The organism is Bacillus sp. SD075, from assembly GCF_017355165.1.
In the GTDB taxonomy this organism is placed as follows: Bacteria; Bacillota; Bacilli; order Bacillales; family DSM-1321; genus Peribacillus.
In genome coordinates, this window is the sequence record NZ_JADILK010000006.1 from 115,343 (window position 1) to 173,013 (window position 57,671).

Here is a 57,671-nt window from a genome sequence, read left to right on the forward strand (position 1 = left end):
AAGGGCTATCGTACATCCATCGAGTATCACCATAATATGTTGAAAAGCTAATAATTTCTGCCTTTGAACTAAAATTATTCATATAATTACTTATAAGGCTATTGGAACCCAAAGTAGGAGAAATTAAAACAATACACCTTACCTGTTTTAAAACCTCATCATTCATTTTTTTTAATACTTCAATATAAGCATCCGCCGTTACAGATAAAATGATAGTATCCCATTCTCCATTAATTGTTTCATATCCATTAAAAACGTGATCGATGAAGCATTCACCTTCCATATTTCTATGCTTATCATTTTGAATGTTTACACGAATGAGGTTATCACTTTGCTTGAGCGCCTCAAAGAATTTTTCTGAACGCACAGATTCTCTTCCAACGATCCCCACATGGCATTTTAATTGTTTTTTTAAATTCACAGCAAGTTGGATGGATGCAGGACCAGTTCCTAATAGTAAGACTCGCTTAAATTCATTCATATAAACCTCCCTTTCTTACTGACAAGTAATCTATGCTTTTTTATACAATGCAATATCAAAAACATGTTCTGGACGCAGTATTTTTTCAACCATTATCCATTTTTGCCCGTCCACCTCTCTCAATGGATAATTAAATAGAGATTTCAACTGATTACCATACCTCATGGCCACTACAACATTATCATTCGAACAAGTATATAATTGATCCAATATGTCATATTTACTTTCAACAGTTGAACTAAATATGATATGGGTTGCCTCTTCCGTAAAATCAAGATTTTCAACCAATGTTTTTTCTAACTTGATATTTAAGCCATTACCTAGTTTTTTTACAACGTTTTGTCCAAGTTGAATGGCCTCCTCATCAATGTCTATGCCTACTACTTCTGCTCCTGTTCGTTTTGCAATTAATATCGGTGTCATCGGAAATGCCCCCGAGCCTACTAGCAATACTTTTGACTTAGAAGTAATTTGGAAACTACCAAATTCTTTTTCAATACATGATTCTATATTTTCGAAATAATCGCTGACATCATCCATTCCATTTTGCAACTTCAATGCACGATATTTCTCCATGATAGCCACACAAAGTGCAGACTTTTTTCTTAAATCCACCACAAGATGGCTCAAATCAATGGATTCTAGATGTTCCATTTGTTCCCACGTTTCTTTGTTCCGTTTATTCGTTATAAATTTTGAATAGTCATCTATTACTTTCTCTAACTCCGAACAATTATTTATTGTATGATCATAACGTCTTCCTAAATCATCGAATTTCCCCAAAAATTCATCCAAATGACTGTGGAATGTTTTTAATCCTATCATTCAAATCACCCCTGTTAAATATTATCTATACCTCAATAAATGCTTTGCCCTGTGCTACTATTCCGACAGACCCTTCAATTTCAAGTCTGGTCAACTCTTCTTTAAAATAATTGGCAAATACAGTGATAATGCCACCGGGTTGCTTTATTTGTGCTGTAATCTCCCGATTGTTTTTCCAAGCTAGATAGGCTCCTAATGTGGCTGTGCCTGAACCGCATCCCCTTTCCCATATCAAACTATCTAGATGTGGAACATATATGAGCGGAGCCAATTCATGCGTTTTTGATTTATACAATAAAATGCCAATTAAGTTGTAACTTGAAGGTGATCCAATTAACTTTGCTAATTTTTCCGCATTTTCCCTCATCTTTCTGTTGAATTGCTCTACTTCCATCACAATATGTACAAACTCACCATAATTCACCATAATTATTTCCATATCGCTACCATCAAGTTTTATTTTTCTCTTTTCTATCCTTTTAGGAATAGGCATAGTAACTTGACAGTAATATTCATCAGATTTTTTCTTGACTTGACACATAATTAACTTATCCGCACCTGAAACTTCCAATGAGATTTTCGCCATATGATTATGATTTAGTCCTTTTTCCGAGGCAATTAAAGTGGCCAAAGACATGCAAGCATTGCCGCAAAACTCCCCTCCAGCCATTTTTAGATGAGCAGCCGCTTCTTTTTTCGTCGACTTTTCTATAAAGCCTACTTGTTCTGCATTCAGGCTATCATATGACATGATTTTTGAAGCAATTTGCTTATACTCTTCATCTGGATGATTTGTTTTAACAAGAACTGTCATATTTTGTGTGGGATTAAATTTTACAAAATCTATTTCCTTTATCATCGCAACTACCCTTTACAGTATTTTTTCTTTTTTAAGTTTTCCTTTCTTAATAGAATATACAACGCAAATAGTAATGATTACGATTATCAATCACAAAATGAATTATAGCATATTGTTCGATAGTGTCAATAATTGGTTCTGTTTTTTTAGTTTAAATTTAATAAATTTTCGTAATTTTAGGCTTGATAATGCCCAAACTTAATTTTCTCCATACGTTACTCAAGCAAATATGACGTTATGCCGAACAACTTTTCTCATTTTGAGAAGCAGATAATAGCTGATTTCAACAACGTATCCATAAGTTTACTATTCTTTTCCATTAACGGAATTGCTGGAAATTATAGACCGTTCACTTAAAACGGGAAAACCTTATCAAATCAAGTTTTGTAGTGAATTGATGATGAATGCCGATAACATTATAAGTCCCGAAGTTGATATTTTTAGATATTCTAAAAAACAGAGCTCCCCGTAGTAGTCAATACCCAACTACTACGGAAAGCTCTTGTATTTATTGTTGCCCTTAAAATCCAAGCATTAGGTAAACCAACCATTCTTATTAGTAGGATTGTACGAAATATATTGATTTTTATCCTCCAATTTGATAGTCTAAGCCTTATCTATTTATAAATCGTAATTTTTACGATTTATAAATAGATAAGGAATTTTTTGGATTAATAAAATCCAAGACAATTTAGTTTTTTAATAAAACTATTTTTATACGAATGAATGAATACTTAACTGTTATCTCGAATAAGAATTCATCACTGTTTCTATTCACTAACATTTCTCATGTATATTTTCTGAATGAACTTGGAGGCGGTACTATGTTAAGATCTATTCAAACTATTATTTTACTATTATTTACTTTATCATTCACTGTTGGGTGTACTGTTAAGGAAACATCCGAAGATGAACATAATTCCGATAAAGGTGAAAATACGCCACATTCCGTTTCTAGTACAAAGAGTGCTGAACCTCGTATTAGCACAGTACAGCAGGAAGCCATTAACGCCTCTGCGACACCTGATAGCATTCCCGTTCTAGTTAACAAGTTAAATCCTCTACCTGATAAATACAGGCCTGATGATCTAGTCTATCCAAATGTGCCTTTTATTTTCAAGGAAAGAATCGAAAAACGAATGATGCGAGAAGAGGCGGCCCATGCTTTGGAAAATTTATTTAAGAAGGCTGGAGAAGATGATATAAAATTAGCGGGAGTATCAGCATTTAGATCACAAGAAACACAAGAAAGTATTTTTAATAATTATGTAAAAAAGGATGGGCTTGAAAAAGCTAAAACTTATAGTGCATATCCAGGAACCAGCGAACACCAAACAGGGCTGGCTATTGATATAAGTGACATTAATGGCAGTTGTGCTGCAGAGGAATGTTTTGGACAAACAAAAGAGGCCGAATGGTTATCTAATCATGCAAGTGATTATGGGTTTATAATTCGGTATCCTGAAGGAAAGCGAGAAATCACAGGGTATAAATATGAGGCTTGGCATATCCGTTATGTAGGCATAGAGATAGCCAAAGAAATTGAAACACAAGGGATGACACTCGAAGAATATTATAATGTACAGCCCGTATCTAAATAGGATCAATCATCAATGCGCCGACATCTTAAAAATCACATTCAAGATCTCGGCGCATTGATTTTTTGGGGCTGAATATTTTTTAGAACCTCATCCCTCCTCTAATGCATTGGAGAAAACTATTATATAATCAATTTTTATGGATATTTAGAGGCATCACTGAAGTCAAAAGTTTTTTTGCATAGGGATGTTGGGCATGTACAAGTTCTGCACTCGGTAGTTCCTCCACTATCTTTCCTTTATATAGGAAAAGAATCCTATCACAAAGATTTGCAACCGCCTGAAGATCGTGGGCTACAAAGAGGAAGGTCATATCCATATCATCTTTTAGCTCATGAAGCAGTTGAAGGATTTGTGCCTGAACAGAAACATCGAGTGAACTGATGGCCTCATCAAGCACGATGAATTTTGGTTCTGTCGCTATCGCTCGAGCAATACATACTCTCTGAAGTTGACCCCCACTCAGCTCATGCGGATATTTATGAAAGGTCGAATGAGGGAGTCCAACTTTAGTCAAAAGTACATGTATTCGGTTGTCTACATCTTTATATTCTCCTACGGCAATTAATGGCTCTCCAATGATATTGCCCACTGTAAATTGAGGATTTACAGAAGTAGTATAATCCTGAAAAACCACGCTCATATTTCCTTTATTCTGCTTAATCCACTTGGAAATTGATTCACCCTCAATCTCAACAGTACCCTGTTCAGGTTTCTCTAAACCGAGGATAATCCGGCTGAGTGTGCTCTTCCCACTCCCACTTTCTCCTATCAAACCTACACATTCACTTTTGTTAATTTGAAGATTAATATCTTCTAAAATCTTTTTCTTAGACTTTATTAAAAATCCGCCATCTTTATTATAACTTTTTGAAACATTTTTAACGCTAACAAACATAAATTCACCTCCTTGCCATAGATTGCTGAAACGGCTCTGCCAAACTAACGCGTGTATTTATTAAATACTTTGTAAATTCATGTTTTGGAGTGGAAAATAACACTTCTGCTTTTCCTGATTCTACTATTTCTCCATTTCTCATTACGAGTAACTCATCAGCCAAATATTGAACGACCCCTAAATCATGGGAAATAAAGATAATGGATGTACCTGTTATTTCACGTAGCAATTTGAATTGCTCCACCACTTCCCTTTGATTAATGGAATCTAGGGCGGTAGTGGGCTCATCAGCAATGATTATATCCGGTTCCATCATTATCACTATAGATATCATTACTCTTTGTAGCATTCCTCCTGAAAGTTGATGTGGATATTTTTTCAATACCTGCTCAGGTTCATGTATATGTACCCGATGAAGTGCAACTTCCGCCATTTCTTTAGCTTTCTTCTTTTTTATTTCCAAAATTCCACAAAACGTTTCGATCATGTGTTTTCCAATAGTATCTAATGGATTAAAAGCAGTCATCGCATCTTGAAGAATCATACAGATTCTTTGACCACGAATTTTTTTCAATACTTTGTTTGGCTGTCCAATTAGATTCATTCCATCAAATATAGCTTCCCCTCTCACATCTAACCATGGAGAAGTTAATCCAAGGATAGCTTTGGCCGTCAAGGATTTCCCACTTCCACTTTCTCCAACTATTCCTAGGCAAACATTTTTTTTAAGAGAAAAGTTTAGATTACGGACAATATCAATTCCTTCTCGGGCATCACTAACTGACAACCTTTTTATTTCTAATAAAGACATTCACCTGGCCCCCTTTCCTCTTTTTGGATATTTTAGGATTAATAGCCGAATGTAAACTATCACCAAGGAAATTAAATGCTGCAACGATAATTAAAATTGCAAATCCTGGTGCGAGCATATGGGTCGGATGCGTAATCATTACGTTCTTCGCCTCATTTAACATCATTCCCCATTCTGGAGTTGGTGCCTGTACCCCTAATCCTAAAAAGGAAAGTGCAGATATATTTAAAATAACCCACCCTGTATCTAGTGTGGCGAATACTGACACTTCGCCTGATACACCAGGAAATAAATGTTTCTTCATGATATGCCCGGTGCTACAACCGGACACTTTGGCAAAGCGGATGTAGTTTTTGTCTGTATATTGAATTACTACAGAACGAATCATACGAGTATACCAAGCCCACTTGGCAATGATGTTCGCGATTACCACATTTAATAATCCGGGGCCAAGTACTCCGACAATCGCTAAAATCATAACTTCTGCTGGGAAGGACAGCATTATATCACAAATTCTCATAATGAACTCGTCCACCTTCCCACGAAAAAACCCCGCCATTATTCCGAGTATCGTTCCAATCGTTATGGTAATGACAGTCGTAACTAGAGCATAAAAGATGGTCGTGCGAATTCCGTATAAAAGCCTAGATAAAATGCATCTGCCTAATTGGTCAGTACCCAAAGGGTGCGTTTGACTAATGCCTGCATATTTTTGAAGGACATTCATTTCTAGCGGATTATGTGGTGCAAGAATTGGAGCACAGATTCCAGCTGTTATAAAAAAGAGAATGATAGTTAAACAAAACATAGCCATTTTATCAGTCTTCAAACGATTCCAAACATGCATACTATAATTCCTTTCTCATCCGTGGATCAATTACGGTATTTAGGATATCAACCAAAAGATTACACACTACGAACATAACACCCATAATCAAGATATATGCTTGAATAATCGGAAAATCCGAATTAAAGATAGCCGTGACGCATAACCGTCCAATACCTGGCCATGCAAAAATATTTTCCACAATAACGGTCCCTGCAATTAATTTAGGTATGGACATACCTAAAGCAGTCAATGAAATCTGAAGAGAATTTCTAAAGACCTTTTTAATTATCGTTCGTTCCTTTAAGCCACGAACTCTAGCATAAAGAACAAAATTTTCGTTTTTATTCTTAATCATGTTATTTCTTATAAGACGGACATAAGTTGAAATAAAGCCTAGAGAAAGTGTAATAGCAGGGAGAACAACGGAAGATGGCTTTTCCATACCACTTGTGTCAAACCAATTTAGTTTGACTGAGAATAGCCATATAAGGAGGATTCCAATCCAAAAGCTCGGCATAGCCGTGCTAATAAATACTATTGCACGCATCACTTTATCAAAGATGCTACCTTCATAGATCGTACATAATATACTAATGAAAATACTTACCGAGATAATTATTACTAGAGCTACTGCAGCAAGCTGTAACGTTGCGGGCAAAGCCATTGCTATTTGATTGGAAACTGGTTCATGCGTTACATAACTAATTCCGAAATCTCCTTGAAGACTATTTACAAGCCACGAAAAATATCTAACAAAATATGGTTTATCAAGACCTAGTGAGAGCCTCATTGCCTCAATCATTTCATCAGTGGGTGTTACTTGATTCACTCTTAGTGCAATTTCAGCAGGGTCACTTGCTCTTAAATTAATCAATACAAAAGCTAAGAAAGAGATGCCAAGAATAATGGGTATGATTGCAAGTACTCGCTTTAATAAATACAGGCTCAAAACTTTTTCTCCTAACTTGGATTACTAGTATATAATCCCCAGCTTACTTCATAAAGAAAGTATAGAGTGGGGATTTTTCATCTGAAAAACTATTTCATTTACTAAAATGCATTTTTTCAAAGGGAATTTCATACTGAGAAACGTTAAAACCAACGCCTTTTAATCCCTTTGCATGTACAGCTTTTGTCACTGAGTAAGTTAACGGTATATAAACATTCTCATCATGTATATACGTTAATATTTCTTTATACATTTTTTTACGATTATCTTCCTTTTGTTCTATCATAATGTCAGAAATGGTATGATCCAACCACTTCTTTTTTTTCAACCCTAATTGAGCTTGATAATCCGCATGTGAAGGAACACGCCATGACGATACATAAGTTTGAGGGTCATAAGGTAATCCCCAAGAAAGAGAATACATTAAATCAAAATCACCAGTTTTCTGTCGATCAAAATATGCTTGTTTTTCTTCCCCAACAATCTTAAGACTAACACCTACCTGTTTTAAATCATTCTGCATGGATTGACTAATTGTCCGTTCTTGAGCATTATCGGAGTTATAGTAAATAGTGACTTCTAACATCTTTCCATCCTTATAACGATATCCATCTTTTCCTATTTCCCAACCAGCTTCTGTTAACAATTTATTTGCTTTATCCTTACTATACTTTTGCGCTTTTAAGTCAACATCAGCATATGGAACTGTTGGGGAAAGAAGAGTATCTGCCACATGTTCAGCACCGTTAAGTATGCCATCAGCAATAACTTGTTTATTTATAGCCTTTTGAAAAGCTTCACGAACCTTTGGGTCATTGACAATTGGCTTTTTGGAATTAAGAACAATAGCCCTTGATCCAACAGGATGACTAACCACTGTCTTATATTTACCTTGTTCTGTTAGTATTTTGAATGAATCGCTATCGATCATATCTCCATCTGAACCGAAAAGAAGATCAATTTCGCCTTTCTCAAGGGCTAAAAGTATCGTTTGGTGATCAGGCATTACCTTCCACTTAATAGATTTAATTTTGGGTTTATCTCCCCAATAATCCTCATTCTCTGTAAATATAGCATACTGGTTTTCTTTATGTTCTTTTAAAACGTAAGGGCCAGTGCCTGCATATCCATTTACTCCATTAGCCGTCGTTCCGTCAATAAAACTTTTAGGAGAAATAAATCTGAATGGTCGAGTTAACCCTAGTTCCTCAAGTGTAGGATAATATGCATTTTTTAGAGTTAATTGAAAAGTGTGCTCATCAATAGCTTTTGTTTCTTTAATTTCCGCCACAAGATTCAACCATGAGTTTTTTTCAATGTTTTTTAAGACAGCGTCTATATTTTTCTTAACAGCTTCTGCATTAAAAGGCTCACCATCAGTAAAAGTGACTCCTTCTTTAAGATGAAATGTATAGATTAACCCATTCTCCGAAATATCCCAGCTTTCCGCTAAGGCAGGCTTTATCCCGCCATCCGTATTAATTACCAAGGATTCAAAAACCATATTTTGCGCTGGCATTTCTCCAGTATATAAATGAGGATTAATATCGCGGATGTCTTTTGTACTCGCAAAAACCAGTTCATCATTTGATACGTCATTTGAAGCAGTATCAACTTTTTCATTTTTACTGGAACAAGCTGAGAGTAAAAATAAAGTCAGTATCGTTAGAATTAAAGAATAAGCTGTAATTTTTTTCATAGTTTAATTATCCTTTTTCACATATTTTCATTCACATTCCAAATTATTTACATTTACATAAGTGAAATCTCTATATCCCTCTCTCCTTCAACGTTAATAAATCGAAACCATTTCGTTTTCCGTTGGATTTTAGTGCACAAATCGATATTATTACGATTTAAATCCTAACATACAAGCTTCTTTGTTTCAATATTTATTTCCAGTTTAAAAATACCTTCAAAAAAATCACAATATTTGATTATCACTGAAATGAGAGTAGAAAAGGCTACTACTGCTATCCTCCAAGAAAACGTGGATACAATATAGAAGTAAAAGGAAAATATTCATCAAATTTATACTGCAGGAGTAAAGATAGTTTCATCATCACAATAGTCCAAGCTTGGAAATGTTTTCTAATACTTAACAGCTACTAAAACAAAAAATCGAAGTGCAACTTCTACAGGATCACTGGAACTTAGACTAATCATAATGAAAGAAATCAATGATATACCTATCAGTAACGGTATCATACTCAAAGATCTTTTAAGGAGGTAATTTTTCATTTATCCACTTCAAATCTCCCAAGATCATTGAAAAGACAGATATGTGGATCTGTCTTTTCAATGATTAATTTAGTTTTCGAAATACATTTTTTCAAAAGGTACCTCGTATTGAGAAACGTTAAATGTAACACCTTTTAACTTAGGAATATGAACAGCCTTCGTACGTGAATAAGTGAGCGGAATATATACACTTTCGTTATGAATATACGTCAAAATGTCTGCATACATTTCCTTACGTTTTTCTTCATTAGCCTCGATCATAACTGCTGTAATTGTATCATCTAACCATTCTTTCTTATCTAATCCTATTTGCGCTTGATAATCACCATGAGCCGGTATTCTCCAGGATGATAAATAAGATTGAGGGTCATATGGTGTTCCCCAAGATAATGAATACATTAAATCAAAGTCTCCTGTTTTTTGGCGATCCAAAAACGCCTGTTTTTCCTCACCGATTATTTTGAGACTAACACCGACATTTTTTAGATCATTTTGCATGTATTCACTGATGGTTTTTTCTTGAGCATTATCTGAATTATAGTTAATGGAGACCTCTAGTTTTTCCCCCTCCTTATAGCGATATTGATCACCTGCTAATTTCCAGCCAGCTTCTTCAAACAAATCATTTGATTTATCAGGATCAAATGATTTTTTTTCTAAACCCAAATCGCTATAAGGTACGGTAGAAGATAGTAGCATATCTGCCACAGTTTCAGATCCATTTAGAATATCATTGGCAATTGTTTTTTTATCAATTGCAAATTGAAAGGCCTCTCGAACTTTACGTTCCCCTGTAATTCCCTTATTTGAATTTAATAATATCGCACGAGATGCGATCGGCTGGCTTATCTCTGTTTTGTATTTCCCTTGATTTTCTAAGGCTTTGTACGAATCAATATCAATCATGTCTCCGTCAGCTCCGAAAATAAGATCAACCTCTCCTTTTTCAAGAGCAAGTAGAATTGTTTGATGATCAGGCATAACCTTCCACTTTATCGAATGAACTTTCGGTTTTTCCCCCCAATAATTTTTATTAGCTGTAAAAACGGCATATTGTTCATTTTTATGTTCAGATAAAACCCATGGACCTGTTCCAGCATAGCTTTTCACTCTGTTCTTCGTTTGTCCATCTATGAAAGACTTTGGAGAAATAAAGCGGAACGGACGAGTAAGGCCTAATTCCGTTAAAGTCGGGTAATAGGGATGCTTTAATACTAGTTTATATGTATATTCATCTACTACCACATTTTCTTTTATCTCATTTACCATATCCAACCAAGCGTGACGCTCTATATTTTCTAAAATAGCATCCATATTCAATTTAACAGCTTCAGCGTTAAATGGTTCTCCATCTGAGAATGTAACTCCCTCTCTTAAATGAAAGGTATACTCTAATCCGTCCTCTGAAATCTCCCAACTTTCAGCTAAAGCAGGTTTGACTCCATCCTCTGTATTCAAAACAAGGGATTCGAAAACCATGTATTGTGCAGCCATCTCTCCACTGTATAAATGTGGATTAATATCACGTATGTCCTTTGTACTAGCATATACAATCTCATCACGTTTACTATTTTCACTTTGGGATCCACTTTTCCCCTGACAACCTGTTGTTAAAATAAAGCATAGTATGAAGATAAGTATTGTATTTTTCTTCACTGCTGTAACTCCTTAACGTTTTAAAAAAACTTTTTTATTTCTACAAATCTATAAAAATCATAAATTCCTATCCATATGTACGGTTTTCCAAATTGCATCTTCTTCAGCTAATCTAATCTCAAACCCTTGATTTTCCCAAAATGATATAGCACCAGGCAAAAATGGGTGTGTATGTAAATAAAGATTCTGATATCCAGCATCCATACTGAACTTTAACGCTTTCTTAAATAATGTTGTTCCAATTCCTAAGCGCCTATACTTCGAATCTATGTAGCATTTTACAATTTCTGCGGTATGAGTATGGTTGTAAACATCTATTAATTGATCAAATCTTCCATCGTAAGGATAAATTCCGATTGTACCGATCAAAGTCCCATCATGAATACGCGCTGCATAAACCGTAGAGTTTCCCCGTTGAATATAGTGCTTTTTAAAGTGAAGTAAGTCAGGTGGAAGTTTATCCTGAGATAGCATTGGAAAAATTTCTTTTCGTATTCTCATCATAAACTCCAATGCCTGACAAATGTCATCTTCTTCAACTTTACTAATTATATATTGGTGTTGTTTACTCACTCTTATCACACCTCCTTTTTATGTTCACTTATATTTAAATACAACGGGAACGAATGGGTATTTTATTAATGGAAGTCCCCCTTTTCAAGGTGTAGAGAGAACCTCGAGTAACACGAAATATTACTGATTACTACTGAAGTACGGACCTCTATTATTACTATAACCAAAAAAATTCATTATTCAAACATTTGTTTAACATTTAATAAAAGCTGTAAGTAATAATTGGCCATATAAAGGATGGTTTCAATGGAAGTATTGTGTAAGCAGATGTGCCATTCATTATTTAGAAAATAATTACATTTAAAAAGGAAGTTGAACCTTTTTGTAGAATAATAGATATATACTACCAGGAAGGAAGGTATAAAAATAAAATAAGAACCTGTTTATTTCAGAACTTAAAGGAATTAATACTAGTTTTATCTATAAAATATAAATCTTAGTGTTTAGCAATGATTATATTTAAAGGAGTATTAGTTATGAATGTCATCGCATTATTAGGTTTTCTCGCTATTATATATTCACTTTTTCACCTCATTCACCATTTTATTAAACAGGTGAAGCACAAAGAAAGAGCACTATCTAAGAAGATTTTTTATTTTTCTCTCATTGGCGGATTAATATTTTTTATTGTTGGAATATCGTTTTTGGATACAGGAGCCCAAGCTAAACTTGATGATAAAATAAAACAAAATACAAAATTAACAGCCGATAATAAACATTTAAAATTAGAAAATAAGAAGCTTGAAAAACAAATTACTGATCTTGAGTCCGATATTAAAGAAACCGCTTCTAATATTACAGAATATGAAAATAATTTAAATTCATTGGAAGAAGAAAAAAAGGCTTTCTCATCAGAAAAAGATTCATTAAATAAACAGATAAGTGATCTAACAATTAAAAATACAAGTTTGCAAAACAAAGTGGACAGTTTGAATACTCAATTGGAAGATACCTCTACCGCTAAAGCAAATACAAATCAACCAACTGCTTCTACATCGTCAGGAGAAAGGGAAGATTTCGCAAACTGCACAGATTTACGAGGTACATATCCAAACGGCGTTCCAGCTGGACACCCTGCTTATGTACCAAGTATGGATCGAGATAAAGACAACTATGCTTGTGAAAAGTAATAAAATAGGCTTTATTTTTTAATATCCCCAATTTGTAGACAAAAAGGGTTCGGAATGTTCTCATTCCGAACCTTTTTGATTTTTTATTGGATTTGAAGCAGATATAGAGAATAGTGATTTTTCGGATGTTATTCAGGCCATTTCTAGCCCTTCAAAAGTCCTGTTGCTATCTTCTTTACATTCATGGCAGAGACAGAAAAAGAAGATCTATTTAAAATGGTTGGAGTTTGGCAGGACCTGCAAGCTGTTGCCAGCCATAATTCAAGTGAACACTTTACCTCGTCTGTTGCTAAAACGAGAGCTTTCTTAAGTGCCCCATTAGGTGTTGAAGGATTTGAAGGTGCTATCATTGAACTCCTAGTTCTTAAAGATACAGATAATTTAATTTTTTTTGGAGATCTTTTTAACATATTGAGTGCTTATCAAGCTGTCAAGTTAGGGAGACGATTGAATTTCTTAAATAACAGGCAAGTTGAATTTTTAAAATGTCTTCCGGATTCGAAAAGGAAATTTGAAGCTTTTCTTCGATCCTTTTTAGCCTTTGATATAAAGTATTAACGTGGATATGCAAAAGTTTGGCTGTTTGTGTAGCTTGACGGTCGTTTTCCATATAGGCAAGCAGGGTTTGTTCTAAATCCAAAGTACCATCTTTATCAGATTGGAGGGGATTAAAAACTTCATTTACAAAAGAGTTCAGGTCATCAATGGGTTGGTGAATAAAAAGGTGATTTATGCCAATATCCTGATAACTCACGATACTTTTAAGCTGCCTCGAGATAAGAAAAGAAAGGGCTTTATCCGCTTCGGAGTAACTTTTTGCTATATTATCGATACTTGGATAAGAAGTACCAATCCCTATTTTTAGCGATTCTTCATGCACATTAATCCAGTTGGAATGAATAAGCTCTAGTTTCTTTTTTATATAATCATGATCTGCATAGTTATTAAATTGGCATACCAACGTCACTTTATTTCCATAACCAAAAACGATTGAAACAAATATTCCTAATTTTTTTTTAATTTGGGCAATTAGTTTGTGCATTTGCATATTAAGAAAATGAAAATCTGCATGAGGATGTAGGTGGATTACGATTGCCATATAATAGGAATGGTGATCGATTCTAAGCTCAACGGCCTTCTTTCGTATCAGGTTATATTCTCCGCTCTGAATAAAATCATTAAATAGATCATTTGTTTTTTGATAAAAAGAATCCACTAATGTTTGTTTTCTGATAATCTCTAATGCAATCACTGAACTTGCCTGTTCAATAATCATTTTGTTTAAAGGAAAAAGATCATCTTCCTCCATTTCTACGGCCATTATTCCAATCGGAACATCAATAGCAATAATAGGGTGAATATACAATGACTGACTATTATAAGTCTCAGTGAAAAAAGATTGAGTTTGTAATTTTGTATTTATTTTTATCAGCTCTGAAGGAAGCTCCATTTTCCATAGGCTTGGACTAGAATATAATTGCTCATCTGTTAAGTCTACTATCATTAATGGATGGTTTATCATCTTTTTTATTTCATTTGCGATCTTTTGTAAACCTTTACTTTGAAGAGACAGTTTTATTAAAGAATTGTGTATGGTATCTCGTTGAATTAAAAGGTCATTTTGTTTTTTGAGATTTTGGTATAGCCTCGAATTTCTTAATACAATAGAAACCTGATCAGAAAAACTTTCTAACAGTTGCTGATCTTCTTTCGTTAAAAGAGGATAAGGACCATTTTGGTAGACGATCAATACACATAAAGTACTCTCTTCAATCTTTATTGGAACTGAAATAATGGATTTCAAATCGTCAAATTTAACAGAGTTATACAGATGAAAAAGATTATCTGGTGAAATATTAGAGGATTCTGAAAGAATTCCCTCTACATTTGTAAGAATAAAAGATTTATTATCTTTAAATGTTTTCCCGATAATTCCCTCCCCAACCTTCATCCTCATTTTTCTAATTTCTTCGTTAGGACCGCCCGTCCAAGCTTTAGGAAAAAGCACGTCTAAACTTGGTTCGTACATCCATAGAACTCCCATATCTGCTGCAGGTATAACAGATAAGGCGTTTTCTAATATTTTTTTTAACAAGTCATCTAAATTTTCGAGTAAGGATATATCACGAATGCTGTCCATCATTTTATTCCTAATATATTTTTCTCTATCTAGCATTACTTGCAAGTAATATAAATCGATTATCGGTTTAAGTTTTTGCATACTGTCAATTTTTAAAACGGATGATTTACTGAGCCTGAAGACAATGGTTGTATGATTGGCATAATGATGGTAAATATCGGTGAAATTTTCATAGGTGCGTATATTTTCATTGAAAAATCCTCCTGGTGCGGGAGTTTCTTTGTCAAAATGATGAGATAAAACAAGTGAAAAATCTAATCCTTTTAGACTTTGCCACAGCTGAAAATGAGAAAGGCAACAGTCATCCATTAAAAATTGTTTAATTTTCATCAGTGTATCCATTTTTTACAACCCCCAAAGGAATATGTAGACCTCAACATAGTTTATGTAATTATTATATAGAAACACACATTGTTTGAATAGTTAGAATTTTTTATACTTATATAGAGTTCAACAAATTTCGCTAGGAGGAACTATATGGTATCCAAATTGTCGCAGAATTGGAAGTATGTCATTATCATCTTGCTATTTTTAGGGTGGTCAATTGGAAATTTTGATCGATTTTTTATGAATTATGCGATTTTAGGTATTTCAAAGGATCTCCATTTAAGTGCCTCTCAGACAGGCATTGTTTTAAGCAGCTTTTTTGCAGGTTATGCCTTAATGCAAATTCCCGGTGGGTGGCTCGCAGATCGTTTCGGTTTCCGAAAAATCATTATCATGGCTGTTTTTGCTTGGTCCGTTTTTACGATTTTGTCAGGAATGGCATGGTCCTTCATGTCCTTAATCCTCATTCGATTTCTATTTGGACTTGGGGAAGGCAGCTTTTTTCCATCTGCGTCAAAAGGTATTGCGAGTTGGTTTCCACAAAATGAACGGAGCCGTGCCATGTCCTTCATGCTCACTTCTGGGACAATTATGGGGGTAATAACACCAATAATTGGTACCCAATCCATGCAAAGTATCGGTTGGAGAACGATCTTTTTTATAGCGGGTGCCATTGGTATTATATTTGCCTTGCTATATGTATTTTTCCTAAAAGAACGGAAAGATTCAACTGTAGGAAAAAGTGAATACCATTCCAAAAATAAAGCGCCATTAAGAGAAGTTTTAAAAACTCCGATTATCTGGAATTTATTCATTGCCTATTTTGCCATTTATGCAGTGCAATGGGGATTAATGGCGTGGATGCCAACTTATTTAGTAGAGGAACGCCATCTCGACTTAACATCAGTTGGGTATATTTCGGCTATTCCAGCGTTTGCGGGAATTATTGCAATGATTGTAAGCGGCTATATTTTGGATAAATTACCTGAAGGGAAAGATAAGGTACTTGCAGCCGTATTTGCAGTATTTACGGCGGTTTTTCTATATTTAATGGCTTATGCGCCAAACATAGCAATGTTTACTGTCTATCAAAGTGTTGTTACTGTATTCATGTCTTTTAATATTATTCTGATCATCTCAGCTCCATTAAAAATGCTATCTGAAGAGGTTGTAGGAACTGCAAATGGGTTCATTAATACTGGTGCACAATTCGCTGGTGTCCTTACTCCGATGTTAATAGGATTTTTAGTCGATGCTTTTGACGGTTCTTATACAGTTGCTTTTATTATGTTGATTATGTTTGCTCTATTGTGTGCTGGATCTTTATTTTTAATTCGCTCTAAGAAACAGGTTCCTTCTTTCAAAAAAAATGCAATTTAGGAGATGGAAAAATTGACTACTCTATCTGAAAAAATTACAAATTTAATAGAAAATAAACGCACCTTGTATACACAGCTAAGTGATCAAATATGGGAGTTTGCAGAAACCAGATTTGAGGAATTCCGTTCAGCTGATTTGCTTAGCGAAGCAATGGAAAAGGAAGGCTTTGCCGTAAAAAAGGGAATTGCAAGTCTTGAAACAGGCTTTATCGCCTCATATGGATCTGGTCATCCTGTCATTGCGATTCTTGGGGAATATGATGCCTTGGCGGGGCTAAGCCAACAAGCACGCAGCAGTACATCTGAGCCCATTATTAAAAATGGAAATGGTCATGGCTGCGGGCATAATTTGCTGGGAGTAGGTTCCTTAGCGGCAGCTATTGCGGTTAAGGATTATTTGAAAGAACATAAGCTTGTTGGAACAGTACAATATTTCGGCTGTCCAGCAGAAGAAAGTGGATACGGGAAAACCTTTATGGCAAGAGACGGTCTTTTTAAAGATGTTGATGCTGCCTTCTCATGGCATCCTGCAACAATGAATACTGTTATGAACTCCACTGCCAATGCGGTCATCCATGCACACTTTAAATTTAAAGGGAGAAGTGCCCATGCCGCTGCAGCACCACATTTAGGAAGAAGTGCCTTAGATGCAGTCGAACTTATGAACGTTGGAGTCAATTATATGAGAGAACACATGATTGATGAAGCTCGGATTCATTATGCTGTAACCAATACAGGAGGATTGGCTCCAAACGTCGTTCAGGCTGATGCGGAAGTGACATACTTAATCCGTGCACCGAAACCAGATCAAGTAAAAGAGCTTTATGACAGGGTAGTAAAATGTTCCCGAGGTGCGGCACTTATGACGGAAACTAAGGTTGATTTTGAAATTCAAGGTTCCTGCCATAATTTAATTCCTAATCTGACCCTTGAAAAAGTGATGCACCAATATATGCAGGAAATAGGAGCTCCTCTTGCTACTGAACAAGATTTAAACTATGCAAAAACAATCTATGAAACGTTGACTGACGAGGAGAAGCGTACGGCAGCTTTACAAGTTGGGAAACAGGAAGCTTCACAATTAGCAGAACGACCCATTGCCGACTTTATCTTACCTTTTTCTGAAAAAGAAACATTTATGGGGGGTTCTACAGATGTTGCCGATATTAGCTGGAATGTTCCAACAGCACAATGTGTTACTTCCACCTGGGCGTTTGGAACACCATTTCATACTTGGCAGGCTGTCGCGCAAGGTAAAGAAAGCTATGCCCATGATGCCATGTTATTAGCTGGAAAAGCAATGGCATGTACCGCTATTTCGGCTCTTGAAAACCCAGAATTACTTGATAATGCTAAAAAAGAGTTAGCTGAAAGGCTCGGCGGGGAAACTTATACATCCTTAATCCCAAAAGAGCTTACACCTCCGAAAAATAAACAAGAGGGTATCAAACAAAAATTGTTCAATTGATAGTTTGATAAAGAAAAAATAAAAATATCATTTAGATGCATTACGGTGAACCAACCATAAGTAAAGGCACTTTTTGAAAATAAGCCTACTCGAGATTTGTTCTCGAGTAGGCTTATTCCAAATATTATCAAATGACTAAAATAATGTTTCCAACTATTCCCCCCCTTTTAATTCAATTCATCTTACTTAGATTTTAATAGTGGGTAATCAAGCCTTTGCTATCTCCACCGTAAAATGCTGTGCGACCTGGTTTATTTAATTGTGCACCCGTTTATACTTGTTCAACAAAGTCTGGATTAGCTAATGCCCATGCTCCTACAGGATCGACATCTATATCAGGAATAACATCAACACTACCTGCAAAAACTGTTGTGTCATTACCTTCATAGAATACTTCGTTAGCTTCTCTATCCATAGAGAACATATTGAAATTTCAAAATTTGTAGGCTCAATAAATGCGGTAAAAATCCAACAAATCTATTTCAGAAAAAATAGTTGTATGTAATGATATTTTTAAGGTTACTTACTAACAAATCTGAATGTTTCTCAAGGTTATCTTTAATAGAATCAATATAATTATCGACTGTTAACATATTTTATGGTCTCCTTTTTTAATGCCTTATTCAAACAAATGCACCTGCTATTCTGAAGTCACTAAGTTAAATTTTGCTTACGGAATCCATATCTATATAAACCTAGAAAGAAAGGATACATTATGATAAGCGTGAAAGCTGTAACGAAAATCATTCCCCCTACTCCAAGTTCTGGATCATAAAGCACATCCAACATTGTGTATGCTAGCACTTCAATTACAGTTATTATAAACACGAATTTCCAGAATGACTTTGATAATAATTGTTTGGGTTCTGGTGCAAGAACTTCAAGACAATTGCAATTAATCTCTAAATCTTGGACATACTTATACTATTAATCTTAAAAAAGGTGTGTGATCGGTATGAAAAAAGAAGATTTGTTCAAATGGAAGCACTATCAGTCTGACATTATTTTGTTAACAGTACGATGGTACCTTTGGTACAACTTAAGTTTTCGTGATTTGGTGGAAATGATGGAGGAGCGTGGCTTATCCATGGCTCATACAACGATTATGCGTTGGGTTCATCTATATGGACCTCAATTAGATAAAAGAGTACGTCGTCATCTTAAGCCAACAAATGACTCTTGGAGAGTCGATGAAACGTATATCAAAGTAAAAGGTCAATGGATGTATTTATATCGTGCAGTCGATTCAGAAGGGAATACCATAGATTTTTATCTAAGTGAATCAAGAAATAAACAAGCAGCCAAGTGCTTTTTCAAGAAAGCCTTGGCTACTTCTCATGTTTGTAAACCTCGCGTCATAACAGTGGATAAAAATCCAGCCTATCCTGTAGCGATTCAAGAGTTAAAAGAAGAGAAACGAATGCCTGAAGGCATACAAATAAGGCAAGTTAAATATCTCAATAATATGGTAGAACAGGATCATCGTTTTATAAAGAGGCGAGTTCGTTCCATGTTAGGATTGAAATCATTTCGTACAGCTACTTACATACTGAGTGGCATAGAAGCCATGCATATGATTAAAAAGAAGCAGGTTCATGGGGTGAAGTCTGTCCAAAATCAAAAAGAATTCATCCATAAATTGTTTGGATTAGCTTCATAAGTTAGCAATGTAAGGAAACCACACTCTATGTTTCTAACGAGTGATTTTTGCACCAAAACCTAATTTTGTAGGTAGTCATATTCTGTAACTCCTCCTCTAATAAAGTTTGAGCTCTACTGATTTTATACTGCTTTTCCAGATGAGCCAAATTCTTCCATTTTCCCAATCACCGTAGCTTTGATCGCATCTCTTCCCGGGCCCATAAATTTCCGCGGATCATATACTTCAGAATCCGTGTTTAAAACTTCCCGGGCTGCTTTTGTAAAAGCAATTTGATTTTCTGTATTTACATTTATTTTAGCCGTTCCTAGCTTAATTGATTTTCGGATATGCTCTGTTGGAATCCCTGTTCCACCATGAAGTACCAGCGGAAGTCCAATTGTTGTGCAAATTTGCTCCATTTCATTGAATCCTAAGTTCGGTTCTCCTTTATACGGCCCATGCACCGAACCTAAGGCAGGGGCAAGACAGTCAATTCCGGTTCGCTTTACAAGTTCCTCACATTCCAATGGATCAGCATAGATCACACCTTCGGCTACAACATCATCTTCTTGGCCACCTACGGTTCCTAACTCTGCTTCGACAGACACTCCCCGAGCATGTGCATATTCCACTACTTGCTGCGTAATTTTTACATTCTCCTCAAAAGGGAAATGTGATGCGTCAATCATTACAGAAGAAAATCCAGCATCGATTGCTGCTTTACACTTCCCAAAGCTAGATCCATGATCCAAATGAATAGCTACTGGCACTGTAATGTTCATCTCATTAATTAATGAATTAACAATGGCTGTTACAACCGTAAAACCGCCTATGTAACGTGCTGCTCCTTCAGAAACGCCGAGGATAACAGGAGATTTTTCTTCTTCGGCAGCACTTAAAATTGCCTGGGTCCATTCTAAATTGTTTATATTAAATTGTCCTACTGCATATCCTTCACTTAATGCTTTGTTTAACATGTCTTTCATTGAAACGATTCCCATTGGTCTGTTTCCTCCTAAATTCGCTATAGAATGCATTTCTCATTAACAAACTTATTTACCGAATTTTGTTTCTTATTATAAATTACAAGGTTAAGCGGTTTACCATTTTCGTAAAAAGAACTATAATTAATATAGTATTTTTCATGATTTTTTAAATTTCTCACTGTATAATCCGCGTTTTTGTTAGTATATAAAAAGAGATCAAAATTATTTTTTAGTTTTTAGTTAAGCGCTTTACCAATAATTCTATATGATTAGTTTAGAATAATCAATATTTTTTGATAATTTCAATAAAATATTCTTCTTGATTTTAACCGAAAGACGGAAGGAACTATAAAAGGAAAAGGTGATACCATGAGAATAAGACTAATGATTTATATAACTGGATTAGCAATTACAGCTTTTGGAATTGCCCTCATCGTCCGGTCTATCGTAGGGGCTGGCCCTTGGGATTCTGTAGCAGTGGGTTTAAAAATACATTTTGGTTTAACAATCGGAATGTGGTCAATTATTTCTCAAGTTTTTCTTATTCTACTTACAGCAATTGTAGAAAAAGCGAGGGTTAGAATCGAATCTGTTTTTGTTATTGTGATTCGTAGCTGGTTTTTAGATTTTTGGTACTACGTTGCGCTGGCAAACCTTAATGTCTCTCATTCTCTTGTCCTTCAATGGTTTATTTTTGCACTTGGTGTATTTACAGTTGGTATTGGGATTTCTATTTATATGGAGGCAAAATTTCCAAGTTCTCCAATTGACGGGTTAATGATTGCTTTGAGTAAACGATTTAATCTGAGTATTATTAGTTCAAGGCTGTTTATTGAGTCAAGCGGTTTATTTATAGGTTATTTGCTTGGAGGTCCAGTAGGTATAGGTACAATTATAGTCGCACTTACACTCGGATTAATTATACAAACATCAAATCGTTTATTAAGGAAATATTTGCTGAAACCTCAAGCGGGCTAATCGATTTATAGGATGTTTTTTTAAAAAAACATTATAAGTTATTGCTTTCTATATTGTGATAGAAAAACCATCTGACCTGACTAACAGTCAGGTCAGATGGTTTCTGTGAAATGAAGTGTATGATTCATTACCACTTTTGTAAATATCTATATCTGCGCTCGCTTTTGTCACAATTTCCTCTAGTATAAAAATTATCAACGCTACATCTTTACCAATAAGCCAGCCCAATGCTTTTGCCCTTGGCCTAAAGCATACTGACCATTCAACTTTTCTTCCTTTATTTTCTCAAGTTCAATAGGCATTTAATGAAAAAACTAAAGTAATTAAACGAGTCATGAATAAACAGAAAAAACAGTTTATTACCGCTGCTTTTTCTGTAAAATACATAAACTTTATTAAAAGTATCATCTTCTTTTAATTGTGCCCGGAAAAACTGTTGACACGCTTTTCACTTTATTATTGTTAATTGTCCTTCTTGCACCGACAGAAATGTATTGTAATGAGCCATTAATATTTTCTATTTCAAACATGGGAGCCCATTCAGAAACCTTTGCCTTCAACAATACGCTTTTTATTAAAAATCCCATATGATGGACTCGTTACCAGCACTAGATTTAGCAACTCTGCATTGTTAATTCCCACTTAATCATAAAACGACGCATCCGCCTCATTTGAAATTTCGAATTATTGTTTTTGTTTTAGACTCTAATTTTCTTCAATATTCCCCGACTCGTTCTTTCGCATTTCCCATAACTAAAAGACGATACTTAATGTCCGAAGGATCTATAGTCTTTTGAGCAACTCCTGTTTCAATCGCTGCAGCAGCAACTGCTGAGGCGACGTATGCTGCAACTCTTGGATCGAAAGGATCTGGAATAACGTAGTCTGGATGTAAATTGGTTTCAGAAATTAGGTTAGCGATAGCATGGACTGCAACTATCTTCATTTCTTCATTGATCTCTGTTGCCCTAACATCCAAGGCGCCTCGAAAAATCCCTGGAAAAGCCAACACATTATTTACTTGGTTAGGAAAGTCCGAGCGTCCAGTACCAACAACAAGCGCACCGGCTTCCTTCGCTTCGGCAGGCATAATCTCGGGAACAGGGTTGGCCATAGCAAATATGATAGGATCTTTTTTCATTGAACGAATCATCTCTTGTGTTACGGCACCTGCTGCCGATACGCCGATAAATACATCAGCACCTTCAAGAGCATCTGATAGTAAACCGGTTTTCCCTTCTATATTTGTTATGAAGGACAGCTCTTCTTTAAACTCATTCATACCCTCTGAACGTCCTTTATGGATAATCCCTTTTGTATCGCAAAGCAAAATATCCTTTACTTCCATACGAAGCAGCAATTTTACAATAGCGACCCCAGCCGAGCCGGCACCATTAATGACTACGCGAATTTCATTCATTTTTTTGTCTGCAAGCTTCAGTGCATTAAGAAGCCCAGCAACAGTGACAATTGCCGTGCCATGCTGGTCATCGTGAAAAACAGGGATATTACATGACTCCTTTAAGCGCTGCTCAATTTCAAAACATTGAGGGGCTGCAATATCCTCTAGATTCACTCCCCCAAATGTAGGTTCTAACAGTTCAACCGACCTCACCAATTCATCAGTGTCTTGGGTATCTAAGCAAATTGGGAAAGCATCCACGTCCGCAAATGATTTAAACAGAATAGCTTTTCCTTCCATAACAGGCAACGCAGCCTTAGGCCCGATGTTCCCAAGTCCCAATACTGCAGTTCCGTTAGACACGACTGCAACCATATTGCTTTTCATCGTGTAGTCGTAAACTTTGTTCTCATTTTCAAATATTTCCAAGCATGGTTCTGCTACTCCTGGCGAATAGGCAAGGCTCAGGTCGTGGCCGTCATTAACCGACACCTTGGAGTACACACCCAGCTTTCCTTGTTTTTCTTTATGCATTCTCAATGATTCTTCTTTTAAATTAAACATGTTTTCTTCCTCTCTGCCCTCAATATGTTTTTTTTGTATTAAAAGCATATCTGTCAAATTTTCATAAGCTTCTAAAAGTCTTTCAATTGCTGACTTTCGATTATCCGCATTATAAATGGCTGAGCCGGCTACAAGCACATTTGCGCCTGCTTCTATGCAAGCCTGATCAATTTGCAAATTATCACAGCCATCACCTTCAATCTCAACTACATACCAACATTCATTAATTCGTTTCGCTAATTGATGAATGTTTGGAATAAAACATATTTTCAATATACGCCTGTCAGTCGAATTCTAGGTGGACTGTCCTATTCCATACAATGTCCGCTTCGTCTGTAAATGAAGTTAAAAATCCGGATTTTCAATCATCAATTGGACATCTAAAGTCAAACCGGTAACAGAACTTATGGATTCTACAATGAGGAGTGGAGGGCGATATTAGGAACAAAAAGACCATCCATGGCACCAACAAGAATATAAGGAGCTCCACCTAATTCTACTTCTTTGATTTCATTTGCTGGCCGAGAAAGATCTGTTGACGATATAGAAGGCGCAATTTCAACCAATGTACTATACGCTCCTGTTTTCTTCTGAAAAATGGTCTATTAGAGGTTTCCGTGTTATTTATCTTTTAATATGTGCATCTTCAAATAAAGATATTTTCCCGATGCGATTAGCATGTCTTCCTCCCTCAAACTCTGTACGCAGCCACACTTCAGCAATCTCCCTGGCCAATCCAGGCCCTATCGCACGTTCACCCATTGCGAGAACATTTGTATCGTTATGCTGCCTTGTTGCTTTAGCGCTGAATGTATCATGTACAAGAGCACAGCGAATTCCTTTCACTTTATTAGCTGCAATGCTCATTCCAATTCCTGTTCCACAAATTAATATCCCACGGTCTGCTTCACCATTTACAACCATTTCGGATACAGGAACAGCATAATCCGGATAATCAACAGATGTTTCACAGTCACATCCTAAATCCACATAATCAATCTTCATGTCATTTAATAGCGAGATGACCTCTTTACGAATCGTTATACCTCCGTGATCTGAAGCAATTGCCACTTTCATTTTTATCCTCCTCATTTAATCATAGAAAGGGTGATTTGATTTACTAAATTAACTCTTTAAATGTTTTTACAATGTTTTCGACTGTAAAGCCGAATTCTTCCATTAGTCTTTGTGCAGGTGCAGAGGCTCCGTATTGGTCAATGGTAATGCTAGCCCCTTTTTCACCGATATATTCCCTCCAGCCAAATGAAACACCCATTTCAATGGCAAGGCGCGCTTTTATATGACTTGGAAGGATCATGTTTTTATAATCAGCTGACTGTTTTTCAAAGCGATCCCAGCTTGGCATACTGATAACCGTTACAAAAATGCCTTCCCTCTCAAGCTCTTTTTGAGCTGTAATAGCGAGTGACACTTCTGAACCAGAAGCCAGCAGCAATCCCTGCACCTCATTTTTTGCTTTCGAAACAATGTATGCACCCTTGTCCACACCCTCAGCGATTAACCTTTGATCATTTTCAAGTACCGGAAGTGCCTGTCGAGTTAACAATAAAGCTGTAGGCGTATTGACGCTTTCAATAGCTAATTGCCAAGCGGCAGCTGCTTCTTTTGCATCTGCCGGACGAATTACAGATAAGTTAGGAATTGTGCGCAAAGAGGCAAGCTGCTCGACTGGCTCATGGGTCGGTCCATCTTCACCAACAGCAATGCTATCATGAGTGAAAACATATGTGACCGGCAGTTTCATAAGCGCTGCAAGCCGTATAGCTGGCTTTAAGTAATCCGAAAAAACAAGAAAGGTTGCTCCGAATACTTTTACTCCTCCATACAACGACATACCATTCATTACGGCAGCCATTGCAAATTCCCGTACTCCAAACCAAATATTTCTGAACTCATATCCATCTGCTCCGAAATTCTTCTCCGAGAAAATGAGCGTTTTATTTGGCCCTGCAAGGTCCGCCGAACCTCCAATTAACTGTGGAATTGCTTTCGCTAAAGCATTCAATGTCTGCCCGGAAGCATCGCGGGTAGCCATTTTTTCACCTGCCGTAAAACAAGGAATTGATTTTATCCACTGTTCTGGAATTTTTCCAGCTAGCACATCTTCAAGGTTTTTCGCCAGCTCAGGATATTCTCGTTTGTACTCTTCATAAAGATCATTCCACTCTTTCTCTTTCTCACGGCCCTTTTCTGCTAGTTCCTTAAAATGACCTCTTACACTTTCTGGTACTGAAAATGGTTCTTCATATGCCCACTTGTACTCTTTTTTCGTTAGTAATGTCTCTTCTACACCAAGAGGCGCACCATGACAATCTGATTTGCCTGATTTATTAGGGGATCCAAACCCGATTGTCGTTTTGATTTCGATTAATGTTGGACGCTCCAAGTCTGATTTTGCTTCCTTTAGTGCTTTATCAATCGCAGCATCATCATCGTTATTATCGACAATTATCACTTGCCAGCCATAGGCCTTAAATCGATCTTTCACACTTTCTGAAAACGAAAGATTTAAATCACCATCAAGCGAAACATCATTTGAATCATATAAAACAATTAGGCGGCCAAGTTTTAAATGACCTGCAAGGGACGCAGCTTCTGCAGTGACCCCTTCCATCATGTCGCCATCACCACACAAGCTGTAGGTATAGTGGTCTATTACTTCATAGCCTGTCTTATTATACTTAGTAGCTAAATGACGTTCTGTCATAGCCATCCCTACAGCCATGGCAATTCCTTGTCCAAGTGGGCCAGTTGTCGCCTCTACACCCGGAGTGTGTCCTACTTCTGGATGGCCGGGAGTTTTACTTCCCCATTGACGAAAATTTTTCAAATCCTCAATTGAAACGTCATATTCAAATAAATGGAGCATGCTGTATAGTAAAGCCGATCCATGACCTGCAGCTAAAATAAATCGATCTCGGTTTATCCATTTAGGATTATAAGGATTATGATTCATTTCATTGGCCCAAAGTGCATAAGCCATTGGAGCAGCACCCATAGGCATTCCAGGATGACCGGATTTTGCTTGCTCGATTGCATCAATCGAAAGCGTACGGATGGTATTGATCGCTAACTCTTTAGTAGAAGTCTTTGATAAATCGACAACCATATTTTCACCTCATTTAAGATATTAAGAAATATTCTTTGAAGATTTTGTGGCTTTGCATTTGTTAAACCAAAATGTTCTTCCAAACAGGGAAAGCGCTTAATCAATATTAGATATAAAATACTATATCATTTTAAAGAACCACTACATATATGTAAATAAAATTGAAGTTTAGCAACGCTAAACTTCAATTTTATTTTTAGTGCTTTTATTTTCTTTCTAATACGTTTTTAGCAGCCTTTACGATATGGCCTGCTGAAACTTCATATTTTTCAAGCAGTTCATTATTTCCAGCAGACTCAGAATTACGGTCTTTTACTCCAACACGCTGCATTGGTACTGGTGTTTCTTCAACTAAAACTTCAGCAACCGCACTGCCAAGCCCACCGTAAATGCTATGTTCTTCAGCAGTAACTATGACACCAGTCTTTTGAGCAGCTTTAATGATAGCTTCTTTATCTAATGGCTTAATAGTAGATATGTGTAATACCGCAGCTGAAATTCCATCTGCTTGTAATATTTCGGCCGCTTCAAGAGCCCTGCTTGTTTCCGTACCAGTGGATATAATCGTGACATCCGTACCCTCTTTAAGGGGAACAGCTTTTCCAAGTTCAAACTCGTAATCTTCATCGAAGATAATCGGATAATTATCACGAGCAAGGCGGATGTAAACCGGCCCATCATATTTATGTGCCCATCTCATCATTTTTTCTACTTCTACAGCATCCGCTGGGGCCAAAACAGTCATATGTGCAAGGCTTCTAAAAATGGCGATATCTTCAAGCGCTTGGTGGGTTTTACCTGTCAGACCAGTGAGAAGCCCACTATATGCACCGACCATTTTCACATTTAAGTTAGGTTGTGCAATTTGCACCTGAATTTGGTCAATAGCCCGTTTGCAAAGAAACGCGGCAAATGTAGTAGCCCATGGCTGTAAGCCCGTGGTGGCTAAACCAGCCGCTACACTCATCATATTTTGTTCTGCAATACCCATTTGTAGAAACTTAGATGGATTTTTTATTGCCACTGTATCGACTTTTGTAGAATTCGCCAAATCACCATCAATTGCATATACTGCCGGATCTTCCATTGAAAGCTTTAAAATCGTATCCCCGAACGTATCTCGCATTGATACACTTTTCTTTACTTTAACTTCTGTCATTTTTATACCCCCACTTCAAGTTCTTTAATAGCTGAGCTTAGTTCCTCGTCAGTTGGAACCCGTGAATGCCATAAGTAAGCATTTTCCATAAAACTTACTCCTTTTCCTTTAACTGTATTTGCAATAATAATTGTCGGTTTGCCGCTCGTTTGTTTTGCTTCGTCAAAAGCCTGTTTAATTTCCGTAAAATCGTGACCATCACATGTAATGACGTTCCATCCGAATGCTTCCCATCTTTTTTCAGGGTTAATAACAGGAACTTCACGGACTGTTTCTTTTCCGTCCCAGCCGAATTGCTGCAGCTTATTGTAATCCATAATGACTACCAGATTATCTAGCTCGTATTTTGAAGCAATGTCTGCCGCTTCCCATACTTGCCCCTCTTGAGATTCTCCATCTCCAATCATGCAATACGTACGAAATGCTTTATTTTGAAGTTTGGCACCTAGCGCCATACCTACTGCAGCTGATATACCTTGTCCAAGAGATCCAGTAGACATGTCAAGCCCTGGCAGTGCTGTCATATCGGGATGACCCTGCAAACGAGAATCGATAGAATCAAATGTGTTTAATTCTTCAATAGGACAATATCCTTTTACAGCTAACACTGAATATAAACCAATAGCCGAGTGACCTTTGGAAAGGACAAAACGATCTCTGTTTTCAGCATGCGGATCTTGCGGATCTACTTTCATTTCATTAAAATAAAGGCTTACCAGCAAGTCTACTGCTGACATTGGGCCTCCCACATGCCCTGCTCCGGCGTGATGAACTGTTTTGATGATTAAGCTTCTTGCCTCAGCCGCCTGTCTCTTCAGCGATGTTAACTCTTCATGACTTAATTGTGTTTTCATGCGAACTCCTCCAAATAATTATTTTTGGTTAAGCGCTTATCCAATGTTGAAAAAGGAAACAAGATAATTTCTTATCTTGTTTTAAACTGTCAATGTCTTGCTTTTGATTTTAACGGGTAAACCTGTTTTTCTAGATTCAGCAGCTGCATGTGCAATAATTTCGGCCTGGAGACCGTCATTACCCTCACACACAAGCGGTTGATTGGTAAGAATTGAATCAATAAACGCATATGTTTCCGTTATATAAGCTTCTTTATAACGTTCTAAGAAGAAATGATGCGGTTTATCTCTAAATACACCTTCACCGGTGCTAATCTCTGCGTTAGTAGGTCTTACATTTTCAGTGGTAATAACCCCGTTAGATCCAAATACTTCTACACGTTGATCGTATCCATATACAGCTTTCCGACTATTGTCAATGATACCAATAGCACCATTTTCAAATTTTAATGTAATAACTGCTGTGTCAATATCACCCAGTTCACCGATCATAGGATCTATAAGATTAGCTGATTGAACGTAAACTTCGGTTACTTCACTACCTGAAACAAAGCGAGCCATGTCAAAGTCATGAATGGACATATCTACAAACAACCCGCCTGAACTCTTAATATATTCAGCTGGCGGCGGCTCAGGGTCACGAGAAGTAATTTTAATAATATGCGGAGTTCCGATTACACCGTTTTGTACTGTTTCTTTTACCTTAGAGAATTGTGTATCAAATCTGCGGTTAAATCCTACTTGAAATTTAACGCCTGCTTTTTTCACTGCTTCTAGAGCCTTTTCAGTTTCTTCAATTGAAAAGCTGATTGGCTTCTCGCAAAAGATATGTTTTCCATGCTCAGCAGCTTTTTGAATGATTGGAACATGAGTTGTAGTCGGTGAGCATACAAAAATTGCATCAATTTCAGGATCATTCAGGATTTCTTTATAGTCTTCTACAACATTTTCAATTCCAATTTGTTGTGCCCACTCACGAACGTTAGCTGCGAATAAATCCGAAATTGTTTTAATTTTAACTTGGGGAATATGGATGATATTCTCCGCGTGAAGACGGCCAATTCTTCCAGCCCCAATAATCCCAATTGTAATCTTTTCCATATAATATACACCTACTTAAGAATGATTTTATTCCTACTTACAAAATCAGATTGAGAAAGCGCTTTCCTTTACAATTACATTATAATCTAAATTTTCGATCTTTTGAAGCGTTTTCTTTTGAGTATCTGAATTTTTTTTAATCAGTTTAATTTATAACTCTTTTTTTGATAACACCTAACATCGCCGCCCTGCTTTTTTAGCTGTGTAAATTTTATTGATAGAACGCTCTGAAATGATCAGAGCGCCTAAAATTACTGTAGAACTTTTTTCAGGTCAACCGTTTGACCAGTTTTAAAAGATTGAGTAGCGGCAATAGCAATTTCCAATGCTGCTTTTCCGTCTTCAGCTGTACAAGAAGTTTCTTCACCTTTATGCAATGCATCAATAAAATGGATCATTTCAAGCAAGTATGCATCCTGGAAACGAGAAGGGAAATCCTGAATAGTATCTTGAAGACAGCCTTGCTTTGTAAGAATTTTAACATCATTATTTCTCATAGAGCCAATTTGGATGGCACCTTCAGTTCCCACTACTTCCCCACGAATGTCATACGCATATGGAGCAACACGGGAAGTTTCTATATCACCGGCAGCACCTGATTCAAATGTACAGAATGTCAATGCTTGATCTACATCATCATATTTTTTCATAAACAGATTCGATGGATTGATAATACTTCCTGATGAAGAAATAGACGTGATATCTTGCCCCATTAAAAAGCGAGCAATATCAAAATCATGAATGGAAACATCAAGAAAAATGCCGCCGCTGTGCTTAATAAATTCCTCATGGGGAACATTTCCATCACGGCTTACACCTTTAAAGTACAATGGCGTCCCAATATCACCAGCCAGGATACGCCTTTTAGCTTCTGCATAAGCTGGATCAAAACGTCTCATAAATCCAACTTGTAAAGTTACATTTGTTTTTCTTATCACTTGAATTACATCGTCTGCTTCAGAAACTGTTTGCGTAATCGGCTTTTCTACGAAAATATGTTTTCCATGGTTTGCAGCTAGCTTAATCATTTCTGCATGTGTGCTGGTTGGAGTGACAATGACAACTGCATCTATTTGATCGTCTTCAAAAGCATCCATTGGATTTTGAGACCATTTTTCAGCACCAAGCTCCTTAGCGACTTGTTCAGCACGCCCTTCTAGTGGATCTACGACCTTTACCAATTTTGCTCCTTTTACTTTTGAAGCCAAATTTTCTGCGTGCCAGTATCCCAATCTCCCTAGTCCTAATACGGCACAACGAATTACCTCTGCCATTTCAATCATCTCCTTAATAATAATTTAATAGTTTTCACTTTCAAGGAAAGCGCTTAATCAACTAGTGATAAAAAAATGAAATTATCTTTTAAACAATCTCATTATTTACTACCTATTTATGAGGTAAAGCGCTTAAATTTTAAAAATTCTATCTATTTCTTTAATATAGATCAATTATCAAAGGTTTGCAATAACTTTTTGTTAAAATATCATTAGTTCTTATAATTATTCAAAAAATAAAGTATGAACTTCGGTTATTTGCCTTTTTTCTTGGTATATACATCAAACCATACAGCCAAAACTAAGATACCGCCTTTAACAATATACTGCCAGAATGCTTCAATATTCAATAAACTCATTCCATTATCTAAACTTGCCATAATGAGTGCGCCTAAAATTGCCCCGTAAATTTTACCGCGTCCACCTGCAAGGCTTGTACCTCCGATAACTGCTGCAGCAATGGCGTCAAGTTCCATCATTGTTCCTGCTGAAGGAGATCCCGTATTTAATCGGGCTGATAGAATAATCCCGGCCATAGCAGCCATTAACCCATTTAACGCAAAAACTGATAAAACAACTTTTTTTACTTTGATTCCTGAAAAAGTCGCAGCTTGTAAATTTCCACCGATTGCATAAACACTTCGGCCAAATCTTGTTTTATCCGCAAGAAATGTAAATATAATGACTAAAATTAACATGATGAATACTGGCACTGGCATCCCCTTGTATGAAGTCATAATGTATGAGAAGCCAAGGATAAGCAAGCTAATAAGAGCCAGTTTCAAATATGCCGAACCTGCGTTGACTGCTATATCAAAATTCTTTCTGCTTTGTTGTTTTCTAAACTCTAAGCAGAATAACGCAGCAATAGTAAGGATTGCAAAGAGATAAGTCGTCATATTAGTTACATAAGCTTGTCCAAATACTTTGTAGCCTTCATTCATTGGAGCAATGGATACCCCTTTTGTAATACCGAGCAGGATGCCTTTAAAAACCATCATCCCTCCGAGTGTCACAATGAATGCCGGAACATTTAGGTAAACGGTGGCAAATCCTTGAATAGCACCAGCTACTAATCCTAACGCCAAGACAGCTAGTACTGTCGGAAGCGTACCCCAGTCATTCCAGACCATCAAAGCAGCTGCAACCCCTCCGACCAGGCCGACTAATGACCCGACGGATAAATCGATATGACCTGTTACAATGACCATAACCATTCCAGTTCCAAGAATCGCAACGACCGCCATTTGCAAAGTTAAATTGGAAATATTACGGGCTGATAAAAATGTTCCATCGGTTAAAATGGAAAACAAAACCCAAATAACAATTAACCCAACGAGCATGGTATAAGCCCTAACATCAACATTTTTTAGTAAGCTCTGTTTTATAGGACTACTATTATTCGAGGGTTCAGCTTTACGTAATTCCATCCTACACACCTCCTGTAGCATAATAAATAATTTTTTCTTGTGTGGCATCCTGGATGTTAAGGTCTGCAGTTAATTTGCCTTCTGTCATGACAATGACACGGTCACTCATTCCCAAAACTTCCTCAAGTTCTGAGGAGATAATAATAACGATTACACCTTCGTCCACAAGCTTATTGATAATCTCATATATTTCAAACTTTGCCCCAATATCAATTCCACGGGTCGGCTCGTCCAAAATAAGAACTTTTGGATTGGTCATAAGCCACTTGCCAATAACTACTTTCTGTTGGTTGCCGCCACTTAGATTTCCAACTACAGATTCAATAGTTGGTGCTTTTACATTTAAATCCTTTGAATATTGAGTAGCGATAGAGGACTCTTTGTTATTATCCATGACAAAATTAGATACTTTGCCCAAGCTTGCCATCGTAATATTCTCTTTCACGGTCATATTTAAAACAAGTCCCTCAGACTTACGATCCTCTGAAATTAAGCCCAGTCCATGATGAATTGCATCTACTGCATTTTTAATTTTTACTGATTTTCCTTCTATCAAGACATCGCCTTGCTGTTTTCCTTCATATACACCAAAAATACTGGAAACCATTTCTGTCCGCCCGGCTCCCATCAAACCAGCGATACCTAGAATTTCTCCTTTAAACGCCTTAAAATTGACATTATCAATTACCTTTTTTGTAGGCACATCAGGATCATAAACGGTAAAGTTTCTCACTTCAAAACCGCACTCACTTTTCATGCGTTCTTTTCGGGGATAAAGTTTTTCTAATTTCCGTCCGACCATCATGTAAATAATTGTGTCTTTGTCAATTTCCTTCCGGCTTTTAGTATCAACATACTGGCCGTCGCGCAAAGCAGAAACTGAGCCTGCAATCTCTAATACTTCATCAAGTTTGTGCGAGATATAAATAGAAGTAACACCCTTTTTCTGAAGTTGGCGAATAATCTTCAATAACGTTTCACTTTCTCTTTCAGTTAAAGCAGAAGTTGGCTCATCAAGAATAAGAATTTTTGCGTTTTTCGAAAGTGCCTTAGCGATTTCTACAAGCTGTTGCTGCCCAATCCCAAGATTCTTCACTTGCTCGTCGGGCTTGATATTTAGACCTAACTCGTCCAACAAAGCTTTTGTCCGGCTATACATTATATCCCACTTAATGATACCTGCTACATTTGGCTCATTTCCAAGAAAGATATTTTCTTGAACCGTTAATTCTCCTACAAGAGCAAGCTCTTGATGAATACATACGATTCCTCGTTGCTCTGCATCATCAATATTTGACAATTCAACTTTTTCTCCGTTTAGCAGGATCTCTCCCTCGTAAGAACCGCTTGGATAAACTCCGCTGAGGATTTTGATGAGTGTTGACTTTCCAGCTCCGTTTTCCCCGCATAATGCGTGGATTTCACCTTTTTTAAATTTAAGATTTACATTGTTTAAAGCCATAACACCCGGAAAGCTCTTTTTCACATTTCTTGTCTCTAATATATAATCACCGCTGTGAGAAACTGGTTTTTTTGCTGAATTTTCTTTTGCACTAACTTCCTTCACTAAGATTTGATTTTCCACCTTACTCCTCCTCTCTTATTGTTTGTATGGAAACAGGTAAGAGAGCCGGGTGTGAAACACCCGTACACTCTCTAAAGTTTATTGCTTGGGCCATTCGCCTTTTGGAACGTTTTTATATACATCATCCATTTTCTGGAAACCATCTTTAATAACTGTATCCATCATGTTTTCTTTCGTTACTGTCTGTACATCAATCAGGACACTTGGAACTTCTTTCGTTCCATTATCAGTTTCACCATTTACCTTAGCTTTAGCTGCTTCTTCATCGCCCTCTGCAAGAGACAGCGCAAGGTTCATCGCAGCAGTATTTAACTCTTTGAGAGGCTTATATACCGTACTTGTTTGTGTTCCTTCTGCTACACGCTGCACGCCTTCCAACGCTGCATCCTGCCCAGACACTCCAACCTTGCCAGCCAGTCCTTGTGCAGCTAATGCCTGAACTGCTCCCCCGGCTGTCCCATCGTTTGAAGCCAGTACAGCAACTACATCATTATCAGCTGCAGTAAGACCATTTTCGGTGTGCTTTAACGCCTCTTCCGGGCTCCATCCTTTTGCCCATTGCTCTGCAACAATTTTTATGTCACCTTTTTTGATAAGTGGATTTAATATACTTTCATGACCTTTTTTAATTAAATGTGCGTTAAAATCTTCAGGCCCACCTAGAAGCCATATATAATTTCCTTTTGGGTATTTTTCAACTAGGGATTGTGCTTGAAGCTGCCCTACTTTGAAGGTATCGAAAGTAACATAGTAATCAAGATCTCCATTACGTACAAGACGATCATAAGCAATTACGGGTACACCTGCTTCATGAGCTGCATCAATAACAGTTCCTGCCGATTCAGAATCCTGAGCTGAGATAAGCAAGACGTCAATACCTTTAGTAATCATATCTTCTACTTGCTTTACCTGTTTTGAAGCATCCTCTTCCGCGGATTGAACCATAAGATCAAAATCATTTTTCTTCGCAAAGTCTTTGGCCATCTCTACTTCACGTTGCCAACGCTCCTCTTTTGTTGTTCCAACGGAGAAGCCTATTACTGTTTTACCATCATCTTCCTTAGTCACCTTATTATTCGCTGCCATATCTTCTTCACTTTGTACACAACCTGCCATAAGAACTGATGATGCCAAAAAGATAGACGATAGGACAGAAAGATTTTTTTTCACAAAACATCCCCCCATGTTTTTTATCCCTAATTAATAAATTATGAGATAGTTGACTTTAAAATCTCTACATCTTGTTTCAACAACGCTAAAGGATCTTCACCTGAATCTGATAACGGCTTTTGATCATAATAATTTTCTAGATGCACCCAACCTGTATAATTCTCTTCTATTAAAACTTTTATCGTTTCGAAAAAGTTTGTATCTCCTTGCCCTAATAAAGCACCGCTTAATGCATTGTTTCCATCTTTCACATGAACTTCACAAATGTATGGATAAAGTTCTTTAACCATTTCAGCAGTATTATATTTTTTATTCAAATAGTAGTTTTGTGTATCAAAGTAAAGCTTCAAATTTTGCCGGTCGACTTCTTTAAAAAGCCTTTTGTTTTCTTCTATAGAAAGCAGGTTTTCTGTTGCAATGATTACCTCTGTTCCTTCACATTTATCACAAGCAAACTTAAGGCACTTTACTACTCGTTGAAAGTCTTCTTCTGTTTTAATTTCTCCATCTAAGAAACTAGGAAGCATTACAACGGGAATGTCCATTTGTTTCGCCACTGCAATCGCTTTCAAAATTGCTTCGATAACAATATCCTTTTCTTTTGATCCGTCAGGACGTGTCATACCATGCAAATCCAGCTCTCTTACCGCAAGAGAAGTAAATGTGATATCATTTTTCTTAGCATATTCCTTGTATTTTTCTTGTACAGATGGCCAGGATAATTGAAATCCTCTTTCATAACTTCCAAGATCAATTTGTATTCCCTTTAGGTTGAGGTCTCCTAAAATATCCATAGCTGCTGGTCCTTCTAAAGGAATAGACCAATGACAAACACCAATCTTCATAAAAAACTCCTCCTAATATTCTCATTAAACTGCTTGCCCAAATTAAAGAAAGCGCTTAACCAAAAGCGGTAAAAAAAGTATGTGCTTTCATTAATATAATTGGTTAACAAAGGAGCTAAATATTTGAGAAAAAAATATCCTGCCTCTAGATAAAGCGCTTACCTATGTGTTTAATATAAATCAATTTTCGGAAAATTTCAATATGTTTTTTTATAATTCTCTTTTTATTAATTTCTTTATTTGGCGTGCCATCAATACTTTCTTGAAATAGCTTATTTTATTATAATTACATATTCTATTTACCTAAAGTTACGATACTTGAATACTTTTAAACCTTCACCATAAATGACAACCTTTCTGATAGTTTTTTTTAATGTTTAGGAGGCAGCCCTTATGCTAAAATTAATAAAAGCAACCCAATCTTTAAAGATTGGGTTGCTTTTATTGTTTATAATCGAGTGCCTCACGAAGACTGGTATTGACATAATTAAGAGTTTTAACAGCTCTTAAAGCTCCCAAAGCCATTTCATCATATGCTGCAAAAATCAGGAGAACTGTCTCGAATACAGAGAACTCGCTTCTCATTAGTTGCTTAAAGTCTTTTATCTGTCTTTTTTGAGCCCAATTTAGCTTAATGAAGAATATATTTAATAAGGTAGTATATTCCGATTATTAAATTATCAGTTTACTAAGCATCTTTTAACTCTACAATGATTTTTGAGGATGTGTCCGTCTTGGAACGTAAGAATACAGGTAAAAAATATAATAATGAATTCAAGAAGACTATTGTAGATCTTTATCACTCGGGTAATTCAGTTAAAGAATGAAGCGGCGAATATGGCGTATCAGAAGTTACCATTTATAAATGGGTTAAAGAATTTACCCCTATCGGTTTAGGGGAAGAGTCTATGACTCCAAAGGAATTAGCTGCCATACAGAAGGAAAATCTTCGGTTAAAGCAAGATGTTGAAATCTTAAAAAAGCTATGGCCATATTCGCGAAAAAGTAACCGAGACAGATCTTACCGAATTTATTGAGGAACACAAGAAACAATATCCCGTACAGAAGATGTGTGAAATACTAGAAATCCCAAGAAGCAGCCATTATCAGTCCCTTCAAATAGTCGTATCCAATCGCGAACAGGAAAACCAAGAACTCACGAAGGAAATTCATCTCATTTACCTGGAAAGCAAGGGACGATATGGGGCTCCAAAGGTTCATGAAAGCTTATTAACCAAAGGATTTTCCCTAAGTCTAAAACGTGTTCAACGTCTAATGAGCAAGGCGAGTATTCGTTCTATCACGAAGAAAAAATACCGTCCTTATCCATCAAAAGAAAAGGTTATTCAGTTAGATAATTTGCTTAAACGAGACTTTACTACCCAGACCATTAATGAGAAATGGGTAGCTGATATTACGTATATCCACACATTAAAAGACGGATGGGGTTATTTAGCTTCTGTATTGGATCTTCATTCCAAGAAAATAGTAGGGTATTTTTTTCACGTTCTATGACGACAGAACTGGTCATAAAAGCTTTCGATAACGCTCACTCTTCACAAAAGCCCACGGAGGGCTTAGTTCTTCATACGGATCTTGGCTTACAATATACAAGCAGTGAGTTTACTCAACATATCCAAAACCATCATATTAAGCAATCCTTAGTCAGAAAAGTTGCCCGTACGATAATGCCTGTATTGAATCCTTTCATTCCCTATTAAAAAAGGAAGAAGTCAACCATGTACAATATCTAGACTATCAAACAGCTAAATTAGCGGTGTTTCAATTTATTGAGGGTTGGTATAACCGAAAAAGAATTCACAGCAGCTTGGGCTATCAAACCCCACAAGCCATTGAAGATCGAATTAGGAATACAGCTTAATATTTAACTTTTTAGTGTCCAAAATATTGACTCAAATCCAACTTTATGAGGATAAAATTCGTATATAATATCCTACTTGCCTAGATATCCATTAATTTTCCCAATCTCTTCTTTTACATTTTCTTCTGTAATAACCAATGCACCCGTATCAATCCGTTTTTCAACTTCTTCACCTTTTTTTGTTTTGTAGGCAGCTTCTACCGCTGAGTAACCAATTTGATAGGGTTGTTGTGCAATATTTGCTGTCATTTTGCCGTTATTGAGTGCATCAAGTCCGTTTGGCGTACCATCAAATCCAATTAAGGGAATATCTGATTTCCCTTTGTTTTCTAACCCTTTGCTAGCTCCTAACGCCATCTCATCTGAAGTTGCAAATACAGCTTTAATATCAGGGTTTGCTGTCAAAATATTTTCCATGATGTTAACTGCTTTTAAACGATCACTTTGAGCATCTTGAACAATAAAATCGATCTTTTTATCTTTTAACGCCTCCATAAAACCATTTGTGCGGTCATCGTGAGTTTTACTTCCTAGTTGTCCGCGAATAATGGCAACTTTATCGCCATCTTTCAGTTTAAGTTGTTCACTTGCATATTCTCCTCCGAGGGTTCCTGCTTTTTGATTTTCAGTTCCAATGAAAGAAATCTTATTATCAAAATTCGCATCTGCATCTGCTAACACCACAGGAATACCTTGTTGATCGGCACTATTCAATGCTGGAAGTATAGCCTCAGCCTGACTTGGTGCTACTATTATTGCGTCTGCGCCAGAAACAACGAGATCTTCCACCATCTTATTTTGTTGTTCATATTGTGATTCTTCAGGAGGCCCAAAAAATTCAACATCAATACCTAATTCTTTAGCAGCATCTTTTGCACCAGCCATTGTGATTTTCCAGTATTCACTATTTAGTGTCATTAACACTACGCCAAATTTGTATTTACTTTCAGAATTATTTTCTCCACTATCAGATGAAGCACCGCCTCCTGATTCTTCGGTAGAACAAGCTGTCAAAATAACTAATATAAATATTGATAAACTAGTCATTAAGTGTTTTTTATATTTCATAATATTTTGATCCCCCCAATTTTATTTTTCTATAATAATGTCAAAAATACTAATACAATTGTAATTACCAGTACGTTTTTCTATTGTTTCCCTATCCATTACTTTTATAGAGCTGTTCGCCCTTATAGTCTTTACATTATCGTGATTACCACTCTTCTCCTACAACGAAATTCATTATTTTCCCAGATTTCCATTTATTTCTTCAATTGCTTCCGCTACATTTTCTTCAGTGATTACTTTTGCTCCTGAATCAATCCGTTTTTCTACCTTTTCACCTTTCACAGCCTTAACTGCTGCTTCAATGGCTTGGAATCCCATGTTATATGGATCTTGAGCAATATTTGCCACCATAACACCATCTTGTAATGCAGCAAGCCCATTTGGAGTTCCATCGAATCCAATAAGCGGAATATTTTGTTTTCCTTCGTTAGCAAGTGCTTTAGCTGCACCAAGTGCCATTTCATCTGAAGTAGCGTACACAGCTTTAATGTCGGGATTCGCCGTCAAAATATTTTCCATAATATTTACCGATTTCTCACGGTCATGTTGCGCATCTTGAACGATAAACTCAATGTCTTTGTCAGCCAAAGCTTCTTGGAAACCATTAACCCGGTCATCAAATGTTTGACTTCCCATTTGCCCTCTAAGAATTGCTACCTTATCACCGTCTTTAAGTACCTCAGCGATATGTTTACCAGCCAGTTGCCCGGCTTCCACATTACCGGTACCAATGTATGAAACTTTATCTTTAAAATTCGCATCTGTATCGACTAGTACAACTGGTATGCCGCTTTGATGAGCATTGTTTAAAGCAGGGATAACAGAATCGGGTTGGCTTGGTGCTACAACTAATGCATTTGCTCCTGTTGCAATCTGATCTTCAATCATTTTAATTTGCTGCTCATATTGCGTTTCAGCTTGCGGCCCTAAAAATTTAACCTCTGCCCCAAGCTCTTTTGCCGCATCTTTTGCGCCAGCCATAACAATTTTCCAGTATTCAGTATTGAGCTGCTTTAAAACAACTCCAATTTTCAAGTTTCCATCTGAGCCAGCCTGACCACTTTCCGAATTTGAGGCTTCATTTTCTGAAGAACAAGCTGCTAGTACAGCTAGTGTGAACATCATTGCTATAAGGAGGATAAATTTATTCTTTTTCATTTTCATATCGATTCCCCATTTCCAATTAAGTTCTAATTATTTTCCTAAAAGCTCACTTAATTCTGAAAGTTTTTCCTCGCTGTTTTCCTTTGTAATGACATCTAATCCGCTGTCAATTCGTTTTTCGAGTTCTTCTCCAGCTAATACTTTTAAAGCGTTTTCAACACCTTTATAGGTCATATCATATGGTCTTTGGGCAACTGTAGCATAAACACCATCAGCATTTACTGATTCAACTGCTTCTGTGATTCCGTCAACGCCAACGATCGGAATCGACATATTTCGAGAAGTTGTCGCTCTTAACGCACCGAGTGCCATTTCATCATTTGCGGTAAATATCCCTTTAATATCAGGGTTTGCTGTTAAAATATTTTCCATTGCTGAAACAGCTTTTACTCTATCATAATCAGCTGCCTGAGATGCAGCTATCTCTAACCCAGCTTCTTTAGTCGCGTCCTCAACCCCTTTAACGCGCTCTTCATTTGTTGGAGTACCAAGTACCCCCTCAAGAACAGCAATTTTGTCACCTTTTTTAAGCTGTGATGCAAGGGCTTTTCCTGCTTCCAATCCAGCTGTGTAATTGTCCGTTCCAATGAACGTTGTTTTCCCCTCCCAATTCACATCACTGTCAGCAAGCAGCACAGGAATGCCTTTAGCTTTGTATTTTTCTAACACTGGTATAGCCGCATCCGACTGGCTGGGCATTACTACTAGCGCATCTAGGTCTCGATTCAACAAATCTTCAAGCATATTAATTTGCTTTTCTACTTCAGTCTCATTAGATGGGGCTAAAATTGTTCCATCGACACCAAGGTCTTCAAATGCTTTTTTCGCTCCAGCTTCCATCAATTTGAAATATTCCGAGTTAAGCGCTTTCAAAACTACCGCTACTTTTGGTTTTCCACCTTCTTTGTCATTAGCCTCTTTGTTTTGTGTTCCTGCTTCAGAATCTACTCCTCCATTGCAACCTGCCAATAGCAATAACATTACACTGAATAATGTAAACAACAATTTTATGTTTCTCATTAACCAAACCCCCTCCGAAATATCGATATTTATTATTCCCTCATACATGCCATATGTTCATAAGCTAACTTAATAGTCTATCAATGCTGTTTCAATGAGGCCGTAACACATTTTTAAATATTTTAATTATTTATAATAGCATCCCTCTCTTTCATTTTCAGAAACCAGGGATGTCGATTAAACTTAAAAGTTGCTATTCTTAAACTAAATGGAGCTGGAAACTTTTACTTGTGATTTCTGAAACATTTACCCATGATTTTTGCAGAGCTGATTTCTCTATTGATTCAAGCACTACCTGATTACGCAACCCATCTTCAAAATTAGGCTTCGGGCTTACACCAGTTACAATCCCAATCATAAATTCAAACATCAAATTAATGAACGTATGCTCATATCCGATAATATGTGCTACTGGCCAATACGCATCTGCATAAGGATGGTATTCCTCGGTACAATTAATGGTTCTGAAACCTCTAAGCCCAGGTTCATCATCCGTAAAATATACTTCAAGATTATTCATGTTTTCTAAGTCCCACCGAACTGATCCTTTTTCACCGTTAATCTCAAAGCGATTACCATTCATATTTCCACCAGCGAATTTCGTAGCTTCAAATGTTCCAAGTGCGCCGTTCTCAAAACGGGCAAGGACTAAAGAAGCATCATCTACATTTACGTCCCCCATAACTCTTTCACTTTCCAGCACGTTGATATCTGATTCATTAACCGGTCTTTCATTAACAAAAGTTTCCATAATAGAGACTAGTTCATGAAATTCTCCTACTAAAAACCTCGCTAAATCGAGACTGTGAGAGCCGATATCTCCAAGCACTCCATATCCAGTAATCTCCTTTTTAGAACGCCAACTAATTGGAAGATTTGGATCAATTAGTGCCTCTTGTAAGTAAGTTCCACGTATGTGGCGAATCTCACCTAAACGCCCCTCATCAATCAACTTTTTAGCAAATTGAACAGCAGGCGCAAAACGGTAGTTATGACAAATCATATGAACTACACCGTTTTTTTGTACAGCTTCATACATTCTTTTCGCCTGCTCGATGTTCATTGAAAGCGGCTTTTCACAAATGACATGTTTTCCTGCTTCAGCTGCCGCAATTGCCATTTCGAAATGTGTACTATTTGGCGCAACGATGTCAATTACATCAATATCATCCCGCTCTATTAATCTGCGCCAATCAGTCTCGTAGGAAGCCCATCCCATTTTCTTAGCTGCCTTTTTAACTTCCTCTTTATTTCGACCAGAAATAGCTTGCAGAACCGGTTCAACATCTGTATCGAAAAAAAATGGAAGATTCCGATAAGCTTGACTATGCGCTTTCCCCATGAACTTATATCCGATCATACCAATCCTGACTTGCTTTTTGTTTTCACTCATTTATTCCTACCCACCTTCTTTGTTGTATTTTCACTTTAATCAATTGTTATTTGGAAAAGTGATTACTTTTCCAAATATTCTTTTAATTTTTTCATTTGTTCTTCACTATTTTCTTTTGTAATAACGTCAAACCCGCTATCAACACGTTTCTCAACAGTCTCACCATTAATTGCTTTCAAAGCACTTTCAACACCTGTATATGTCATATCATAAGGTTTTTGAGCTACAGTGGCTTCCATGCCACTTTGTTGTATTGATTCTACCGCCTCAGTAATTCCGTCTAATCCAATGACTGGAATATCTAAGTTTTTGGAATTGATTGCACGAAGAGCCCCAAGTGCCATTTCATCGTTAATAGCAAAAACACCTTTGACATCTGGATTGGCAGTCAGGATATTCTCCATAACAGAAACTGCTTTATCTCTGCTAGAATCAGCTGCTTGTGACGCAACAATCTTCATTCCAGCATCGTTTAACCCTTTTTCCGCTCCACTAACGCGCTGTTCACTAGTAGGAGTGCCAGAAACACCCTCAATTATCGCAACTTCAGCCCCAGTGCTAAGCATTGATGCCAACAATTTCCCTGCTTCTTCACCAGCAGTCACGTTATCTGTTCCAATAAAAGTGGTTTTTCCTTCCCAGTCTACATCACTATCAACCAAAAGAACTGGGATGTTTTTTTCTTTATACTTTTGTAAAACTGGAATCGCTGCTTCTGACTGAGTGGGCATCACAACTAATGCATCAACACCTTCACTAAGTAAATCTTCAAGCATATTATTTTGTCCAATAAAATCAGTATCATTAGTAGGAGCTAAAACCTCACCTTCAACACCTAAATCTTCAAATGCCTGCTTTGCTCCAGCTTCCATCAATTTGTAATATTCAGCATTTAAGGCTCTTATTACAACTGCAACTTTAGGTTTCCCCTCACTGCTTCCTTCACTAGAATCGGAAGTTGAGTTGTTTGATTCTGTATTTTGGTTCCCGCAAGCAGCCAATGAAAGAAGAAAAAGAATCATTGATACATTTATAAAGAAATACTTTTTAAATTTTGCCACTCAACTTCCTCCTGCTAAGAGCTTTTTTATTTGAAATCAAAGCTATAAATTAATTAAAGTTAATTAAGTTGAGACTAAATTACATAAATTTAGTCTCAACTATACTTTTTAGTTATTTAATTTGGATATACTACGATTTTGATAGCATCTCCCTTACCCATTATTTCCATTCCTTCATGTATGTTTTCTAGTGAAATCTTATGGGTAATAAGTACATCTAAATTTAGTTGGTTTGATTCTAAAATTTTAATTACTTTAGGGAAATCATGATTTTGAATAAATGTTCCTTTTACAGTAATTTCATGTCGTGTAATATCGTATTGTTTAATCGCTGGTTGCGCATGCTCATTCATTCCTACCAACAAGATCTGCCCGCCTCGGCGGACAAGATTCATGCATTGTCCAAATAAGGAACCTACGCAATCAATTACCACATCAGCCCCTACTCCAGTGATTTCTTTTACGGCCATTTGAACATCATGGCTCCCTGGATTCACAAGATGCGTGGCACCGGATGAGCCTGCAACTTTCAGGCGGTATTCTGATAAGTCAACACAGATAATTTCAGTTGCACCTGCTGCTTTCAAAACCTGAGTAAATAATTGTCCCATTGGTCCCGCACCAATAATGACGACATTGTCACCTGGTTGAACTTTTAATTTTTCAGTGCCCCCAATTACACAAGACAGCGGCTCAGCCAATACGGCAATTTCGGATGGGACTGATTTTGAAATTTTATAAACATTTTTTGATGGTAGAACACTATATTTAGCCCATCCCCCATCCACAAAAATCCCGATACTTGAGCCATTTTCACATAAATTTTGGTTGCCTATCTGACAATGATGACATTCTCCACAAGTGATAGTAGGATCTATAACTACACGATCCCCAACCTTTACATTTGTTACTTCTTCACCAATTTCAACAATTTCTCCTACATATTCGTGTCCTTGGATAACGCCAGGCGTAGCTGGGTGTCCCGGAGGATCTGCTAAAATGTGGACATCCGTGCCACAGATACTCGCTGCTTCAACTTTCACCCTTACATCACGATTGGATTTTAAAGCAGGGACTTCTCTTTCTTGTAATACTAAACTGCCTACTTTTTCGAATACTGCTGTTAACATACTTCATTCTCCTATTCTTTAAAAACTTACCCATTTAAAATTTTGGAATGCCCCTTGCACCAGGCATACATATTAGTAAGAATATTTTTTGAAATTAGTAGATAGATATTTGCCCTTCAAACTTCCTTATAAAAAACTAAATCAGTTTATCCTGGACATATTTACTCTTATTAACAATAGCTTACTCACTATTTTTTTGCGGAGCGACGACGAAGAACATCTACAAATACGGCTGCAATAATAACAGCTCCAATCACGACTGTTTGTAAGTCAGATGATGTTCCAAGCAAGTTCAGACCGTTTCGGAGTACTGCAATGATTAACGCTCCAATAAGTGTCCCCCATACGGTACCTACCCCTCCTAAGAAACTAGCACCACCGATAATAACTGCGGCAATGGCATCTAGTTCATAGGATAATCCTGCAATTGGAGAAGCTGAATTGGTACGGCCAATCAATACAAGGCCTCCTAAAGCTGCCATAAATCCACTCAGTGTGTATACAATTATCAAGACTCTATCTACTGGAATACCTGATAGGCGTGCTGCTTCAGGGTTTCCACCAATCGCATAGATATATCTTCCGGTAGATGAGCGAGTTAAAAATATGTGAAAAAATACATATGCAATGATAACTAACAAGAAGCTAAATGGAATTATCCCGATATTTTCTTGGCCAACAAAATTTAGTAAGTAGGGAAATCCAAATATAGGAGAAGCCCCTGTAACAATTAGGGCCAGTCCACGGAATACATTCATAGTTCCTAATGTTGCAATAAATGGGTGGGGCAAACGCAATTTCGTTAACAAAAGGCCATTTAATGTACCTGCCAAGGCTCCCACTCCCAGACAAACAATGACACCGAGAATAGGGTGCATTCCCCATGTAACAGAAACCATCCCTGCAGTAATGATTGAAAAAGCTAAGATAGAACCAATCGACAAATCAATACCTGCTGTTAAAATCGGCAAAAGCATTCCAAGAGCGAGCAGAGCGTTGATGGACGATTGTCGAGCGATATTCATGACGTTGTCTACTTGAATAAAACTTGGTGATAAGAACGCTAAAATGATACAAAGGCCAATTAATCCAAACAAGGCACCAAATTTATTAATAATGCTTTTAAAGTTTGTGCTTTTTTTGACTTGAGGGGTTACTGTTTCCAATGTATTTGCTGGTTGTGACATATAATCAGCCTCCTGTAGCCGCTTTCATTATTATTTCTTGATCTGCCTCTTCACGTCGTAAATCCCCAGTAATAGATCCTTCGTGCATAACTAGAATCCGATCACACATCCCTAGTATTTCCGGGAGTTCAGAGGAAATGATAATAACACAGGCACCCGTTTCTACCAGATTGTTAATGAGATTGTAAACCTCCACTTTGGCACCAACATCTATCCCACGCGTTGGTTCATCAAAAATAAATACTTTAGCTCCAGTAAAGAGCCACTTTGCAATAACTACCTTCTGTTGATTTCCACCACTTAAATTACGTGCCAATAAATTAATATTATCTGGTCTAATTTTAAGATCTTTCACATATTGATCAGCTACTTCTTTTTGTTTTTTCGGATTAATCAGTCCATTATTTTTTACTTTTTGAAGCTTGGCAATGGTTTTGTTGAAGATGAGTGACTGATCCAGAAATAGCCCTTCTTCCTTGCGGTCTTCTGTTATAAAAGCGATGCCCGCCCGAATGGCGTCTCGAGGGCTTTTAATTTTTTTCTCTTCTCCAAATACAAACACTTTTCCATCAGCAATAGAATCAGCACCAAAAATCCCTCTAACCAGCTCTGTTCGGCCAGATCCTACCAGCCCTGAGAATCCTAGTATTTCACCTTGATAGGCTGTAAAATCAATTGGATTAGACTCTGGGCTTAGTTTAAACCCTTGAATCTTAAATCCTTCCTTGCCACGTACAAATTCTTTCTTAGGAAATTTATTGTCAAGTGTCCGGCCAACCATTAAAGATATCATTTCATCTATACTTGTGGTTGCAACATGGACCGTTTTTACATTTGTTCCATCTCGTAGGATGGTAATACGATCACCTATTCGTTTGATTTCTTCTAATCTGTGGGAGATATAAATAAATGTCATACCTTGTGCACGGAGTGTTTCTACGGTTGTCAGCAGCTGTTCAGCTTCTTGGGCACTTAAACTTGAGGTTGGTTCATCCATAATGATTAATTTAGCATTTAAGGAAAGCGCTTTAGCAATTTCGACTAGTTGCTGTTGTCCAACTCCTAAATTGCCCACTAATTCGTCCGTATCTACTTTTTGTCCGAGCCGGTTCATTAATGTTCTTGCTTCTTCTTTCATTTTTGCTCGGTCAAGCAAAGAATACTTACTTCCCTTTTTCATTTCGTGCCCTAGAAAAATATTTTCCATTATAGATAACTGAGGTATAAGGTTTAACTCTTGATAAATGGTGGCGATACCTGCATCAATGGCATCTTTGGGTTTTGAAACTGGGAGTGTTTTTCCCTCCCAATGAACTTCCCCGGCATCTTTTGTGTATGCACCCGTTAAAATTTTAATGATGGTTGATTTTCCGGCGCCATTTTCGCCTAATAGTACATGAACTTCTCCCTTTTCTACATCCAAATTAATATCGTGAAGCACCTGGACCCCGGAAAAAGATTTACTGACATCCTTCATCTTAAGAATTGTCTTCTTTTCTTTAAAAATAACGTTTTTTCCTAAAAAAGGATCTATCACGTCGTTCAGTTCTAAAGACATCCAGTTCCCTCCTAACCCATATCTATCGAGTTGATTATTTTGTTTGCTACTTTTAGCGCCTACAGGAGTTTTTAAGTGCCAACATTCTGTTTTATTCTTTAGCTTTACTGGATATGTCCAAATAAGTCCTCCCTTACCCTTAAACTCAAGGAAAGCGCTTAACTTTTTATTGGTAAGCACTTTCTTTGACAATTTTAGTATAAAACCATATTCATTCAATTTCAACACTTTTTTTGATTGAATATTCAGTAATTTCATTCAGATTTAAAAAACTTACATTTTCTTGTCATTATAATAAAGTTCCATAACCTTATAAGACGGTTATTATCTTTTCACAAGCAGTGGCCTCGACATGAATAATATCGAGATTTTTAAAAATCAAAATAGCTCCTGCAGAGTGCTGAAACGTTCGTATAATTTAAAATGAGTTAGTGGTCCGGAAGGTCTTAGCTAAGAAGCTTACATTGTTTATGCGTCGGAGTTGTCAACTTTTGCCCGTGAAAATAATAAGACTAATACAGCAGCAAATAAAGCAAGCCCTCCAGTGAAAACAAAAACAGTACCCAAGCTGCTATTTTCAGTAATAACACCTGCGATAAGTGGGCCAAGAAAGATGCCCATTGCATAAAATGACTGAAAGAATCCCATTGCAGACATTTTATATTCAGTTGGACTGACGTGAATGACTTCACCCAGCAGAATTGGAAAAATGAATCCGAGGAATAGACCTATCAAAATATGCATTAGATTAAAATGAAAAATTGATTCGGTAAGCGGAATTGCAATTAAAGAGCAAGCTGATAGGAAAAAACATATAGCAAGTACAATTTTATTATAATGTCTATCCAGCTTAAAAAAAACAAAGCTTAACGAAGCAAGGGAGTGTGGGATAAAAAATGCACTGGTTAGCCAAAAAAGTGACTGTTCTTTCATCCCTAACTCTGCTGCATGCATAGGGCTAAATCCAAAAATCGTGATAAATAAAACTGCATGGGCAATTAGCGATAACAGTGTCAGCATTTTTAATTGTGGTATTTTAATTGTTTTTTTAAAGTAATCAACGGGCTTTTCAGGCATAGAAATTGGATTATGCTTCACCTCTTTAATATTTAATGCAAAGTAAATACCTAATATTGAGGCTACAGCGCCCACCCAAAATGGAAAATCCCAGCCGAAGTGATGAACCAGCCACCCGCTAATGCCCATACTGATGAATTGCGTTGCTACTGTTATAAACTGTATAATCCCCATCGCCTTTGGTGCTTGATCCGCGGTGAAATATTGGGAATACAATACTGTGGCCATGACCCACATAGAAGCAGTTATCCCAACCAGGAGGCGGGCAGTTAAGACATAGAAAAACGACTCAAAATAAACGAGAATTAGATTGCTTAATAGCGCTGCTATAAAACCAGCTACTAAGAGTAACTTACGAATGTCTTGGAGGAAGTCAGATAAAACCCCGAGCGGAAAACGCAGCAAGATTTGAGTAATACCGTAGCTTCCAAAAATAATGCCAATTGCCGAAAAAGTAAATCCAATGGATTGTAAGTATATGCCAAAAACAGGTGCATAAATATAAAATGCAAACCAGAAACAAAAAATAGATGCTAAAAAGTTAAAATGATCCTTTGAAAGGATAACTGTAGTTTTTTCTTTTATTAATGGTGTTTCCAAATCACAGCCTCCTCTCCTAATATAATGCGCTCTCATAAATTACTCTATATTTTTCGAATAGCATAGCTAGAATACATTGTCTTCAATCATTCTTCAGTTACAAGTGAAATAGGTTAATAAAGTTAAAAAGAGAACTACTAAAGTTCTCCTTTTAACTAGTAATATCTACTACTTTGAGGTTATTTCTATGCACGTTTCTTATTAATATAGGTATTGTGAGTTTTTAGGTCTTTTCCTTGGTTTCGGAGTTGATGCTCCAATTGTTCAAGTGTTAGCCCGCGTGTTTCTGGGAGGTATTTTTTCACGAAAGTGATAGCCAAAATACCGAATGCAACAAAAACGTAGAATGTTCCGGATAAACCAACGTTTGCAAGCATGATTGGAAAAAATAATCCAACACAGAAGTTAACAATCCACGAACCAAATACAGTTATACCCATTCCAAACCCGCGAATTTTGAGTGGGAAAATTTCAGAAATCATTAACCATGTCACTGGAGAAATGGCTCCTTGTTGGAAGGCAAGGAATGTAACTGTTAATGAAAGAACAACATATGGAAGTGAGCTGGATCCTTCTAAAACACTTGACAAGATAGCCATTAATAGTAAAGATGCTGTTGTGCCAATAAGCCCTACTATCAGCATTGGCCGGCGTCCGACTTTCCCTAACAGCCAAATGCCGACAAATGTGGCAAGGACGGAGATAACCCCGTTGGCAATATTTCCAATAAGCGCCGCCTCTGTTGCAAAACCTGCATCTTTTAGTATTTCTGTTCCATAATACATGATCGAATTAACACCGGTAATTTGTTGTACGACACCGATTCCGATACCGATAAATAAAATACGTCGGACCCAAGGTATAGTGATACCCATCAATCCTGTTTGTTCCATATCTGATTCTTCTGCAAATGTTGCCTTAATTTCAGCTAACTCTTTTTTAGCCCGGTTTTCTGTACGAATCCGTTTTAAAACAGTTAATGCCTGTTCATTTTTCTTCTTTGAGACGAGCCAGCGTGGGCTTTCCGGCACACGAAGCATACCGATAAATAAGAAGATAGCCGGGACAGCTGCAATTGCTAACATATAACGCCATACATGTTCATTGTGTCCCATGGTATTACCTAGAATTGCATTACAAACAAAGGCAAGTAACTGACCGCTGACAATCATTAATTCATTCTGTGTAACAATTCGGCCGCGGCGTTCTGCTGGAGACATTTCTGCTAAATAAGCAGGAACAGTAACAGAAGCACCACCAACCGCAAGTCCAAGCAGGAAGCGGGATATAATCATAACTGTAAGGTTTGGGGCAAGCGTACATCCGAGAGTGGCAATGAAAAAGATAACTGCCAGCATTAATATATTTTTTCGTCGCCCATTATAATCTGATAACCGGCCGCCAAATAACGCACCAATTGCTGCTCCTAATAAAAGCGAGCTAGCCACAAGACCCTGTGTGTAAGACGTTAAACCAAATGCTTCTGTCATGTATGGGAGTGCACCATTAATGACACCAGTATCATAACCGAATAGGAGTCCTCCTAAGGTTGAAATTAAGATTATTTTGCGTAAAAATGTAGATTGTGCTGCGTTATTATTCATTTTCGGTACACCTCTTATTGTTTCGTCACGAGTGAAAGCACTGATTCCCCAATTTTTAAGGAACTAAAAAAACGTAAGCGAGTAGGTTGCCGGTGGATTCAGATGAATTTCAATAATATGGTTATTCTTTTGAAGTCAGGAAACATGCGTTAACAAATGTTAAACGCTCTCCCCCATTGATCAATCTCTTTCGCACTAATTAATTTATAATAGATGAAGCGCTTTCCTTTTTAATTTTTAACGTTCACCTGCAAATTTTTCTACTTTATATTTTGATTTTTGATAAATTTGCAGGCTATGTAAGTGATAATTATTAAATTATTAGTCTGAATACTTCATTTGCTTAACTTTTACTTACCCAAGTCATTGGGTGACCTTTTTAAAAAGGCTCTCAATATAATCTTTTGATTTCTTTGCATATTCATAAGGATTGCACTTCAAAGGATCCTGTTCTCCTTCAATCAATGCCCAGCCGTTGTAACCCTGATTTTTCAATATTTTGAAAACAGATACAAAATCAAGGCATCCATCCCCAGGAACTGTGAACATGCCCTTACTGATGCATTGCTTAATTGTGTATTTTTCAGTTCGAGCGGAATCAAGCACTTGCTGACGAATATCTTTTAAATGAATATATTGTACTCGATCATAATATTTCTCAAGCAATTCGACCGGATCATTCCCACCGTAATAACCATGCCCTGTATCATATAATAGAGAAACAAGGTTTGGATCACTCATTTCCATTAAACGCTGTATTTCTTCTGGCTGTTCCACAACCGTCCCCGCGTGATGGTGATAAACAAGCGACATCCCATACTCATTTGCAATTTCTCCTGCTTTATTCAAGCCTTCCACCATGTATTTCCAACCATCTTCATCTAATCGGCGGACACCCGTTTCATCCTGCCCGCGCGTAGGGTCTTGATTCAGCATCGATCCGCCAATTTCAGCTGTACTGATAACCTTGCATCCGAATTTTGATAAAAATTCTGCATGTTCTCGGTAGGCTTTTAGTTCACTTTCATGTCTAGCTGGGTCAGAAAAGTAGACGGACTTCCATTGCGTAGTGAGCTGTAATCCGTATTTATCTAAAGCAGTTTTGAGTTCAACTGGGTCTTTTGGGAATTTGCGGCTGACCTCTGTTCCTTTGAAACCCAAAGAAGAGATTTCTTCCATGACTTGCTCGTACGTATAAAAGTCACCATGTTCTAATACATCTTCTCCAACCCAGTTAATTGGGTGAATGCCTAGGTTAAAGGGAATTTGGGATTCCGTCATCTTAATGCCTCCTTAGTGTCAAAAGAAAGGGTAAAGCGCTATGAAAAGCATAATTACTTTACCCTGCTATATTTTTACTGTGTTACCCATTCATGGTCTTTATCAGGTGTAAACTTCCATGATCTAATTGGACCAGCCATGACATTCAAGTAATATAAATTGTATCCTGGAGGTGCAGACACAGGATGATAACCTCCTGGCACAAGGACAACGTCTCCGTCTTTTGCTACAATGTTTTCGTCCAATGATTTGTCATCTGTGTATACTCGTTGCACTGCAAATCCATTTTCAGGCTTATCAATACGGTAGTAGTATGTTTCCTCTAAATATGCTTCTTGAGGATAATTATCTTCATCGTGTTTATGAGGTGGATAGCTAGACCAGTTGCCTTCTGGTGTAAATACTTCAAAAATAAACAAGCTGTCTGCTGGCTGATCTTCTGGAATGATATTATGGATTTCACGTTGAACGCTTCCAGCGCCGCGTTTCGCTACTCCTACATCTTGAGGAGTAATTAATCTTGCTTCATGAGTCCCTTTGCCAGGCGCTTTACATACAGCAATTTCTAATGTTGTTAAAGCTTCCAGGTTAACGTGGTCGCCACTTGGGATATATACTGTATAAGCAGGAATATTATCAAAAACGCTCATTCGTTCTCCGATGTTATCCCATGACTTTTCTTTTGTAGATGCATTTGCACGACCTGATAAAATAACAACCGCTACTTCTTGATCTTTTGTTTCTTGTTCAAATGTCTGGCCTTCATTTAATTTATAGACTTCAAAACCTACGTATTTCCATCCTGCAGATTCAGGGGTGATGTTGATTAAATTACCGTCCCGGCCAACTTCTTGGTTTGGTTTCACTAATAATTTAGACATTTTTTTTCCTCCCAAAAATTTAATTAATACTTACGCGCAGTTGCAGCTTTTTCTTCCATGGCTTTGTGTGCTTTTTGTACCTTTTCATCTGTAGACACTTCTGCAACTCCTAACCGCCACCATGACTCATATCCTGTTGTGCAAGTGCCAGGAAGAACTTTAATATCAATTAATGTAGAAACTGTTTCTTGTTTTGCTTTTTCAAGGGCATCTTGAAGTTCTTCAAGTGTACGGACCGTATATCCTTTTGCCCCCATTGAACGAGCATTTGCAGCAAAATCAATTTCTAAATATTCACCAGTCAGCTTGTTATCCTCTTCTGAGCGGTAGCGGAATTCATTACCAAACCCGTTACTTCCCTGACCTCTTTGAAGATTATGAATACATTGGAAACCATTATTGTCTAAAAGAAGCACTGTGATTTTCTTGTTTTCCTGAATACTTGTCACAAGTTCAGAATGTAGCATTAAATAACTTCCATCGCCGACAAGTGCATATACTTCCTGCTCAGGCACAGCCATCTTAATTCCTAGTGCTCCCGCAACCTCATATCCCATACAAGAGAAGCCGTATTCCATGTGATATGTTTTTGGAACTGTATTTCTCCACAGGCGGTGTAAATCCCCTGGCATGCTTCCAGCTGCTGCAACGATAATATCTTTTTCATCAATAAATTTATTGATATCGCCCAGTACTCTTGTTTGTGCCAGACCATCAGGATGTTCAGCAGAATAGTACTTGTCAACTTCTTGATTCCAATTTGATTTCAACTCTTCAAGACGGCTTTCCTCATGACTTGATTTGTATGCTTGTTTCTCAAGCTCAACTGTTAACAATTCTAGACCTGTTTTTGCATCAGCTACTAGCATTTGCGCATCCAATTTTAATGCATCCATCGAGCTAACATTAATATTCAAGAATTCAACTTCTGGATTTTGGAATGCTGCTTTTGATGATGTTGAGAAGTCTGTCAATCTTGTACCAACACCTATAATCAGGTCTGCTTCTTTTGCAAGAATGTTAGATGCTAAGGATCCAGTTGACCCAATACTGCCCATGTTCCTATTATGTTTCCAAGAAAGGGCGCTCTTTCCAGCTTGTGTTTCTCCAACAGGAATGTTAAATTTCTCTGCAAAATTGCTCAATGCCTCTGTAGCGAGTGAATAATGGACGCCTCCGCCTGCAATAATGACAGGATTTTTCTTTTCAGAAATTAGCTTAACTGCACGCTGTACTGCAGTTTCAGAAGGTGTTCTTCTTTCGATATAATGTACACGTTTTCTAAAGAACTCTTCCGGATAGTCAAAAGCTTCTGCCTGTACGTCTTGTGGCAAACATAAAGTGGCTGCGCCTGTGTCAACAGGATCTGTTAGAACGCGCATAGCATTTAACGCAGCTGTCATGAGTTGTTCAGGGCGTGTAATACGATCCCAGTACTTGCTTACTGGCTTAAAAGCATCACTTGCCGCTACTGTATAATCAACAGGATTCTCGATTTGCTGTAAAACTGGGTCAGGCTGACGATTTGCGAAATTATCACCTGGCAAAAGCAATACTGGGATACGGTTGACTGTCGCTGTTCCAGCGCCGGCTACCATGTTTAATGCCCCTGGACCAACAGAAGTTGAACACGCATAAATTTCAAGTCGATTTTTTTGTTTTGCATAAGCTGCTGCACTATGAACCATACCTTGCTCGTTTTTCCCTTGAAGATATACCAAATCACCCGTATGATTTTCAAGAGCTTCTCCCATACCCGTTACGTTACCGTGTCCAAAAATACCGAAAACGCCTTTTACAAACTTTGTTTCCTTGCCATCAAATTCTACATATTGATTGTCCAAAAATTTTAATAGGGCCTGAGCCATTGTTAAACGAATTGTTTTCATCTTTCATTTCTCCTTTATATATATTAAAGATAGACCTTTTTGCTAGTTTTAAATGAATCCGTTGCGGCAATCGCAATCTCTAAGGCTATCTTTCCATCTACTTCATTGATAAGAGGGGCCTTCTTTTCTAGTAAACACTCGATAAAGTGCTCAAGTTCTAATAAGAATGCAGCTTTAAACTTTGATGGAAAACTTGGAATATTATCATGGTATGACCCTTTATTAGTAAGAATTATATTATTATGGTTTTGAAGAGATCCTATTTGGATAGCCCCCTCTGTTCCAACAACCTCTCCTCTAATATCATAACCAAATGTAGAATTGCGGCTTCCTTCAATATCTGCTCGTGCACCGTTTTTAAATTGTATAACTGTTACGCCCTGATCTACATCCCCATATTTCTTCATAAATGGATGAACCAGAACAGTGCCGTAAGTTTGAACAGATTCAACCTCATCTCCAACTAAGAAACGAGCAATATCATAATCATGAACACTAAGATCTATGAAGATTCCGCCACTTGTCTTAATATAATCTTCTGGTGGAGACCCAGGATCCCGGCTCAACCCTTTAAAATAAAGAGGTTGTCCAATGTCACCGTTTACAATTCTGCGTTTTGCTTCAGCATAAGAAAAATCGAAACGACGCATAAAACCAACTTGGCAAATTACGTTATTTTTTTGGATAGCCTTAATTACTTCATCTGCTTCTTCTAGTGTTTCTGTAAGTGGTTTATCTACAAAAATATGTTTTCCGTGCTTAGCTGCTCGTAGGATAAGATCAGCGTGTGTTTTAGTAGGTGTTACAATAATTACAGCATCAATCGTTGAATCTTCAAACACATCCTGTGGATCTGTCGTCCACTTTTCTACGCCTAATTCGCGTGCAGCCTTTTCTGCACTTTCTTTTCTTGATGCGACTACCGTGACAAGTTGTGCTCCTTTAATACGGCTTGCAATATTTTCGGCATGAACATATCCTAGCCTGCCTACACCAATTATTGCGCAACGGATTTTCCCTTCCAAGTTAACCCCACCTTTACTAAAAATAATAATATTTGATAAAGCGCTTACTTAAATAATTCGCTGATATCTCGGAAGCCCATCATGTGTTGGAACAAACATCTCACCCTGAATTATAGGAGAGGCATATTCCTTAAATTCTTTCAACATTGTACATTTATCAGAATTATACCAATCAATTGGTAAAAACCGTTCTTTGCCCGCTACTTCTGACAATTCAACTGATTTATAAGTGATATGATAATCCTCTTTTACCTTTTCTCTCTCTAATGCCACCATAACTCCATTGTACTCCATTTGAGCAAGAATCCACGCTTGTTTACCTGCTTCATACGCTTCGTTTACATCCGTTTTTGAAGCAAACATCATACTGCTTCTTTGCCAAATGCTTGGTTCAATGCATCGTGTTTGGATTCCTGACTCTGTTTCAATAACTTCTTTTAGGAATGAGGAAACACCGCCTAATTTCGGACGCCCTAAAACATCTTCTTTGATGTTGCTTCCTCCAACAAGATTCCCGTTTGTATCTTTAATTCCTTCAGATACTATAATGATAGAATTTCTCTTTTCATTATAAGCTTTAGAAACCATTTCTAGGCATTTTCCCATTTCAAATGGACTTTCAGGTATATAAATGGTTTGCTGACATGGACTTTCTTCAGTATCAGCTAACGAACATGCTGCAGCCAACCAGCCAGTATGTCTGCCCATTGCCTCTAGAATGGTTATTCTATTGCTTCCAGGATAACTCTCCATATCCATTTCAATATCCAAAACACATGTTGCAAGAAATTTCGCCGCACTTCCAAAACCCGGCGAATGATCTGTTCCATTTAAATCATTATCAATAGATTTTGGCACTCCAATTACTGTTAATTCATATTTCCGAGCTCTAGCGTATTCATCAACCAATTTTGCAACACTCATTGACCCGTTTCCGCCAATATAGAAAAAGTATCGAATATTATTCTTTTTTAAAATTCTAATAATTTCTCCGAAATCTTCTGGAGTTAATTTGTATCTCCTGGTTCCTAAAGCTGCACCTGGTGTACGACGCAAATGATAAAGATCTTTGCTATTCATTTCATGTAACTTTGTGAAAGTTCCATTCAATAGGCCGTGCAACCCACCTACAGCACCGTAAACCTGTCCACTAAATTGACTTTTGAGGGCTTCATCAACAATGCCAACAATTGAATTATTAATGACAGCTGTTGGACCTCCAGATTGAACAATCATACAATTTCCATTCATTCTTGGCCCCCTCTCTTTTGTTAAGTAGCGCCACGATGCGTTTATGTATTTTGGTTAAGCGCTTTACTTTCTATAATTACCATTTTATTTAATTATTTAGAAAAATGCAACTTTTTTATTTTTTTTTTAAGATTATGCCTAAGTAAAAGGGTATCCCGGAGCCTAACGTATTAAAATAAGCTTCGGGAATAATCATTTTTCACTTATAAATTCATTTTATAATAGATAAATTATCATTATTGTCTTTTTCTTTTGTTGATTCTCTGACTACAAGTTCCGGCAGCAAAGTAATTCGTGTTTTTTCCTTATCTCCTTT

The 57,671-nt window shown here is 37.1% G+C and carries 46 protein-coding genes and 2 pseudogenes (2 of these 48 running past the window's edge); 7 read left to right on the plus strand and 41 right to left on the minus strand.

What is annotated here, in order from left to right; all coding sequences use genetic code 11:
• The 3 genes in view from IOC57_RS07055 to IOC57_RS07065 are tightly spaced (at most 30 nt apart) and all read right to left on the minus strand, a layout consistent with a single transcriptional unit that may run on beyond the window.
• On the minus strand, positions 1-481 hold the 5' portion of the coding sequence (locus IOC57_RS07055) for an opine metallophore biosynthesis dehydrogenase (protein ID WP_207438044.1). Its footprint begins 836 nt before the window's first position; 481 of the gene's 1,317 nt are visible here — the first part of the coding sequence; its start codon is at positions 479-481; its stop codon lies beyond the left edge, outside the window.
• A 30-nt stretch (positions 482-511) separates the two neighbouring features.
• On the minus strand, positions 512-1,306 hold the full coding sequence (locus IOC57_RS07060) for a nicotianamine synthase family protein (protein ID WP_207438045.1): 795 nt from the start codon (positions 1,304-1,306) through the stop codon (positions 512-514).
• Positions 1,307-1,331: 25 nt separating this feature from the next.
• Complete coding sequence (locus IOC57_RS07065; RefSeq protein ID WP_207438046.1) at positions 1,332-2,165, minus strand: histidine racemase CntK family protein; 834 nt, start codon at positions 2,163-2,165, stop codon at positions 1,332-1,334.
• Positions 2,166-2,989: 824 nt separating this feature from the next.
• On the opposite strand from IOC57_RS07065, the gene IOC57_RS07070 reads away from it, so the two are divergent.
• Positions 2,990-3,766 carry a M15 family metallopeptidase gene (locus IOC57_RS07070; RefSeq protein WP_207438047.1) on the plus strand — a complete coding sequence of 259 codons (777 nt, stop codon included), beginning with the start codon at positions 2,990-2,992 and terminating at the stop codon, positions 3,764-3,766.
• Between the two features lie 127 nt (positions 3,767-3,893).
• Here the strand turns inward: IOC57_RS07070 and IOC57_RS07075 are convergent, their stop codons facing one another.
• The 7 genes from IOC57_RS07075 to IOC57_RS07105 all read right to left on the minus strand — a co-directional run bounded on the left by IOC57_RS07075 (position 3,894) and on the right by IOC57_RS07105 (position 11,720).
• Positions 3,894-4,661, minus strand: a complete 768-nt coding sequence (locus IOC57_RS07075; protein WP_207438048.1) for an ABC transporter ATP-binding protein — start codon at positions 4,659-4,661, stop codon at positions 3,894-3,896.
• A 4-nt stretch (positions 4,662-4,665) separates the two neighbouring features.
• Positions 4,666-5,472, minus strand: coding sequence for an ABC transporter ATP-binding protein (locus tag IOC57_RS07080; protein ID WP_207438049.1), 807 nt, complete (start codon positions 5,470-5,472; stop codon positions 4,666-4,668).
• A complete protein-coding gene (gene opp1C, locus IOC57_RS07085) occupies positions 5,438-6,319 on the minus strand; it encodes a nickel/cobalt ABC transporter permease (RefSeq protein WP_207438050.1) in 882 nt (293 codons plus the stop codon). Before opp1C ends, IOC57_RS07080 begins: the two co-directional genes overlap by 35 nt.
• Before the next feature lies 1 nt (position 6,320).
• A complete protein-coding gene (gene opp1B, locus IOC57_RS07090; RefSeq protein WP_207438051.1) occupies positions 6,321-7,250 on the minus strand; it encodes a nickel/cobalt ABC transporter permease in 930 nt (309 codons plus the stop codon).
• A 94-nt stretch (positions 7,251-7,344) separates the two neighbouring features.
• A complete protein-coding gene (nikA, locus tag IOC57_RS07095; RefSeq protein ID WP_207438052.1) occupies positions 7,345-8,949 on the minus strand; it encodes a nickel ABC transporter substrate-binding protein in 1,605 nt (534 codons plus the stop codon).
• A gap of 611 nt (positions 8,950-9,560) precedes the next feature.
• Positions 9,561-11,147 (minus strand): nickel ABC transporter substrate-binding protein, encoded by a 1,587-nt coding sequence (gene nikA, locus IOC57_RS07100; protein WP_207438053.1) that lies wholly within the window; start codon positions 11,145-11,147, stop codon positions 9,561-9,563.
• A gap of 57 nt (positions 11,148-11,204) precedes the next feature.
• Positions 11,205-11,720, minus strand: coding sequence for a GNAT family N-acetyltransferase (locus tag IOC57_RS07105; protein WP_309487681.1), 516 nt, complete (start codon positions 11,718-11,720; stop codon positions 11,205-11,207).
• A gap of 476 nt (positions 11,721-12,196) precedes the next feature.
• Between IOC57_RS07105 and IOC57_RS07110 the strand changes: the two genes are divergently transcribed.
• Entirely contained in the window at positions 12,197-12,850 is a 654-nt protein-coding gene (locus IOC57_RS07110) for an excalibur calcium-binding domain-containing protein (RefSeq protein ID WP_286184591.1), read from the plus strand.
• 430 nt (positions 12,851-13,280) lie between these two features.
• Here IOC57_RS07110 and IOC57_RS07115 read toward each other — a convergent pair whose 3' ends face one another.
• Positions 13,281-15,332: a helix-turn-helix domain-containing protein gene (locus IOC57_RS07115; RefSeq protein ID WP_207438055.1), complete on the minus strand. Its 2,052-nt coding sequence runs from the start codon at positions 15,330-15,332 to the stop codon at positions 13,281-13,283.
• Positions 15,333-15,467: 135 nt separating this feature from the next.
• Between IOC57_RS07115 and IOC57_RS07120 the strand changes: the two genes are divergently transcribed.
• Positions 15,468-16,697, plus strand: coding sequence for an MFS transporter (locus IOC57_RS07120; RefSeq protein ID WP_207438056.1), 1,230 nt, complete (start codon positions 15,468-15,470; stop codon positions 16,695-16,697).
• A 12-nt stretch (positions 16,698-16,709) separates the two neighbouring features.
• On the plus strand, positions 16,710-18,164 hold the full coding sequence (locus tag IOC57_RS07125) for a M20 family metallopeptidase (RefSeq protein ID WP_286184592.1): 1,455 nt from the start codon (positions 16,710-16,712) through the stop codon (positions 18,162-18,164).
• Positions 18,165-18,435: 271 nt separating this feature from the next.
• Here IOC57_RS07125 and IOC57_RS07130 read toward each other — a convergent pair whose 3' ends face one another.
• Positions 18,436-18,579 carry a hypothetical protein gene (locus IOC57_RS07130; RefSeq protein ID WP_207438107.1) on the minus strand — a complete coding sequence of 48 codons (144 nt, stop codon included), beginning with the start codon at positions 18,577-18,579 and terminating at the stop codon, positions 18,436-18,438.
• A gap of 540 nt (positions 18,580-19,119) precedes the next feature.
• On the opposite strand from IOC57_RS07130, the gene IOC57_RS07135 reads away from it, so the two are divergent.
• Positions 19,120-19,824: an IS6 family transposase gene (locus IOC57_RS07135; RefSeq protein ID WP_207438058.1), complete on the plus strand. Its 705-nt coding sequence runs from the start codon at positions 19,120-19,122 to the stop codon at positions 19,822-19,824.
• Positions 19,825-19,946: 122 nt separating this feature from the next.
• Here IOC57_RS07135 and IOC57_RS07140 read toward each other — a convergent pair whose 3' ends face one another.
• Positions 19,947-20,807 carry a class II fructose-bisphosphate aldolase gene (locus IOC57_RS07140; protein ID WP_207438059.1) on the minus strand — a complete coding sequence of 287 codons (861 nt, stop codon included), beginning with the start codon at positions 20,805-20,807 and terminating at the stop codon, positions 19,947-19,949.
• A gap of 369 nt (positions 20,808-21,176) precedes the next feature.
• On the opposite strand from IOC57_RS07140, the gene IOC57_RS07145 reads away from it, so the two are divergent.
• The gene (locus IOC57_RS07145; RefSeq protein ID WP_286184593.1) at positions 21,177-21,770 is read left to right on the plus strand and encodes a YczE/YyaS/YitT family protein; all 594 of its coding nucleotides are present in this window, start codon (positions 21,177-21,179) and stop codon (positions 21,768-21,770) included.
• A 715-nt stretch (positions 21,771-22,485) separates the two neighbouring features.
• On the opposite strand, the gene ystJ is transcribed toward IOC57_RS07145, so the two are convergent.
• The 12 genes and pseudogenes from ystJ to IOC57_RS07205 form a co-directional block, all read right to left on the minus strand.
• Positions 22,486-23,736, minus strand: coding sequence for an NADP-dependent malic enzyme (gene ystJ / locus IOC57_RS07150; RefSeq protein WP_207438101.1), 1,251 nt, complete (start codon positions 23,734-23,736; stop codon positions 22,486-22,488).
• Positions 23,737-23,820: 84 nt separating this feature from the next.
• Positions 23,821-24,302, minus strand: a pseudogene (locus IOC57_RS07155) (beta/alpha barrel domain-containing protein); the annotation flags it as partial.
• A gap of 58 nt (positions 24,303-24,360) precedes the next feature.
• On the minus strand, positions 24,361-24,813 hold the full coding sequence (rpiB, locus tag IOC57_RS07160; RefSeq protein WP_207438061.1) for a ribose 5-phosphate isomerase B: 453 nt from the start codon (positions 24,811-24,813) through the stop codon (positions 24,361-24,363).
• Positions 24,814-24,856: 43 nt separating this feature from the next.
• Positions 24,857-26,866 carry a transketolase gene (gene tkt, locus IOC57_RS07165; protein WP_207438062.1) on the minus strand — a complete coding sequence of 670 codons (2,010 nt, stop codon included), beginning with the start codon at positions 26,864-26,866 and terminating at the stop codon, positions 24,857-24,859.
• Between the two features lie 205 nt (positions 26,867-27,071).
• Complete coding sequence (locus tag IOC57_RS07170; protein ID WP_207438063.1) at positions 27,072-28,025, minus strand: transketolase family protein; 954 nt, start codon at positions 28,023-28,025, stop codon at positions 27,072-27,074.
• Between the two features lie 2 nt (positions 28,026-28,027).
• Positions 28,028-28,879, minus strand: coding sequence for a transketolase (locus tag IOC57_RS07175; RefSeq protein WP_207438064.1), 852 nt, complete (start codon positions 28,877-28,879; stop codon positions 28,028-28,030).
• A gap of 81 nt (positions 28,880-28,960) precedes the next feature.
• Entirely contained in the window at positions 28,961-29,980 is a 1,020-nt protein-coding gene (gene iolG / locus IOC57_RS07180) for an inositol 2-dehydrogenase (protein ID WP_207438065.1), read from the minus strand.
• Positions 29,981-30,231: 251 nt separating this feature from the next.
• The gene (gene iolG, locus IOC57_RS07185) at positions 30,232-31,254 is read right to left on the minus strand and encodes an inositol 2-dehydrogenase (RefSeq protein ID WP_207438066.1); all 1,023 of its coding nucleotides are present in this window, start codon (positions 31,252-31,254) and stop codon (positions 30,232-30,234) included.
• A 254-nt stretch (positions 31,255-31,508) separates the two neighbouring features.
• Positions 31,509-32,684 carry a sugar ABC transporter permease gene (locus tag IOC57_RS07190; protein WP_207438067.1) on the minus strand — a complete coding sequence of 392 codons (1,176 nt, stop codon included), beginning with the start codon at positions 32,682-32,684 and terminating at the stop codon, positions 31,509-31,511.
• Between the two features lies 1 nt (position 32,685).
• Positions 32,686-34,251, minus strand: a complete 1,566-nt coding sequence (locus tag IOC57_RS07195; protein ID WP_207438102.1) for a xylose ABC transporter ATP-binding protein — start codon at positions 34,249-34,251, stop codon at positions 32,686-32,688.
• 96 nt (positions 34,252-34,347) lie between these two features.
• Complete coding sequence (locus tag IOC57_RS07200) at positions 34,348-35,439, minus strand: sugar ABC transporter substrate-binding protein (RefSeq protein WP_207438068.1); 1,092 nt, start codon at positions 35,437-35,439, stop codon at positions 34,348-34,350.
• Positions 35,440-35,477: 38 nt separating this feature from the next.
• Entirely contained in the window at positions 35,478-36,284 is an 807-nt protein-coding gene (locus IOC57_RS07205) for a sugar phosphate isomerase/epimerase family protein (protein WP_207438069.1), read from the minus strand.
• A gap of 710 nt (positions 36,285-36,994) precedes the next feature.
• Between IOC57_RS07205 and IOC57_RS07210 the strand changes: the two are divergent.
• Positions 36,995-38,166: pseudogene (locus tag IOC57_RS07210) on the plus strand (IS3 family transposase).
• 72 nt (positions 38,167-38,238) lie between these two features.
• On the opposite strand, the gene IOC57_RS07215 reads toward IOC57_RS07210, so the two are convergent.
• The 16 genes from IOC57_RS07215 to IOC57_RS07290 form a co-directional block, all read right to left on the minus strand.
• On the minus strand, positions 38,239-39,234 hold the full coding sequence (locus IOC57_RS07215; RefSeq protein ID WP_207438070.1) for a sugar ABC transporter substrate-binding protein: 996 nt from the start codon (positions 39,232-39,234) through the stop codon (positions 38,239-38,241).
• Positions 39,235-39,408: 174 nt separating this feature from the next.
• Positions 39,409-40,398 carry a sugar ABC transporter substrate-binding protein gene (locus tag IOC57_RS07220; RefSeq protein WP_207438071.1) on the minus strand — a complete coding sequence of 330 codons (990 nt, stop codon included), beginning with the start codon at positions 40,396-40,398 and terminating at the stop codon, positions 39,409-39,411.
• A gap of 30 nt (positions 40,399-40,428) precedes the next feature.
• Positions 40,429-41,418, minus strand: coding sequence for a sugar ABC transporter substrate-binding protein (locus IOC57_RS07225; protein ID WP_207438072.1), 990 nt, complete (start codon positions 41,416-41,418; stop codon positions 40,429-40,431).
• Between the two features lie 199 nt (positions 41,419-41,617).
• Complete coding sequence (locus IOC57_RS07230; RefSeq protein ID WP_207438073.1) at positions 41,618-42,811, minus strand: Gfo/Idh/MocA family protein; 1,194 nt, start codon at positions 42,809-42,811, stop codon at positions 41,618-41,620.
• A gap of 62 nt (positions 42,812-42,873) precedes the next feature.
• Complete coding sequence (locus tag IOC57_RS07235; RefSeq protein WP_309487682.1) at positions 42,874-43,872, minus strand: sugar ABC transporter substrate-binding protein; 999 nt, start codon at positions 43,870-43,872, stop codon at positions 42,874-42,876.
• A gap of 116 nt (positions 43,873-43,988) precedes the next feature.
• Positions 43,989-45,002, minus strand: coding sequence for a zinc-binding dehydrogenase (locus IOC57_RS07240; RefSeq protein WP_207438074.1), 1,014 nt, complete (start codon positions 45,000-45,002; stop codon positions 43,989-43,991).
• 188 nt (positions 45,003-45,190) lie between these two features.
• Positions 45,191-46,189: an ABC transporter permease gene (locus tag IOC57_RS07245; RefSeq protein WP_207438075.1), complete on the minus strand. Its 999-nt coding sequence runs from the start codon at positions 46,187-46,189 to the stop codon at positions 45,191-45,193.
• A 4-nt stretch (positions 46,190-46,193) separates the two neighbouring features.
• Positions 46,194-47,966, minus strand: a complete 1,773-nt coding sequence (locus IOC57_RS07250) for a sugar ABC transporter ATP-binding protein (RefSeq protein WP_286184594.1) — start codon at positions 47,964-47,966, stop codon at positions 46,194-46,196.
• 249 nt (positions 47,967-48,215) lie between these two features.
• Complete coding sequence (locus IOC57_RS07255) at positions 48,216-49,424, minus strand: MFS transporter (protein WP_207438076.1); 1,209 nt, start codon at positions 49,422-49,424, stop codon at positions 48,216-48,218.
• A 185-nt stretch (positions 49,425-49,609) separates the two neighbouring features.
• The gene (locus IOC57_RS07260) at positions 49,610-51,046 is read right to left on the minus strand and encodes a sugar porter family MFS transporter (RefSeq protein ID WP_309487684.1); all 1,437 of its coding nucleotides are present in this window, start codon (positions 51,044-51,046) and stop codon (positions 49,610-49,612) included.
• A 345-nt stretch (positions 51,047-51,391) separates the two neighbouring features.
• Entirely contained in the window at positions 51,392-52,309 is a 918-nt protein-coding gene (gene iolE, locus IOC57_RS07265) for a myo-inosose-2 dehydratase (protein ID WP_207438078.1), read from the minus strand.
• 74 nt (positions 52,310-52,383) lie between these two features.
• Positions 52,384-53,190 carry a 5-deoxy-glucuronate isomerase gene (gene iolB / locus IOC57_RS07270; protein ID WP_207438079.1) on the minus strand — a complete coding sequence of 269 codons (807 nt, stop codon included), beginning with the start codon at positions 53,188-53,190 and terminating at the stop codon, positions 52,384-52,386.
• A 23-nt stretch (positions 53,191-53,213) separates the two neighbouring features.
• Positions 53,214-55,079 (minus strand): 3D-(3,5/4)-trihydroxycyclohexane-1,2-dione acylhydrolase (decyclizing), encoded by a 1,866-nt coding sequence (gene iolD / locus IOC57_RS07275; protein WP_207438080.1) that lies wholly within the window; start codon positions 55,077-55,079, stop codon positions 53,214-53,216.
• 23 nt (positions 55,080-55,102) lie between these two features.
• The gene (gene iolG, locus IOC57_RS07280) at positions 55,103-56,104 is read right to left on the minus strand and encodes an inositol 2-dehydrogenase (RefSeq protein ID WP_207438081.1); all 1,002 of its coding nucleotides are present in this window, start codon (positions 56,102-56,104) and stop codon (positions 55,103-55,105) included.
• Positions 56,105-56,152: 48 nt separating this feature from the next.
• Positions 56,153-57,355, minus strand: coding sequence for a diphosphate--fructose-6-phosphate 1-phosphotransferase (locus tag IOC57_RS07285; protein WP_207438082.1), 1,203 nt, complete (start codon positions 57,353-57,355; stop codon positions 56,153-56,155).
• 211 nt (positions 57,356-57,566) lie between these two features.
• A protein-coding gene (locus tag IOC57_RS07290; RefSeq protein ID WP_207438083.1) for a LacI family DNA-binding transcriptional regulator crosses the window boundary here: on the minus strand, positions 57,567-57,671 show its 3' portion. The gene runs 915 nt beyond the window's last position; 105 of the gene's 1,020 nt are visible here — the last part of the coding sequence; the start codon falls outside the window, past its right edge — the gene reads right to left on this strand; it ends in the stop codon at positions 57,567-57,569.

What these genes read in the sequence shown, in the direction of transcription:
- IOC57_RS07075 (WP_207438048.1), bottom strand. Translation starts at nt 4,661, where the DNA reads ATGTTTGTTAGCGTTAAAAATGTTTCAAAAAGTTATAATAAAGATGGC.
- iolD (WP_207438080.1), bottom strand. Translation starts at nt 55,079, where the DNA reads ATGAAAACAATTCGTTTAACAATGGCTCAGGCCCTATTAAAATTTTTG.
- IOC57_RS07120 (WP_207438056.1), top strand. Translation starts at nt 15,468, where the DNA reads ATGGTATCCAAATTGTCGCAGAATTGGAAGTATGTCATTATCATCTTG.
- IOC57_RS07130 (WP_207438107.1), bottom strand. Translation starts at nt 18,579, where the DNA reads ATGGATAGAGAAGCTAACGAAGTATTCTATGAAGGTAATGACACAACA.
- rpiB (WP_207438061.1), bottom strand. Translation starts at nt 24,813, where the DNA reads ATGAAAGTGGCAATTGCTTCAGATCACGGAGGTATAACGATTCGTAAA.
- IOC57_RS07065 (WP_207438046.1), bottom strand. Translation starts at nt 2,165, where the DNA reads ATGATAAAGGAAATAGATTTTGTAAAATTTAATCCCACACAAAATATG.
- IOC57_RS07240 (WP_207438074.1), bottom strand. Translation starts at nt 45,002, where the DNA reads ATGTTAACAGCAGTATTCGAAAAAGTAGGCAGTTTAGTATTACAAGAA.
- IOC57_RS07175 (WP_207438064.1), bottom strand. Translation starts at nt 28,879, where the DNA reads ATGAAAACACAATTAAGTCATGAAGAGTTAACATCGCTGAAGAGACAG.
- IOC57_RS07220 (WP_207438071.1), bottom strand. Translation starts at nt 40,398, where the DNA reads ATGAAAATGAAAAAGAATAAATTTATCCTCCTTATAGCAATGATGTTC.
- IOC57_RS07190 (WP_207438067.1), bottom strand. Translation starts at nt 32,684, where the DNA reads ATGGAATTACGTAAAGCTGAACCCTCGAATAATAGTAGTCCTATAAAA.
- IOC57_RS07135 (WP_207438058.1), top strand. Translation starts at nt 19,120, where the DNA reads ATGAAAAAAGAAGATTTGTTCAAATGGAAGCACTATCAGTCTGACATT.
- iolB (WP_207438079.1), bottom strand. Translation starts at nt 53,190, where the DNA reads ATGTCTAAATTATTAGTGAAACCAAACCAAGAAGTTGGCCGGGACGGT.
- IOC57_RS07145 (WP_286184593.1), top strand. Translation starts at nt 21,177, where the DNA reads ATGATTTATATAACTGGATTAGCAATTACAGCTTTTGGAATTGCCCTC.
- IOC57_RS07205 (WP_207438069.1), bottom strand. Translation starts at nt 36,284, where the DNA reads ATGAAGATTGGTGTTTGTCATTGGTCTATTCCTTTAGAAGGACCAGCA.
- tkt (WP_207438062.1), bottom strand. Translation starts at nt 26,866, where the DNA reads ATGGTTGTCGATTTATCAAAGACTTCTACTAAAGAGTTAGCGATCAAT.
- IOC57_RS07245 (WP_207438075.1), bottom strand. Translation starts at nt 46,189, where the DNA reads ATGTCACAACCAGCAAATACATTGGAAACAGTAACCCCTCAAGTCAAA.
- ystJ (WP_207438101.1), bottom strand. Translation starts at nt 23,736, where the DNA reads ATGTTTAATTTAAAAGAAGAATCATTGAGAATGCATAAAGAAAAACAA.
- iolG (WP_207438066.1), bottom strand. Translation starts at nt 31,254, where the DNA reads ATGGCAGAGGTAATTCGTTGTGCCGTATTAGGACTAGGGAGATTGGGA.
- IOC57_RS07060 (WP_207438045.1), bottom strand. Translation starts at nt 1,306, where the DNA reads ATGATAGGATTAAAAACATTCCACAGTCATTTGGATGAATTTTTGGGG.
- IOC57_RS07230 (WP_207438073.1), bottom strand. Translation starts at nt 42,811, where the DNA reads ATGAGTGAAAACAAAAAGCAAGTCAGGATTGGTATGATCGGATATAAG.
- IOC57_RS07070 (WP_207438047.1), top strand. Translation starts at nt 2,990, where the DNA reads ATGTTAAGATCTATTCAAACTATTATTTTACTATTATTTACTTTATCA.
- iolG (WP_207438065.1), bottom strand. Translation starts at nt 29,980, where the DNA reads ATGGAAAAGATTACAATTGGGATTATTGGGGCTGGAAGAATTGGCCGT.
- IOC57_RS07170 (WP_207438063.1), bottom strand. Translation starts at nt 28,025, where the DNA reads ATGACAGAAGTTAAAGTAAAGAAAAGTGTATCAATGCGAGATACGTTC.
- IOC57_RS07080 (WP_207438049.1), bottom strand. Translation starts at nt 5,472, where the DNA reads ATGTCTTTATTAGAAATAAAAAGGTTGTCAGTTAGTGATGCCCGAGAA.
- iolE (WP_207438078.1), bottom strand. Translation starts at nt 52,309, where the DNA reads ATGACGGAATCCCAAATTCCCTTTAACCTAGGCATTCACCCAATTAAC.
- opp1C (WP_207438050.1), bottom strand. Translation starts at nt 6,319, where the DNA reads ATGCATGTTTGGAATCGTTTGAAGACTGATAAAATGGCTATGTTTTGT.
- IOC57_RS07115 (WP_207438055.1), bottom strand. Translation starts at nt 15,332, where the DNA reads ATGGATACACTGATGAAAATTAAACAATTTTTAATGGATGACTGTTGC.
- IOC57_RS07285 (WP_207438082.1), bottom strand. Translation starts at nt 57,355, where the DNA reads ATGAATGGAAATTGTATGATTGTTCAATCTGGAGGTCCAACAGCTGTC.
- IOC57_RS07110 (WP_286184591.1), top strand. Translation starts at nt 12,197, where the DNA reads ATGAATGTCATCGCATTATTAGGTTTTCTCGCTATTATATATTCACTT.
- IOC57_RS07140 (WP_207438059.1), bottom strand. Translation starts at nt 20,807, where the DNA reads ATGGGAATCGTTTCAATGAAAGACATGTTAAACAAAGCATTAAGTGAA.
- nikA (WP_207438052.1), bottom strand. Translation starts at nt 8,949, where the DNA reads ATGAAAAAAATTACAGCTTATTCTTTAATTCTAACGATACTGACTTTA.
- IOC57_RS07215 (WP_207438070.1), bottom strand. Translation starts at nt 39,234, where the DNA reads ATGAAATATAAAAAACACTTAATGACTAGTTTATCAATATTTATATTA.
- IOC57_RS07225 (WP_207438072.1), bottom strand. Translation starts at nt 41,418, where the DNA reads ATGAGAAACATAAAATTGTTGTTTACATTATTCAGTGTAATGTTATTG.